This window comes from Thalassococcus sp. BH17M4-6 (assembly GCF_049323015.1).
Lineage (GTDB): Bacteria > Pseudomonadota > Alphaproteobacteria > Rhodobacterales > Rhodobacteraceae > Puniceibacterium.
In genome coordinates this window covers 230,687-286,544 of the sequence record NZ_JBMPGU010000001.1, presented here as the reverse complement: position 1 = coordinate 286,544, position 55,858 = coordinate 230,687, and the positions used below count along the sequence as shown (strand labels likewise).

52 protein-coding genes and 1 tRNA gene (2 of these 53 cut by a window edge) are annotated in these 55,858 nt (G+C 65.7%); 23 read left to right on the top strand and 30 right to left on the bottom strand.

All coding sequences use genetic code 11. From position 1 onward, the window contains the following. The 10 genes from ACOXXX_RS01250 to ACOXXX_RS01205 form a co-directional block, all read right to left on the bottom strand. Window positions 1-93 carry the 5' portion of a BCCT family transporter gene (locus ACOXXX_RS01250; RefSeq protein ID WP_422824719.1) on the bottom strand. It extends 1,494 nt beyond the left edge of the window, so 93 of the gene's 1,587 nt are visible here — the first part of the coding sequence; its start codon is at window positions 91-93; its stop codon lies off the left edge, out of view. Window positions 94-314: 221 nt separating this feature from the next. Next, window positions 315-4,952, bottom strand: coding sequence for an autotransporter domain-containing protein (locus ACOXXX_RS01245; RefSeq protein ID WP_422824718.1), 4,638 nt, complete (start codon window positions 4,950-4,952; stop codon window positions 315-317). Between the two features lie 237 nt (window positions 4,953-5,189). Further along, entirely contained in the window at window positions 5,190-5,819 is a 630-nt protein-coding gene (locus ACOXXX_RS01240; protein WP_422824717.1) for a TetR/AcrR family transcriptional regulator, read from the bottom strand. Between the two features lie 69 nt (window positions 5,820-5,888). Then, window positions 5,889-6,677 carry a carnitinyl-CoA dehydratase gene (locus ACOXXX_RS01235; protein ID WP_422824716.1) on the bottom strand — a complete coding sequence of 263 codons (789 nt, stop codon included), beginning with the start codon at window positions 6,675-6,677 and terminating at the stop codon, window positions 5,889-5,891. Next, on the bottom strand, window positions 6,674-8,698 hold the full coding sequence (locus ACOXXX_RS01230) for an acetate--CoA ligase family protein (protein WP_422824715.1): 2,025 nt from the start codon (window positions 8,696-8,698) through the stop codon (window positions 6,674-6,676). The genes ACOXXX_RS01235 and ACOXXX_RS01230 overlap by 4 nt, the downstream gene beginning before the upstream one ends. 118 nt (window positions 8,699-8,816) lie before the next feature. Beyond that, the gene (locus tag ACOXXX_RS01225; RefSeq protein WP_422824714.1) at window positions 8,817-9,977 is read right to left on the bottom strand and encodes an acyl-CoA dehydrogenase family protein; all 1,161 of its coding nucleotides are present in this window, start codon (window positions 9,975-9,977) and stop codon (window positions 8,817-8,819) included. A gap of 1 nt (window position 9,978) precedes the next feature. Then, window positions 9,979-11,388: a carnitine 3-dehydrogenase gene (locus tag ACOXXX_RS01220; protein ID WP_422824713.1), complete on the bottom strand. Its 1,410-nt coding sequence runs from the start codon at window positions 11,386-11,388 to the stop codon at window positions 9,979-9,981. 9 nt (window positions 11,389-11,397) lie between these two features. Continuing rightward, window positions 11,398-11,847, bottom strand: coding sequence for a lipocalin (locus ACOXXX_RS01215; RefSeq protein WP_422824712.1), 450 nt, complete (start codon window positions 11,845-11,847; stop codon window positions 11,398-11,400). Further along, window positions 11,844-12,479: an SGNH/GDSL hydrolase family protein gene (locus ACOXXX_RS01210; protein ID WP_422824711.1), complete on the bottom strand. Its 636-nt coding sequence runs from the start codon at window positions 12,477-12,479 to the stop codon at window positions 11,844-11,846. Before ACOXXX_RS01210 ends, ACOXXX_RS01215 begins: the two co-directional genes overlap by 4 nt. Then, window positions 12,476-13,393, bottom strand: coding sequence for a 3-keto-5-aminohexanoate cleavage protein (locus ACOXXX_RS01205; protein WP_422824710.1), 918 nt, complete (start codon window positions 13,391-13,393; stop codon window positions 12,476-12,478). Before ACOXXX_RS01205 ends, ACOXXX_RS01210 begins: the two co-directional genes overlap by 4 nt. Before the next feature lie 75 nt (window positions 13,394-13,468). On the opposite strand from ACOXXX_RS01205, the gene ACOXXX_RS01200 reads away from it, so the two are divergent. From ACOXXX_RS01200 to ACOXXX_RS01190, 3 genes are all read left to right on the top strand, one after another. Then, window positions 13,469-14,416: a GlxA family transcriptional regulator gene (locus ACOXXX_RS01200; protein WP_422824709.1), complete on the top strand. Its 948-nt coding sequence runs from the start codon at window positions 13,469-13,471 to the stop codon at window positions 14,414-14,416. Between the two features lie 40 nt (window positions 14,417-14,456). Beyond that, complete coding sequence (locus ACOXXX_RS01195; protein WP_422824708.1) at window positions 14,457-14,720, top strand: hypothetical protein; 264 nt, start codon at window positions 14,457-14,459, stop codon at window positions 14,718-14,720. Window positions 14,721-14,852: 132 nt separating this feature from the next. Next, on the top strand, window positions 14,853-15,695 hold the full coding sequence (locus tag ACOXXX_RS01190; protein ID WP_422824707.1) for a DUF1206 domain-containing protein: 843 nt from the start codon (window positions 14,853-14,855) through the stop codon (window positions 15,693-15,695). Between the two features lie 27 nt (window positions 15,696-15,722). On the opposite strand, the gene ACOXXX_RS01185 is transcribed toward ACOXXX_RS01190, so the two are convergent. Beyond that, complete coding sequence (locus ACOXXX_RS01185) at window positions 15,723-16,337, bottom strand: lytic transglycosylase domain-containing protein (RefSeq protein ID WP_422824706.1); 615 nt, start codon at window positions 16,335-16,337, stop codon at window positions 15,723-15,725. 147 nt (window positions 16,338-16,484) lie between these two features. Here ACOXXX_RS01185 and ssb point away from each other — a divergent pair, with 147 nt between their 5' ends. After that, window positions 16,485-16,994 (top strand): single-stranded DNA-binding protein, encoded by a 510-nt coding sequence (ssb, locus tag ACOXXX_RS01180; protein ID WP_422824705.1) that lies wholly within the window; start codon window positions 16,485-16,487, stop codon window positions 16,992-16,994. A 56-nt stretch (window positions 16,995-17,050) separates the two neighbouring features. Here the strand turns inward: ssb and aroB are convergent, their stop codons facing one another. Both aroB and ACOXXX_RS01170 read right to left on the bottom strand, forming a co-directional pair. Beyond that, a complete protein-coding gene (gene aroB / locus ACOXXX_RS01175) occupies window positions 17,051-18,163 on the bottom strand; it encodes a 3-dehydroquinate synthase (RefSeq protein ID WP_422824704.1) in 1,113 nt (370 codons plus the stop codon). After that, window positions 18,160-18,738 carry a shikimate kinase gene (locus ACOXXX_RS01170; protein WP_422824703.1) on the bottom strand — a complete coding sequence of 193 codons (579 nt, stop codon included), beginning with the start codon at window positions 18,736-18,738 and terminating at the stop codon, window positions 18,160-18,162. The genes aroB and ACOXXX_RS01170 overlap by 4 nt, the downstream gene beginning before the upstream one ends. A gap of 101 nt (window positions 18,739-18,839) precedes the next feature. On the opposite strand from ACOXXX_RS01170, the gene ACOXXX_RS01165 reads away from it, so the two are divergent. The 3 genes from ACOXXX_RS01165 to ACOXXX_RS01155 are packed head-to-tail and all read left to right on the top strand — an operon-like array spanning window position 18,840 to window position 21,443. Continuing rightward, window positions 18,840-18,989: a hypothetical protein gene (locus ACOXXX_RS01165; RefSeq protein WP_422824702.1), complete on the top strand. Its 150-nt coding sequence runs from the start codon at window positions 18,840-18,842 to the stop codon at window positions 18,987-18,989. Then, window positions 18,979-20,520, top strand: coding sequence for a hypothetical protein (locus ACOXXX_RS01160; RefSeq protein ID WP_422824701.1), 1,542 nt, complete (start codon window positions 18,979-18,981; stop codon window positions 20,518-20,520). Before ACOXXX_RS01165 ends, ACOXXX_RS01160 begins: the two co-directional genes overlap by 11 nt. Then, window positions 20,517-21,443, top strand: a complete 927-nt coding sequence (locus ACOXXX_RS01155; protein ID WP_422824700.1) for a site-specific tyrosine recombinase XerD — start codon at window positions 20,517-20,519, stop codon at window positions 21,441-21,443. Before ACOXXX_RS01160 ends, ACOXXX_RS01155 begins: the two co-directional genes overlap by 4 nt. Here the strand turns inward: ACOXXX_RS01155 and ACOXXX_RS01150 are convergent. Continuing rightward, window positions 21,422-22,252: a metallophosphoesterase family protein gene (locus tag ACOXXX_RS01150; protein WP_422824699.1), complete on the bottom strand. Its 831-nt coding sequence runs from the start codon at window positions 22,250-22,252 to the stop codon at window positions 21,422-21,424. The genes ACOXXX_RS01155 and ACOXXX_RS01150 overlap by 22 nt on opposite strands. Before the next feature lie 68 nt (window positions 22,253-22,320). Here ACOXXX_RS01150 and ACOXXX_RS01145 point away from each other — a divergent pair, with 68 nt between their 5' ends. Continuing rightward, a complete protein-coding gene (locus ACOXXX_RS01145) occupies window positions 22,321-23,661 on the top strand; it encodes an HlyC/CorC family transporter (protein WP_422824698.1) in 1,341 nt (446 codons plus the stop codon). Here the strand turns inward: ACOXXX_RS01145 and ACOXXX_RS01140 are convergent. The 3 genes from ACOXXX_RS01140 to ACOXXX_RS01130 all read right to left on the bottom strand — a co-directional run bounded on the left by ACOXXX_RS01140 (window position 23,609) and on the right by ACOXXX_RS01130 (window position 27,620). Then, complete coding sequence (locus ACOXXX_RS01140) at window positions 23,609-24,745, bottom strand: histidine kinase dimerization/phosphoacceptor domain -containing protein (RefSeq protein WP_422824697.1); 1,137 nt, start codon at window positions 24,743-24,745, stop codon at window positions 23,609-23,611. The two genes, ACOXXX_RS01145 and ACOXXX_RS01140, sit on opposite strands and share 53 nt — an antisense overlap. A 99-nt stretch (window positions 24,746-24,844) precedes the next feature. Further along, a complete protein-coding gene (locus ACOXXX_RS01135; protein WP_422824696.1) occupies window positions 24,845-27,265 on the bottom strand; it encodes a GcvT family protein in 2,421 nt (806 codons plus the stop codon). A 109-nt stretch (window positions 27,266-27,374) separates the two neighbouring features. Beyond that, the gene (locus ACOXXX_RS01130; protein WP_422824695.1) at window positions 27,375-27,620 is read right to left on the bottom strand and encodes a hypothetical protein; all 246 of its coding nucleotides are present in this window, start codon (window positions 27,618-27,620) and stop codon (window positions 27,375-27,377) included. A 205-nt stretch (window positions 27,621-27,825) separates the two neighbouring features. Between ACOXXX_RS01130 and ACOXXX_RS01125 the strand changes: the two genes are divergently transcribed. Together ACOXXX_RS01125 and ACOXXX_RS01120 are read left to right on the top strand one after the other, a co-directional pair. Then, window positions 27,826-30,234, top strand: coding sequence for a GcvT family protein (locus tag ACOXXX_RS01125; RefSeq protein WP_422824694.1), 2,409 nt, complete (start codon window positions 27,826-27,828; stop codon window positions 30,232-30,234). Between the two features lie 17 nt (window positions 30,235-30,251). Beyond that, the gene (locus ACOXXX_RS01120) at window positions 30,252-30,857 is read left to right on the top strand and encodes a nucleotidyltransferase family protein (protein ID WP_422824693.1); all 606 of its coding nucleotides are present in this window, start codon (window positions 30,252-30,254) and stop codon (window positions 30,855-30,857) included. A gap of 109 nt (window positions 30,858-30,966) precedes the next feature. Here ACOXXX_RS01120 and ACOXXX_RS01115 read toward each other — a convergent pair whose 3' ends face one another. Together ACOXXX_RS01115 and ACOXXX_RS01110 are read right to left on the bottom strand one after the other, a co-directional pair. After that, window positions 30,967-34,230 carry an Ig-like domain-containing protein gene (locus ACOXXX_RS01115; RefSeq protein ID WP_422824692.1) on the bottom strand — a complete coding sequence of 1,088 codons (3,264 nt, stop codon included), beginning with the start codon at window positions 34,228-34,230 and terminating at the stop codon, window positions 30,967-30,969. 753 nt (window positions 34,231-34,983) lie between these two features. Continuing rightward, window positions 34,984-35,069, bottom strand: a tRNA-Leu gene (locus ACOXXX_RS01110). Between the two features lie 114 nt (window positions 35,070-35,183). Between ACOXXX_RS01110 and ACOXXX_RS01105 the strand changes: the two genes are divergently transcribed. Continuing rightward, the gene (locus ACOXXX_RS01105) at window positions 35,184-35,762 is read left to right on the top strand and encodes a YqaA family protein (RefSeq protein WP_422824691.1); all 579 of its coding nucleotides are present in this window, start codon (window positions 35,184-35,186) and stop codon (window positions 35,760-35,762) included. Next, on the top strand, window positions 35,759-36,214 hold the full coding sequence (locus tag ACOXXX_RS01100; protein WP_422824690.1) for a disulfide bond formation protein B: 456 nt from the start codon (window positions 35,759-35,761) through the stop codon (window positions 36,212-36,214). The genes ACOXXX_RS01105 and ACOXXX_RS01100 overlap by 4 nt, the downstream gene beginning before the upstream one ends. Here ACOXXX_RS01100 and ACOXXX_RS01095 read toward each other — a convergent pair. Then, complete coding sequence (locus tag ACOXXX_RS01095) at window positions 36,211-36,642, bottom strand: Lrp/AsnC family transcriptional regulator (protein ID WP_422824689.1); 432 nt, start codon at window positions 36,640-36,642, stop codon at window positions 36,211-36,213. The two genes, ACOXXX_RS01100 and ACOXXX_RS01095, sit on opposite strands and share 4 nt — an antisense overlap. Before the next feature lie 128 nt (window positions 36,643-36,770). Between ACOXXX_RS01095 and rocF the strand changes: the two genes are divergently transcribed. Both rocF and ACOXXX_RS01085 read left to right on the top strand, forming a co-directional pair. Further along, window positions 36,771-37,694, top strand: a complete 924-nt coding sequence (gene rocF / locus ACOXXX_RS01090; protein WP_422824688.1) for an arginase — start codon at window positions 36,771-36,773, stop codon at window positions 37,692-37,694. 16 nt (window positions 37,695-37,710) lie between these two features. Next, the gene (locus ACOXXX_RS01085; protein WP_422824687.1) at window positions 37,711-38,769 is read left to right on the top strand and encodes an ornithine cyclodeaminase; all 1,059 of its coding nucleotides are present in this window, start codon (window positions 37,711-37,713) and stop codon (window positions 38,767-38,769) included. Between the two features lie 134 nt (window positions 38,770-38,903). Here the strand turns inward: ACOXXX_RS01085 and ACOXXX_RS01080 are convergent, their stop codons facing one another. The 7 genes from ACOXXX_RS01080 to ACOXXX_RS01050 all read right to left on the bottom strand — a co-directional run bounded on the left by ACOXXX_RS01080 (window position 38,904) and on the right by ACOXXX_RS01050 (window position 45,462). After that, entirely contained in the window at window positions 38,904-40,238 is a 1,335-nt protein-coding gene (locus ACOXXX_RS01080; protein WP_422824686.1) for a sigma-54-dependent transcriptional regulator, read from the bottom strand. Window positions 40,239-40,248: 10 nt separating this feature from the next. Beyond that, window positions 40,249-42,012: a sensor histidine kinase gene (locus ACOXXX_RS01075; RefSeq protein WP_422824685.1), complete on the bottom strand. Its 1,764-nt coding sequence runs from the start codon at window positions 42,010-42,012 to the stop codon at window positions 40,249-40,251. A 37-nt stretch (window positions 42,013-42,049) separates the two neighbouring features. Further along, window positions 42,050-42,718 carry a phosphoribosylformylglycinamidine synthase subunit PurQ gene (gene purQ / locus ACOXXX_RS01070; RefSeq protein WP_422824684.1) on the bottom strand — a complete coding sequence of 223 codons (669 nt, stop codon included), beginning with the start codon at window positions 42,716-42,718 and terminating at the stop codon, window positions 42,050-42,052. Between the two features lie 87 nt (window positions 42,719-42,805). Beyond that, the gene (gene purS / locus ACOXXX_RS01065; protein ID WP_422824683.1) at window positions 42,806-43,036 is read right to left on the bottom strand and encodes a phosphoribosylformylglycinamidine synthase subunit PurS; all 231 of its coding nucleotides are present in this window, start codon (window positions 43,034-43,036) and stop codon (window positions 42,806-42,808) included. 92 nt (window positions 43,037-43,128) lie between these two features. Then, entirely contained in the window at window positions 43,129-43,890 is a 762-nt protein-coding gene (gene purC / locus ACOXXX_RS01060) for a phosphoribosylaminoimidazolesuccinocarboxamide synthase (protein ID WP_422824682.1), read from the bottom strand. Between the two features lie 97 nt (window positions 43,891-43,987). Continuing rightward, window positions 43,988-45,007, bottom strand: a complete 1,020-nt coding sequence (locus tag ACOXXX_RS01055; protein ID WP_422824681.1) for a DUF4261 domain-containing protein — start codon at window positions 45,005-45,007, stop codon at window positions 43,988-43,990. Continuing rightward, entirely contained in the window at window positions 45,007-45,462 is a 456-nt protein-coding gene (locus ACOXXX_RS01050; RefSeq protein ID WP_422824680.1) for a tellurite resistance TerB family protein, read from the bottom strand. The genes ACOXXX_RS01055 and ACOXXX_RS01050 overlap by 1 nt, the downstream gene beginning before the upstream one ends. A gap of 217 nt (window positions 45,463-45,679) precedes the next feature. Here ACOXXX_RS01050 and ACOXXX_RS01045 point away from each other — a divergent pair, with 217 nt between their 5' ends. Continuing rightward, window positions 45,680-45,994, top strand: a complete 315-nt coding sequence (locus tag ACOXXX_RS01045) for a DUF1476 domain-containing protein (protein WP_422824679.1) — start codon at window positions 45,680-45,682, stop codon at window positions 45,992-45,994. A 153-nt stretch (window positions 45,995-46,147) separates the two neighbouring features. Continuing rightward, on the top strand, window positions 46,148-47,164 hold the full coding sequence (bmt, locus tag ACOXXX_RS01040; protein WP_422824678.1) for a betaine--homocysteine S-methyltransferase: 1,017 nt from the start codon (window positions 46,148-46,150) through the stop codon (window positions 47,162-47,164). A gap of 17 nt (window positions 47,165-47,181) precedes the next feature. On the opposite strand, the gene ACOXXX_RS01035 is transcribed toward bmt, so the two are convergent. Both ACOXXX_RS01035 and ACOXXX_RS01030 read right to left on the bottom strand, forming a co-directional pair. Continuing rightward, window positions 47,182-47,889: a TIGR02594 family protein gene (locus ACOXXX_RS01035; RefSeq protein WP_422824677.1), complete on the bottom strand. Its 708-nt coding sequence runs from the start codon at window positions 47,887-47,889 to the stop codon at window positions 47,182-47,184. Between the two features lie 105 nt (window positions 47,890-47,994). Beyond that, window positions 47,995-49,080: a PA0069 family radical SAM protein gene (locus ACOXXX_RS01030; RefSeq protein WP_422824676.1), complete on the bottom strand. Its 1,086-nt coding sequence runs from the start codon at window positions 49,078-49,080 to the stop codon at window positions 47,995-47,997. Between the two features lie 196 nt (window positions 49,081-49,276). Between ACOXXX_RS01030 and ACOXXX_RS01025 the strand changes: the two genes are divergently transcribed. The 3 genes from ACOXXX_RS01025 (at window position 49,277) to ACOXXX_RS01015 (ending at window position 50,914) form a co-directional block, all read left to right on the top strand. Beyond that, window positions 49,277-49,981: a corrinoid protein gene (locus tag ACOXXX_RS01025; protein WP_422824675.1), complete on the top strand. Its 705-nt coding sequence runs from the start codon at window positions 49,277-49,279 to the stop codon at window positions 49,979-49,981. Between the two features lie 98 nt (window positions 49,982-50,079). Then, a complete protein-coding gene (locus ACOXXX_RS01020) occupies window positions 50,080-50,253 on the top strand; it encodes a hypothetical protein (RefSeq protein WP_422824674.1) in 174 nt (57 codons plus the stop codon). Continuing rightward, window positions 50,234-50,914 carry a DUF1638 domain-containing protein gene (locus ACOXXX_RS01015; protein ID WP_422824673.1) on the top strand — a complete coding sequence of 227 codons (681 nt, stop codon included), beginning with the start codon at window positions 50,234-50,236 and terminating at the stop codon, window positions 50,912-50,914. Before ACOXXX_RS01020 ends, ACOXXX_RS01015 begins: the two co-directional genes overlap by 20 nt. A 30-nt stretch (window positions 50,915-50,944) precedes the next feature. On the opposite strand, the gene ACOXXX_RS01010 is transcribed toward ACOXXX_RS01015, so the two are convergent. Beyond that, window positions 50,945-52,714 (bottom strand): divergent polysaccharide deacetylase family protein, encoded by a 1,770-nt coding sequence (locus ACOXXX_RS01010; RefSeq protein ID WP_422824672.1) that lies wholly within the window; start codon window positions 52,712-52,714, stop codon window positions 50,945-50,947. Between the two features lie 132 nt (window positions 52,715-52,846). Between ACOXXX_RS01010 and ACOXXX_RS01005 the strand changes: the two genes are divergently transcribed. The 4 genes in view from ACOXXX_RS01005 to trpC are tightly spaced (each overlapping or abutting the next) and all read left to right on the top strand, a layout consistent with a single transcriptional unit that may run on beyond the window. After that, a complete protein-coding gene (locus ACOXXX_RS01005; RefSeq protein WP_422824671.1) occupies window positions 52,847-53,428 on the top strand; it encodes an anthranilate synthase component II in 582 nt (193 codons plus the stop codon). Next, complete coding sequence (gene trpD, locus ACOXXX_RS01000; protein ID WP_422824670.1) at window positions 53,425-54,444, top strand: anthranilate phosphoribosyltransferase; 1,020 nt, start codon at window positions 53,425-53,427, stop codon at window positions 54,442-54,444. The genes ACOXXX_RS01005 and trpD overlap by 4 nt, the downstream gene beginning before the upstream one ends. After that, the gene (locus tag ACOXXX_RS00995; RefSeq protein ID WP_422824947.1) at window positions 54,444-55,103 is read left to right on the top strand and encodes a uracil-DNA glycosylase; all 660 of its coding nucleotides are present in this window, start codon (window positions 54,444-54,446) and stop codon (window positions 55,101-55,103) included. The genes trpD and ACOXXX_RS00995 overlap by 1 nt, the downstream gene beginning before the upstream one ends. Then, on the top strand, window positions 55,100-55,858 hold the 5' portion of the coding sequence (trpC, locus tag ACOXXX_RS00990; RefSeq protein ID WP_422824669.1) for an indole-3-glycerol phosphate synthase TrpC. 45 nt of this gene lie beyond the right edge of the window; only the first 759 of its 804 coding nucleotides appear in the window; its start codon is at window positions 55,100-55,102; its stop codon lies off the right edge, out of view. The genes ACOXXX_RS00995 and trpC overlap by 4 nt, the downstream gene beginning before the upstream one ends.

The window sequence follows — 55,858 nt, the reverse complement described above, 5'->3', positions numbered from 1 at the left end:
AATGCCCCAGATGCCGATGCCCGCGCAGATGGCCATCGAAACGATGAAAACGAGGTTGAAATTCACACCACTCGGGTTGGGGTTATCGGACATCGCACCCTCCGGTTCCGCAAAGGTTGACGCTCAGTAAAGCAGAAACTTTCGCGAATTTCCACACTTGCGGGTACCCAAGGTTGCAATCAACGCTCGCAACACACCTCAAAACGCTTGTTCGCGCCTCGGCGCCCCCCTGACCGCAGACACGCAAAATGCCCGGATGGATCGCCATCCGGGCCTTGAAATCGACCAGCCAGGCGGCGGCCCGTGGCTGCGGCTTAGAACTCCATCCGGAACCCGACGCTGGCGGCGTGATGCGTATAACCGCTGGCAAACGACCCGGAATAGCGCAGATCGAAAGTACTGCTTTCCGACAGCTCCAGGCTGATGCCCGCGCCGATCCCGATGCGGTCGGTCTCCTCGAAGGCGCCCGCGCTGCTGAAGGTCGCCGCCGGTGTGCCCGCAAGGAACGAATTGCTGGTGGCGCGGCGTCCGTCGAACACATGCTCCCAGTGAATGTCGAAATAGGGCCGCGCAATCGTGCCCCCGGCGTTGCGCATCTCGCCCGAAAGTTCGAGCCCCAAGCTCACCGAATTCTGCGAAAAGCTGTCCGACCCGACGGCGAGGTTCAGCACCCCGGCCCCGGATTCGGTATAGCCGTCGCGATCGACACTCACGTGATCCAGCCGGATATAAGGCGCAAACCGCATGTTGTGCTTTTCATCCAGCCCCAACGCCGGGGCAAAGTTGTAGGCCAGCTTGGCCGAGGCGGCAAAAACCGTCCCGTCAGCGTCGCCATCGGCGGTGGCCATGCCCGGCCCCACGGGGATACGACGCTCGATGTCATAGTCCTGCGTGCCGTAGGTCAGCGCACCGGTGAAGCGCCAGTTGTTGGCCTCGTAGCCGCCGTAAAGGCCGATGTGATAGGCGTCGATCTCGGCCGAGGACGGGCCGGAGTTCATGTGGGTCGTGTCATAGGCCAGCGCAAAGCCCAGAACGGTGTTCGAGGTCGCGCCGTTCATCACGTATTCGTAGCCCACGGCCAGCCCGCCGGTTCCGGCGTCATAGCCGGTGACCCCGCCCGATCCGTCGACATCGCGGGTGGCGCCGTAAAGGCTGCCCCAGGTGACGTGACGACCGGCCCCAAGGACCGCGCCCTGGGTCGACACCATGTCGCCGGTGGGGTTGATCGCCGTGGTCAGCCCCATGCCGCTGCGGCCCTGCAGCAGGTTCGCGAAGGTGCGCCCCGATTGCATCGCCGCCTGCAGCGCGTTGGGATGCACCGACTTGTCCGACAGGTCGGTCAGATCGCCCTCAAAGCCCAGCACCACCGCGGTGCCGGTCACGTCCAGCGTCAGTTCGAGATCCGGCAGGTTGTCCATGATGTCGGCGAATTCGCCGGTGATGCCGCCCGCGCTTTCGATGATGGTGAAGGCGTTGCCGGGGCCGAAATCGCTGGTCATGCCAAGGGCATTGACCGCCAGAGTGCCGTCCAGCGTCGTGGCCCCGCCGACGATCACCCGGTCGGAATTGTCGGGCGCGTCGATATCGACCTCGAGCGTGCCATCCGCGGCCAGCACCAGGTCTTCGGCAATCTCGAAATCCGAGATCTGCCCCGCGCCGCCGGGCGCGAAGCTGCCGGAATTGACCAGACTGCGCACGCCGCCGGTGCCCTCGAGCCGCCCATTCACCTCGTTGATCAGGTTCACCGAAACGAAATTGGCGTTCACCACCGACGTGCCTTCGATGATGCGCCCGGTCGATTCCGGGGTCAGCGCGGGCAGATCGTCACCGCCGAAGATCCACGTGCCCTCACCCCGCTTTTCCAGCCGCTCGAAGCCGACGGCAAAGGCCGCCCCGTTGGAAAAGAGCGAGATGTTGGACACCGTGCCCGCCGCGCCGTCAAAGGCCAGAAGGTCGTCGCCCAGCCCGAAATCGACCCCGCCGTTGACCTGCGCCCCATCGAACAGCACCAGCGTGTCGTTGCCTGCGCCAAGGTCGATGTCGCCGTTCACCACGGCGGTCGGGCGCAGCGTCAGATCATCCGCGCCCCGGCCCAGGTCGATGGCCATGCCGTTGCCGCCGGTGACCGTTCCCGCCAGGTCGACGCTGGTGGTGTTGGCATAGGTTTCGACGATGCGCGGCAAGGCGACATCGCTGAAATCGACCGCCTGGCGCCGGTCGTCATCCACGATGCCGGTGCCCTGATTGCTGACCACGGTTGCCCCGTCTTCGATCAGGATCGCCACGTCCGAGGCCAGCGCCTCTGTCGCGAAGGCAAAGCCGGTCGCCTGATAGGGCCGGACATCGATGCCGTTGGCGTTGCTGCCTTGCGCGGTCACGCTGCCGCCGGATTCCACGGTGATGGTCACGTCTTCGCCGACACTGACGATGCCATGCACATAGTCGCCCGAGGTCGTGACCGTCCCGCCGTCGGCGACCGTGATCCCGACCCGGCCCGGTCCGCCGGCCCGCACACCGGCCGAAGCGGTGGCGCCGACGTCAAGGCTGGTTGTCAGCGCGGTGTTCGGCAGACTGCTCAGATCCGCCACGTCCTGGCCCTGGCCCGACGCTGTCACGCTGCCCTCGATCCGAAGCTGCCCCAGGAAGAAAGACGACAGTTCTTCCGTTGTCGGGCCGTAGAAGAACGAATCGTCAAAGGTGACACCCGCGACAGTTCCATCACGTGTGGTCCCCTGGCCGCCCGTGGCGGTCACGTCGCCCTGCAGGACGACGTTCGTGGCAAAACCGATGGAGACTCCGATGGCACTGCCGCCCACGGCAAACACATCGTCCTCGTCCGTTGCCGTGGCATCGCCGCCGACAGCGGTGATATCGCCGGTAAGGATCACGTCCCGATCCAGCAGCGCGACCTCCTCTTCGGGTGTCAGGGCCTGCTGCTCTGACAGGAACAGTGTGGGCCTCTGGACGATCGACAGACCACGTGCCGCACCGGCAACGACCGCGCTCAGCGCATCCTGGGGGGCGATCAGGTTCTCCTCCGACCGGCGTCCGGCGTCGCCTGTCAGGTTCGCGTTTCCGCCGACGGCCAGAACATCGGGGGCAAAGGTAACATCCTCATCGGATTGCAAATCCACATTCGCGCCCTGGGCGAACCCGCCGGTGAGCAGCTGATAGCCGTGGCTGCCGTTCAGTATGACATCCGCATTCCCCCCGCGCGCGGTGAAGGTGATGTCGTTGGGCGTCGTCAACGTGACCCCGGTTGATCCGGTGCTGAAGGCAAGGGCCTGACCGCCCAGTGCCTGCGCAGGCAGATCACCGCCATTGAGGGTCAGTTGTACATCGCCGCCCTGCGCCGTGATGTCGTCGGTCACGGTCACATCAACCTGGCCGACCCGTTCGATGGTCCTGCTTTGGGTGTCGGGATTGGCCGAAATCGTCGTCTCGTCGTAAAAATCGCCGATGATCATGCCCGTGGCCGCTCCGCCCCCGACGTTGATTGCGCCCGCGGGGGCATCGGCGGGCGGAGGAAAGCCGCTGACCGGAGCGCTTGCAATGCCGGTGCCCGACACCTCGGCCGTGGTGGACCCGCCAAGCACGGAAATGGCGCCATCGATGCTGACGACACCGACGCCGTCGTTGTCGGTGTTGTTTTCGGTAAAGACGCTGTCACCGCGGATATCCGCACCCAAAGCGTCAGAGCCGAATCCGGTTGCCGACACCAGCCCGCCCGCGCCCGCGTCACCGGCCAGCGCATCCGCGACCAGGGTCAAGGTGCCGCCATCCACGTTGATGTCGCCGGTGAAGTTCGCAAAAAGGTTCAGCGGGGTCCGGATGTTGACGCCGATGGTCCGGTCATTGCTGAAAAACTGCCCGTCATACTGCACCACGGCCGACGACAGCGGCCCGTCCGTCGCGGTCTGGCTGGTGGCGGTCAGCATCGTGTCGCCGCCATAGGCCGAGATATCGCCGGTGTGATCAACCCGAACGGTGTCGGACCGCGGCGTGCTCACGGCGTTGCCCAGGTTGAACTGTGTGAAAGGCCTGTCGGGCAGTCCGAACGCGGTGGTGAACATGCCGCCGCCCGCGGCTTCGGCGCGGCCGCCGACGCTCGACACGGTACCGGTGCGGTTGCCGGCATTGACGCTGATGTCGCCCGTGTTGTTGACGGTGATGTCGCCTCCTGCAATGCCCAGCAGGCCATAGACGACGCTGCGCTCGGACGAGGAGGCGGTGTTTACGATCACCCGGTTCGACCCGTCGTCATCAGTTGCGGTGGCGGTCATGTTGGGCCCTGTGACGGTCAGATCGCCGGTGCGGTTGATCACCAGATCGCCGGGTTCCTCGGGCTGGGCGCCCGCGATGGCGGAAATGCCGCTGAAATCCTCGGTATCGACCCCGGCCACGACATCCGAGCTGACCGTCAGATCGCCGTGGGTCACGACAACATCGCCGGTCTGGTCCAGCGTCAGGTCGAACCGGGTCAGCAGCCGCACGCCTGCCTCGTAATCGGTGAGAACGGTGGTCGTGCCGTCGACATCCTGTCCGGCCTGGATGGTCATGTCGCCATTCAGCGTAACATCGGCGCTGCCCCCGAAGGCATAGACATTGACCCCCGACTGTTCGGTGCGGCCCTGACCTGACGGATCGTTGACCAGCCCCTGGGGGGCGAAATCGGCCGCGACCTTCAGATTGCCGTCATTGGCGAAGAAAAAGATCGAACGCCCGCCCAGCACCGTGGTGGTGTCCTCGATGATCAGGGTATCGACCGAATTGATCAGGTCTGGCACGCCCGCGCTCACGTCGCCGGTGCAGGTGGCGGTGGTGTCCACGATCTCGCAATCGGCGCGGACCCCGGTGGCCAGACCGCCGCCCAGCAGCAGCGCAAGGGCGGTACCGGACAAAAGCCGGTGGCGCAGCGGACGCGAGGAGAAACGGGAAAATACTGTGTTCATCAAACTTTGCTCCAGGTCGGATCACGGTCGAAATTGACGCTGCGTCGACTTTGGAGCGAACCGTGGCCGCCCGGAAGCAGTAATTTAACCATTTTGCCGATTGAAAAACCTGGATGCGAAAACCGTGATCGACGCACCTTCATCGCGTGCCGGATTGCCTATGCAAATCGGTCAATTACCTTTCCGATTTGCTGCAGTCAGGCTATGTTGGCAGCCATAATTTTTCCACTTGAAAAACTAGCCATCGGTGCTCCAGGCCTTGCACGCATCCGCGGCCGGGCCGCTGGCTGCCGCGTAGGATTGCACGAGTCGGTCGATGGCGCGGCGGGTGATGTGCTTGTGATCTTCGCTGTACCCCAGGCTCGCCACCATTTTCCAATGGCCATACATCAGGCAAACAAAAAGATACGACAGTTCCTGGCAGTCGGGGACCGACAGCTCCGGGCGGTGCACCTGCATCTCGTGTGAAATGACATGGCCCAGCAGGCCGTATTGCGTCCGCAGGTTCTGCCGCACAGCCGGATCGCCCGCGGCCAGGGCAAAGAGCGCGTCATAGGCCTGATCGTCGCGCGGCTTGGGCGCGTCGCCCAGCAGATCGAAATAGAAATCGAGGAAGAAGTTCAGCCGGTCCCGCGCATCGATCTGCGCGGCACCAGACACCAGCGCCTCGCGGTAAAGCCCGGCCAGATGATCGCAAAGCGCGATCGACAGCGCATCGGGATCGGCAAAATAATAGCGCACAAGCTGCCGCGACAGGCCTGCCTCTTTCGCGACGGTCTTGAAATCGAGGGCGCGCACGCCCTGGCGCATGAGCACGGCAAAGGCCGCCCTGACGATATAGTCTTTCCTTTCGACGCTGGCTTGCATCGCGCAAGGATAGCCCGCGCCTTTCCAGTCTGACAAGTGCCGGTGTTTCAGGGGCTTAGGCTGGGGCCGTCACCGCCCTTTCCACACCGGGTCGCGCTTTTCGGCAAAGGCGCGCGCGCCTTCAAGCTGGTCCTCCGAGCTATAGAGCACGTCTACGGTCGGGAACTGGCGCTTGGTGATCCGGTTCATCGCGTCCTGAAAGGTCATGTCCTCGGCCTCGCGGACGATCTCCTTGATCGCGGCATAGACCAGCGGCGGGCCCGAGGCGATAAGGTCGGCCATGGCGCGCGCCTCGTCCAGCAGCCGGTCCGCCGGGTAGACGTGATTGACCAGGCCCCAGCGCGCGGCCTCCTCCGCGTCAATCCAGCGCCCGGTCAGCAGCATTTCCATGGCGATGTGATAGGGAATGCGCTTGGGCAGCTTGACGCTTGCCGCATCGGCGACGGTGCCGGAGCGGATTTCCGGCAAGGCGAACTGCGCATGATCGGCGGCCAGGATCACATCCGCCGACAGCGCCAGTTCCAACCCACCACCGCAGCAGATGCCGTTCACCGCGGCGATCACCGGCTTGTTGAGGCCGCGCAACTCCTGCAACCCGCCAAAGCCTCCGACGCCGTAATCGCCATCCACCGCGTCGCCGTCCGCCGCGGCCTTGAGGTCCCAGCCGGGGCAGAAGAACTTTTCGCCGGCACCCGTCAGGATCGCCACCCGCAGCTCGGGATTGTCGCGAAAATCGGCGAAACAGTCGCCCATCCGGCGGCTCGTGACAAGGTCGATGGCATTGGCCTTGGGCCGGTTCAGCGTCACCTCGAGCACCGCGCCACGGCGGTCGATCTTGAGGGGGGTATCGTCGGTCATGCGTCTTCTCCCAGTCGGATGAGGGCATCGGCGGCGACGGCGCGGTCATGCGTCAGGATCAGCGGATTGACCTCGACCTCGATCACATGGCCTGCCTGCGCGGTCACGTAGTCCTGGATGGCCAGCACGGCATTTACCACCGGTGCCGTCGGCAGCGGCGGTTGGCCGCGAAATCCCGCGAAAAGCGGTGCGATACGCAGGCGTTCGAGGGCCCGCACGATGTCATGGTCGCGCACCGGCAGCAGCAGCGCGGTGCTGTCTGCCAGCAGTTCGGTCTGGGTGCCGCCCGCGCCCAATGTCAGCACATAGCCATGCGCGGGGTCGGCCACGACGCCCACCAGCAGCTCGGCCAGACCGCCCTCGACCATCTCTTCGACCAGGAAGCTGTCGCCGCCCATCTCTTCGGCCGCGCGCCGCACCTCACTTGTGGACAGCCCCGTGCGGATGCCGCCCGCATCGGTCTTGTGCGCCAGCCCGCGGCGTTTCAGCGCCACGCAAGCCAGATCCAGCGCCGCCGCCTCGGCCCCCGCGGGGCCGTCGGCCACCCTTCCCCGTGGTACATCCAGCCCATGCTGCGCCAGCGCGTCCTTGGCGGCGGATTCCTCCAGCAGCCGCGCGGCCGGCAGCACCTTCGGCAGCAAGAGCGGCGCGTTATAGGCGGCGGGTCGGCCCAGGGCGGCGGCCGCGGCGATCGCATCCATCGCCGCCTCAAGCCCCGCCATCGGGATCACGCCGCGGGCAACCAGCCGGGCCACCACATCCTCGGGCATGGTTTCGGGCAGCGTCGACACCAGCGCCAGCGGCATGCCCACATGGGCATGCGCATCGGCGGCGGCGGTGATCACGCTTTCCCAATCGGTGGTGCTGCAGCGGCCGGCGTGGGGGAAATCGACGATCACCAGCGTGAGCACCGCGCCGCCCTGCATCATGTGGGTAAAAACGCCGGTCATCGCCTCGGTATTGCCCCAGATGAAAGTGTGGTAATCCAGCGGATTGCTGAGCGTCACCATCGGGCCGAGTTCAGCGCGCAGCCGCTCCCTCTGCCCGTCGCTGAGCGGCGCGAAGCCGATGCCCCGCACGGCGGCGGCATCGGCCACCAGGCTCGCCTCGCCCCCCGAACAGGACAGCGATGCGATCTGGCTGGCGGGCAGCGGCCCGATGAAATGCAGCAGCTTCAGCGTCTCGAGCAGCGCCTCGAGGCTGTCGACACGCGCCATGCCCAGCCGTTCGAAAAGCGCCGTGGCGCCCCGGTCCTGCCCGGACAGAGCGGCGGTATGCGACACGGCGGCCATCTGCGCCTCGGCCGACCGCCCGGTCTTGAGCACGACCACCGGCTTTCCCAGCATCTGCGACTGCGCAGACAGCGCCTCGAACGCGCGCAGGTCTCCGACGCCTTCGATGTAAAGGCCAAGCGCCGTCACGTGGTCGTCCGCCAGCAGCGCCGCGCCCAGCTCTGCGATCCCGGTCTGCGCCTGGTTGCCGACCGTGCCGAGCATGGCAATCGGCAGGCCGCGGGTCTGCATCGTCAGGTTCAGCGCGATGTTCGAGCTTTGGGCCAGGATCGCGACGCCGCGTTCCACATGGCTCAGCCCGTGGATGTCCGGCCAAAGCGATGCCCGAGCCTGCGCATTGATGAAGCCATAGCAGTTGGGCCCGACGATCGGCATCTCGCCCGCGGCCTGCAACAGCGCCGCGGTCAGGTCCTTGCCATCCTCCACCTCGGCAAAGCCCGAGGCAAAACAGATGGCACCGCCCGCCCCCTGCCGCGCCAGCGCGCCCACCACCTCGACCGTGGCGGCGCGGTTGACACCGACAAAGGCCGCATCGGGCGCGCGCGGCAACGCGTCGACGCTGGGATAGGCGCGCACACCTTCGATCTTCGCCTCGTGCGGATGCACCGGCCAGACATCCCAGACAAATCCGATGTCGCGCAGCCCGCGCACCACCGCGCGGCACCAGGCACCGCCGCCGATCACGGCGACCGACCGGGGCGACAGCAGGCGGCGCAGGTCGCGCGTCATGGGCGGGCCCCGGCGGTTTGCCCGCCTGTCGGCACGCGATGATTTGGCGATAGGTCACAAAAGCTTAGGCGCATTTCTTGATCAAGACGCGAAAACCCGCCGGGTGCAAGCGGCATCGTCACGCCCCCATTGGCCGAAGCAATTCACGGCTGATGATGTGGCGCTGAATCTCGCTGGTGCCGTCCCAGATCCGCTCTACCCGCGCGTCACGCCAGAACCGCTCGATCGGCAGGTCGGCCATCAGCCCCATGCCGCCATGGATCTGCAGCGTGGCATCGGTGACGCGGGCCAGCATCTCGCTGGCATAAAGCTTGGCACTGGCGATTTCGCGGTTCGCGGGCAGGCCCTGATCCAGCCGCCAGGCGGCGGCAAGGGTCAGCCAGTCGGCGGCGTCGATCTCGGTGATCATGTCCGCAATCTGAAAACCGACGCCCTGAAACCTGCCGATGGGCTGGCCGAACTGGCGGCGTTCGGCGGCATAGCTTAGCGCAAGGTCAAAAACCCGCCGCGCGCGGCCCACGGACATGGTGGCGACGGTGATGCGGGTTGCGTAAAGCCATTCGTTCATCACCGCAAAGCCGCCATCCACCGCGCCCAGCACCTGTGCATCGGGCAAACGGCAATCCGCGAATTCAAGGATACAGTTCTTGTAGCCCCTATGGCTGACACTGTCGTAGCCGGCACGCACGGTAAAGCCGGGATGTCCGCGATCCACCAGGAAACAGGTGATGCGCTTTTTCGGGCCATGAGCGGTTTCATCAACACCGGTGGCGACGAAGACGATAAAGAAATCAGCATGGTCCGCGCCAGAGATGAAGTGCTTGGATCCGTTGATCACCCAATCACCGCCATCGCGCCGGGCGGTGCATTTCATGCCCCGCACGTCGGATCCGGCATCGGGTTCGGTCATGGCCAGCGCATCCATCCGCTCGCCCCGCACCGCAGGCAGCAGATAGCGGTCGCGCTGATCGCCGGTGCAGGCCATCAAAATGTTCTGCGGCCGTCCGAAGAAGTGGGTCAGCGCCATGGACCCGCGGCCCAGTTCGCGCTCCAGCAGCGCGAAATCCACATGGCCCAGGCCCGCGCCGCCGACCTCTTCGGGGAAATTGGAGGCATAGAAGCCAAGGTCGAGGCATTTCCGCTTGATGTCCTGCGCGACCTCGGCGGGCACCTCGCCGGTGCGTTCCACCAGGTCTTCGTGCGGATAGATCTCGCGCTCGACAAAGCTGCGCACGGTGGACACGATCATGTCCTGTTCGTCAGTCAGACCAAACTGCATCTCAGGTCTCCTTGTGCCGGGCGGCGAGCGCGGCCAGCTTTTCTGCGACCTCTGGCAAGGGCGGGCAACTCTTGCGGGTCTCAAGGCTCACGTGCAGCAGGAACTGGTCGCAGGTGGCCAGCAATGTCGCATCGCTTTCGCGCCGCATCTCGTGGAAAAGGCGCAACTTTTTTCCCTCACCCAGGGTGATCCGCGTAGCCACGGTGAAGGCCTCGCCCGCATGGGTCTCGTTGAGGTATTTGATTACCGTTTCAGCAGTGAAATAGCTGTTCCCGGCGGCGATATAGGCCGCATCTGCGCCGATATGGGTCATCACGGCCTCGGAGGCGTCGGAAAACACCTGACCATAGCGGCCCTCGTTCATATGGCCGTTCACATCGGTCCAGTCAGTCGGCACGCTGCGCCGCTGGGTGATCAGCGGCACCGTGTCGGCAGGCTCTTCCACAAGCGTTTTCTCATGCGCAACCAAGAGCTTGCCCGCCGCCGTTCCCTGCTGTTTCAGCGCCCGCATCAGCGCGACGAGGTTGTTGTCGCGCTGCCGTTCCAGGTCCCGGATCGACAGCGCGCCCGACTGCGCATCAGACTGCCCGGCGATCAGGCTCACCAACTCGGGCGTGAAGTCGGGCACATCCGTGAGGCGGGTCCACGGCCATTGCAGACAGGGGCCGAACTGCTCCATGAAATGCTGCATCCCGGCCTCGCCCCCTGCAACGCGGTAGGTTTCGAACAGACCCATCTGCGCCCACCTGAGGCCAAGGCCGTAACGTATTGAATTGTCGATCTCTTCCGTCGTGGCGATGCCGTCCTTGACCAGCCACAGCGCCTCTCGCCAGACCGCCTCGAGAAAGCGGTCGGCGATATGGGCGTCGATCTCGGCCCGCACTTGGAGCGGGTACATGCCGATACCGGTGAGAACTTTCTTAGCCCGGTCAATTAGTTCCGGCGCGTTCCTGACACTTGGCACGAGCTCGACCAGCGGCAGCAAGTAGACCGGATTGAACGGATGCGTGACCATGAGGCGCGGCGCGAGTTCCGGGCACGTGTCCTGCAGGTCCGACGGCTTGAACCCCGAGGTCGAGGAGCCGACCAGTGCCGTCGCGGGCGCAGCCGACAGGATTTCGGCAAAGACCTCGGCCTTGACCGGCAACCGTTCGGGCACCGATTCCTGCACCCAGTCGGCGCCCTGCACCGCTTCGGCCACCGAGCCGCAGAACCGCAGCGCGCCGCGCGGAGGCAGCGCCGTGTCGTAGAGCATCGGCAGGTAGCGTTCTGCCCCCGCCATGACCTCGGCCAGCATGCGCTCTGACTCGGGCGCGGGATCGTAGACCTGCACGTCCCAGCCCATGAGCGCAAAGCGCGCGGCCCAGCCGCCGCCGATCACCCCGCCGCCGATGATTGCCGCTGTCGCCATCGCGTCCTCCTAAATCATTGCCTGCAACTGGCGCAGGTCATAGCCGTACCAGTCGAGTATCTCGCGCGCCGCGGTCAGCCGGTCGGGGCTGGAGGCGCGGGTGCGGTCCATGATCCAGACCTGTCCGCCTGCCGGATCGCCCAGGGCCGCGGTGCGGTTCCCGATGTCGAGCCAGTGCACCCAGAGCCTGCCTTCGCCCCTCTCGAACCGGCCCGGCGCAACCAGCGCGTAGGCCACGCCGCCGACGCTCAGCCCGGCGTCGCTGACCTCGACCACCGTTCCCGGCGCGACCCCCGCGCCCTGCACCACCACCCAAGATCCCGCCAGCCGGTCTGCGGTCGCGTTGGCCTGCGACGCCACGGGCGCGGTCGGGTTGCGCAAGGGGATGGCCGTACGGTCTGCGGGCGGGGCCGCGGTACAGGCCACCGCCAGCAGCAATGGCAGGAACCGCCGGATCATGCCTGCCGCGCCAGCTGGCCCGCGACGACCCGCGCCATGGCCTGACCAAAGCTCTGATGCGCCTCGGCGTCCCAATGCACCCCGTCGATGTCGGACACCTGCACATGCTCGCCCGCATCGACGAAACCGCAGCCCAGATCCTGCGCCATCGCCTCGATATGACCGGCAAGGCCCCTTTGCCGCGCCTCGGCCCCGGCGAAAACGTCCGACAGAACACCCCGTTCGCGCACCGGCGCGGGCGCGATGAGGATTTCCGCCGCCGCGACCCCTTCGATCCGGGCGGCGGTGATCAGCCGGTGCACCGACCGGGCGATCTCCCAGGCGCTGACCGAAAACCGGGGTTTGAGGTCATTGGTGCCCAGCATCAGCAGCATCAGATCAATCGGCCGGTGGCTGTGCAGGATCGCGGGCAGCACCATCAGCCCGTTGCGCGCGCCGCCTTCGACCATGTCGTCATGCACCGTGGTGCGCCCCGGCAACCCTTCGCTGATCATCTTATGCGCGGGGCCAAGGACGGCGGCCATGACTTCGGGCCAGCGTTCGGCGGGCGGGTAGCGGTGAAATTCCCCGATCCGGGTCAGCGGGCGGGTGCCATGTGTGTTGCTGTCACCATAGCAAAGGATCGTGCTCATGCGCTGACGGGATCCTGCTTCACAAGGCCCAGCTTGGCGCGCACCTCGGCGGGCGTCATCACTCGCGCGCCCATCCGTTCGACGATGCCGACGGCGCGCTCCACCAGCTGTGCGTTGGTCGCCAGCTCGCCCTTGCCCAGCCACAGGTTATCCTCAAGCCCCACGCGCACATGGCCGCCAGCCAGCACCGTCGCGGCGGCATAGGCCATCTGGTGCCGCCCCAACGCAAAGGCCGAAAAGGTCCAGTCGGGCGGCACGTTGTTCACCATCGCCATGAAGGTATTGAGGTCATCCGGCGCCCCCCAGCGCACGCCCATGCAAAGCTGTACAAGCGCGGGTGCATCAAGCACGCCTTCCTTTACCAGTTCCTTTGCGAACCACAGGTGACCGGTGTCAAAGGCTTCGATCTCGGGTTTCACACCCAGGTCGGTCATCATGCGCCCCATGGCGCGCAACATGCCGGGGGTGTTGGTCATGACGTAATCTGCCTCGGCGAAGTTCATGGTGCCGCAGTCGAGCGTGCAGATCTCGGGCCGGCATTCGGCGATATGCGCCACCCGTTCAGCCGCCCCGATCATGTCGGTTCCCGCGTCATCCAGCGGCAGCGGCGCGTCGGTCGGGCCAAAGGTGATGTCGCCGCCCATGCCAGCAGTCAGGTTCAGCACCACATCGGTGTCGCTGGCGCGGATGCGGTCCGCCACCTCGCGGTAATATTCGAGCTTGCGCGACGGCGCGCCGGTGTCGGGGTCGCGCACGTGGCAATGCACGATGGCGGCCCCGGCCTTGGCCGCGGCAATGGCGCTGTCGGCGATCTGCTGCGGCGAGCGCGGCACATGGGGAGAGCGGTCCTGCGTCCCGCCAGATCCGGTTACGGCGCAGGTGATGAACACCTCTTGGGTCATGGAAAGCGGCATCGGGGCACCTGTTGCTGTGTCACCCGTTACATTGGCGCTGGCACGGGTTCGTACCCGGCAGTATAGGTCAGAACCATGCAAAACCGGACAGAACCGCAAAAGCTGCCGATCCGCATCGCCTTCCTGCTTTTCCAGCGGTTTTCGAACCTGTGCCTGGCCAATTGCCTGGAACCGATGCGCGCCGCCAACGGCTTTGCCGCCACACCCGCCTATGTCTGGCGGTACCTGACGCCCGATGGCGGGCCGGTTGTGTCAAGCTCGGACCTGCCGGTGCTGCCCGACGGAGATGCCAATGGCATGGGCCGGGTCGACCGGCTGTTCGTGCTGGCAAGCTATGATCACCTGGCCCATGACACGCCCGCCACGCGGCGCATGCTGGCGCGGGCGGCGGCACAGGCCGGGCTGGTCGTGGGCATGGATTCGGCGGCATGGCTCATGGCGTCGGCGGGGCTGCTGCGGGGGTGCCGCGCCACGATCCACCGCGACCTGCTGGATGCCTTCGCCGAACGGTTCCTGGATGTCGAGGTGCAAGAGGCGCCGCATCTGCGCGACGGCGACCGGATCACCTGCGCCGGGGCGATGGCGGCGTTCGACCTGACCCGCAGCATGATCCGCGACGATTTGGGCGCCCGGCTGGCGCTGGATGTGGACGGGCTGTTCCTGACCGACCGGCCCACGCCGCAGCCCGCGCCCGCGCGCGGCGATCCGCTGGTCAGCCGGGCCGCGCAGATCATGCGCGCGAACCTGGAAACGGTTTTGCCCCTGCCCGTGCTCGCCACCCGTCTGGGCACCACCCCGCGCACCCTGACCCGGCGCTGTCAGGCCAGTCTTGGCACCTCGCCCGCCGCGCTTTACCGGCACCTCCGGCTGAGCGCGGCGCACCAGATGATCCAAAGCTCTGCCGCGTCAGTCGCGGAAATCGCGGTGCGCTGTGGCTATGACGATCCGACCGCGCTGACGCGGGCGTTCCGCGCGCGCTTCGGCACGACACCGCAGGCGCTGCGGCGCGGGATGGCCCCCTAGACGGCACAGTCGCGGGATAATTTGGCCGCATTCGCGGGCTATGACCGCCGCACCCGCAGGTGGCGGGGCAAAGGGTCGGAGCGGTCAGGTGCGCCAGTACACGGATATCTCAGCAGGTCAAAGCCGCAGCGCGCGGCTGCAACGGTTGTTCGAACTGCACCGGCAAGCGGCGACGCAGCGCGACGCGGGGGCATCGAACCCGCTGCTGCTCGAGGATGTGGAGCGCCTTTTCAAGGCCCGTGCCACCGCCTCTCTGCGCCCCCGCCACGGGCGCGGTCACCGTCAGCGGATCATGGCCGGGTAGAGAGATTTCACGGCCCCTCGCGGACTGATGCATCGCCCACCCACCGGCCCGCGACCCCACGCCAAAACAGATCCGAGGGAACAGATCCCCCCTTCACCGCATTGTTACCCCAAGCACTGAAAGGGCGGGCACATGGCGGACAAGGCACTCGATTGGGCGGTGCCCGTAATGCGGGCAGGATATTCTGGCAGGGGGTTGACCTACGTCGTCATCGCGGGCCTGTCGCTTTGGGCGATCTGGCTGGGCGGCGAAGCCAAGGGCACCAGTTCGGCGCTGGAATCGCTTCGCGGCGAACCCGGCGGCTATTTCGTGCTGGGACTGATCGCCATCGGGCTGATGGCCTACTGCATCTGGCGCGTCATCGACGCGATTTTCGATCTTGAAGATTACGGCACCGATGGCGAAGGCATCATCGCGCGCCTGGGCATGGTGGTGACCGGCCTTATTCATGGCGCGCTTGCTATCGTGGCGCTGCTTCTTTTCATGGGCGACAGCGGTGGCGGCGGTGGCGGCATTCCCGGGGCGATTTCAACCGTGCTGTCATGGCCCATGGGCCAGTATATCGTCGGCGCGGCCGGAATCGTCACGGTCGGCGCGGGGCTGTACTACCTGCGCAAGGCGCACAAGGAATCCTACCGCTCCTCGCTGCGGGCCAACCACTTCACCGTGAACTGGAATTGGGTGCTCAAGGCTGGCGTCGCGGCGCAGGGCGTGATCGTGACCATCGTCGGAGGATTTCTTGTCTGGTCGGCGGTCACCTATTCCCCGGACAAGGCGGGCGGACTGGGCGACGTGTTCCGGTTCCTGAAGCAACAGCCATTCGGTCAGACGCTGGTCGTTCTGATCTGCCTGGGGCTCTTGGGCTTTGCGCTCTTCTGCTTTGTGAACGCGGCCTACCGTATCATCCCCAAGGTGGCCGACCCGGATGTGGAAACACTGGCCCGCCGCCTCAAGGCGAAGGCCAAGAGCGGTTGATCGGGGCGACCCGAGCGGATTGCCGCTTTAGCTGCCCCAGATCTTCTTCACGTAATTCTTGGTCTCGCGGTACGGCGGCACGCCGCCGTGTTTCTTCACCGCACCCGGCCCGGCGTTGTAGGCAGCGAGCGCCAGGCGCCAGGATTTGAACGTGTCATACTGCATCTTGAGATAGCGCGCGCCGCCTTCGAGGTTCTGTTGCGGATCGCGGGCATTCACCCCCAGAACCCGCGCCGTGCCGGGCATCAGCTGGGCAAGCCCCATCGCGCCCTTGTGCGACTTCGCCGTCGGGTTCCAGTTCGATTCCTGCTGCACCAACCGCAGGAACAGATCTTCGGGCACCCCATGCTTGCGCGCGGCCGAGCGGGCCATATCGGCATAGATCCCCTTGTAGCGCCCGCGATACTGCGGCGCGACACCGCCGTCATCGGTGCCCCATTTGGTTGGCGTGATGACCTTCGGCGGCTGCAAGCGAATCGAATTCTTGTATTGCTGTGCCGCGCGGGTATCCAGAACCTTGGTCTGCGACGAAAAAAGCCGCACCCGGTTCTTGGTCGACAACACATCCGCGGCGGCCATTCCGGCCCAGCCCACTCCGATCGCGGCCACGGTGGCCGCCAGTCCAAGGCGTGCTTTACGCATCACAATCCAACCCACTTCCCTCAATTCGCGGGAACTATACCGATTTGGATGGATTCGCCTACCCCGGAGGACCGTCAGCCATTTATTAACCATGACGCTGTGGTGTAGGGTCCGACAAACGCGACAGCAGATTCGAAAGAGGTCCACATGGCAGGTTCCGTCAACAAGGTCATTCTCATCGGCAATCTCGGGGCCGATCCCGAGGTGCGCACATTCCAGAATGGCGGAAAGGTCTGCAACCTGCGGATCGCAACATCGGAAAACTGGAAGGACCGCAACACCGGCGAGCGGCGTGAAAAGACCGAATGGCATTCGGTGGCGATCTTCTCGGAACCGCTGGCGCGGGTCGCGGAACAGTATCTGCGCAAAGGCTCCAAGGTGTATATCGAAGGCCAGCTTGAAACCCGCAAATGGCAAGATCAATCCGGTCAGGACCGGTATTCGACCGAGGTCGTGCTGCGCCCCTACCGGTCGGAACTGACCATGCTCGATGGCCGCGGCGAAGGCGGCGGCGGCGGTGGTGGTGGCGGCAGCTACGGCGGCGGCAGCAGCGGCGGTGGCTATGACCAGGGCCGCGACCAGGGCTACTCGGGTGGCGGTGGCGGCGGTCAGTCGCGCGCGCCAGCCCGCGACATCGACGACGAAATTCCGTTCTAGGCCAGTCCCTTATTCAAGGATCCTGCGGCACGCGTCACCCGGCGTTTGCCGCAGGATCAACGCTGCGCCAGCGCGTCCTGCAACAGGCTGCGCACCGCGTCGCGGGGCACATCCGAGGTGACGAAGGCCTGCCCGATCCCTTTCGCAAGGATAAATCGCAGCTGCCCGTCGATGACCTTCTTGTCCTGGCCCATGTGATCCAGCAGCACATCAGCGTCCGGCAAATCGCCTTCGATATCAGCAAGGTCCGTCTTCATCTTCATGTCGCGCAGATGCGCGCGCACGCGGCTTGGGTCCTCTTGCGAACACAGGCCCAGGCGCGACGACAGTTCGAACGCCAGGGCGCAGCCGATGGCGACGCCCTCCCCGTGCAAGAGCCGCGCGGAATAGCCGGTCACCTTTTCCAGCGCATGACAGAATGTGTGGCCAAGGTTCAGCAGGGCGCGGTCCCCCTGCTCGGTCTCGTCGCGCACCACGATCTCGGCCTTCATCTCGACCGACCGTTTCACGGCATAGGCACGCGCATCGGCATCACCGTCGGCCAGCGCGGGGCCGTTCCGTTCCAGCCAGTCAAAAAACGCGGCATCGCCCAGCAGACCGTATTTCACCACCTCACCATACCCCGCCAGCAGGTCGCGCGGCGGCAGTGTGTTCAGAAGCCCGATGTCGGCCAGCACCAGCGCGGGTTGATGAAACGCGCCGATCAGGTTCTTGCCCTGCGGCGCGTTGATGCCGGTCTTGCCCCCGACTGAACTGTCGACCTGCGCCAGCAAGCTGCTGGGAATCTGCACAAATCTGACGCCGCGGCGCAGGACGGCAGCGGCGAATCCCACCAGATCGCCGATCACTCCGCCGCCAAGGGCGATCACCACGTCACGCCGTTCGATGCGCTGTTCGAGCAGCCATTCCACGGTGCGTTCGAACTGCGGCCAGCCCTTTGTCGATTCGCCCGGCGGCAGCGCCAGCGACACCATGTCGATGCCCTCGGCGGCGAGACCCTGACGCAACGTGTCGAGATGCGCAGCACCCACGGTTTCATCCGTGACCACCGCCACACGCGACCGATGCAGCAGCGGCGCAATCTCGGCCCCCGCGCGTTTCAGCAGGCCAAAGCCGATGCGCACGTCATACGCCCGGTCGCCAAGCGGCACGTGAACGGTTTGGGTCATGGCTCCATCTCCAGCACATCGGGGCGGCTCAGCAGCGCGTCGCGGACCTTGCGGGCCATTTCCTCGACCGTGATATGCGGCTGCGCGGTCACCGCAATTTCGGCCTGCGCATAAACCGGCACGCGGGTATCATAGATCTCGCGCAGGGTGGCCAGCGGATCTGGAGTGCGCAGCAAGGGCCGCGTGTCCTTGTGGCGTACGCGTGACCAGAGCAATGGCAGATCGGCATCAAGCCAGACCGCTACCCCCTTGTCGGTAATCATTTTTCTGTTCTCGGCGCTCATGTAGGCACCGCCGCCGGTGGACAGGATGCCGGGATTTCCCTCCAGCAGCCGTTCGATCACCTGGCTTTCCTTGCGACGAAAGAACGCCTCTCCGTCGCGGCTGAAGATCTCGGCGATCTTCATGTTCGCGGCCTCTTCGATGGCCACATCCGAATCGCGGAACGGCACGGACAGGAGCGATGCCAGCGCCCGGCCGACAGCCGTCTTGCCCGCGCCCATCATGCCCACCAGCACTACTGTTTTGCTCAGCCGCGCCCGCATTTCCCTTATTCTTCGGCTATCTGCCGCCATTTTTCGACACTTGTGCGTGAATGACGTGATCTTGTCGAAAAGGCTAGGTATAAGTTGCAAAAAACACGTCGCAGGACATCGGGCAGAAGGCAGCGTATCACATGGGCCGCATCCTCAAATGGCTATTCTATCTGCTGGTTCTCGGGGCCATCAGCCTTGTGGGCTATGCCTATATCGGGCCCTTCTTCGGCGCCGATTTTTCCCCCCCGCAGACCGAAATCCGGCAACCGGTGGAGCTTGATGCGAACTAGCACCGCGGCCCTTCTGCTGGCGCTTTGCCCGTTGCCGCTGGGCGCCCAGGCGCCGCTTTCGGCCATCGACTGGCTGGAGGCGCAGGCGGCGACGCCGCAACTGGCGCGCCCCGCCACACCCCGCAGCGAACCGCCGGTGGCGCAAACCGCACTGGTACCCGAGGTCGAGACGATGCCACTGGGCGCGCCGACGTCCGAGGCCGCAGGGCTGTTGCCGATGCAGGTGACGGGGTTGCCGCTCTCGCTGTGGCAGGCCAGCGAAAGCGCCACGCTGATCGACCTGATCGGCGCGGTGGACCCGGCGGTGCCCGCGCTCAATGCGCTCTTGCACACGCTGCTGCTGGCCGAGGCGAATCCGCCCAAGGGGCCGCGCAAAGGCGCGCCGCTGCTGGCCGCGCGGCTGGACCGGCTGCTGGCGCAGGGCGTTGTCGACCCGGCCGAGGCGCTGGTGGAACGCGCCAATGCCCGCACGGCCGAGCTTTTCCCGATCTGGTTCGACATCGCCCTGCTGACGGGGCGCGAGGATGAGCCCTGCGCCGCGCTGATGGAGCGCCCGTCGCTCAGCCGCGACCTGTCGGCCCGGGTCTTTTGCAGCGCCCGGACGGGACGCTACGACGTGGCCGTCACGACGCTGGAAACCGGGCGCGCGCTTGGCACGCTCGTCGGGCGCGACGTGACCCTGCTCACCCAGTTCCTGGATCCCGTCCTGTCCGAAAACAGCGCGCCGCCGCGCGCGCCCGTGCGCCCGACCCCGCTTCAGTTCCGCCTGTTCGAGGCGATCGGAGAGCCGCTGTCCACCGCTGCCCTGCCGCGCGCGTTCGCCAATGTCGATCTGGGCGGCGACAGCGGCTGGAAGGCGCAACTTGAGGCCGCCGAAAGGCTGGCCCGCGTCGGCGCGATTTCGGAAAACCGGCTTTTGGGGATCTATTCGCTGCAACGGCGGGCCGCTTCGGGCGGCGTCTGGGACAGGGTCGAAGCGGTGCAAGCCTTCGAGGCGGCGCTGGATCGCCCGCAGACCGGCGCGGTGGGCCCGGCGCTGCAAAAGGTCTGGCCGCAGATGACCAATGCCGGGTTGCTGTTGCCCTTTGCCCGCCTCTTTGGCCCACGCCTTGAGGGACTGGAGCTTGATGGCCGCGCCGCGGTGATGGCCGCCCGCGCACAGCTTTTGTCCGAGGATTACGAGGCCGCGGCGGCGGCGCTCAGTTCGGACGCGCCCGAGGTCACGTTCCTGCGCGCCATCGCGGCGGGCAACGCCCCCGACCCGGTGCCTGCCGCCCTGCCCCATGCCCGCGCCGTGGCTGCGGCCTTTGACGATGCCGCGCCGCCGGCCGAGCTGTCCGCCCAGCTGGACGAGGGCCGCCTTGGCGAGGTGATCCTGCGCGCCATCGCGCTTTTTTCCAGCGGTGCCGCCGGCAACCCGACAGACCTGACCGATGCGCTGGCCACCCTGCGCGCCGTGGGTCTTGAGGATACAGCGCGCCGCGCCGCGCTGCAGCTGGTGATCCTTGATCAGGAGGGCGCGCGGCGATGAGCGAGCGTTACTGGATCTCGGCCTTTCTGGATGCGCAGGCCGCCGAACGCGGCGCCGCGCAGAACACCCAGCTGGCCTATGCCCGCGACCTGAGCGATTTCGAAAGCTGGCTGGCCGATCAGGGATCGGGCTTTGGCACCGCGTCGCGCGATACGGTCGAGGCGTATCTGGTGCATTGCGACGCGCAGGGGTTGGCCAAATCCACCCGCGCGCGGCGGCTGTCGGCGATCAAGCAGCTCTATCGCTTTGCCTTCGAGGAAGGCCTGCGCCGCGATAACCCGGCGGTGCAGATCGCGGGCCCCGGGCGCGACAAGCGCCTGCCCAAGACGCTGAGCCCGGAAGAGGTCGACCGGCTGCTCGACGCGGCCACGCGCTATGGCCGCAAGCCTGCCGACCGGGCGCGCAACACCTGCCTGATGCAGCTGCTTTACGCCACCGGCATGCGCGTCACCGAACTGGTGTCGCTGCCCCTGTCGGCGGCCAAGGGTGATCCGCGCATGCTGCTGATCCGGGGCAAGGGCGGCAAGGAACGGATGGTGCCGCTGTCACCGCCCGCGCGGGAGGCGCTGCGCGACTGGGTGGCCCTGCGCGACGATGCAGAGGCAAAGGCGCGCGCCGCGGGCAAACCCGCGTCGCCCTATCTTTTTGCGTCCCGCGGGAAGGCCGGGCACCTGACGCGACACGCGTTCTACATGCTGATCAAGGAACTGGCCGTCGAAGGCGGCGTGTCACCGGCCAAGGTGACCCCGCACACGCTGCGCCATGCCTTTGCCACGCATCTGCTGGCCAACGGCGCCGATCTGCGCGCGATCCAGACGTTTCTGGGCCATGCCGACGTGGCCACGACCGAGATATATACCCATGTGCTCGAAGAGCGGCTGCGCGAGCTGGTGCTGGACCATCACCCGATGGCGCGGGACTGATCGGTCCCCCGCCGCAACGCGGGCGGCAACACATCCTCTGACGGCCACCACCCCGAGAGAAGCGCCCGGTCGTATCCTTGCGTCAGCCCGGCCCTGGCCATGGCCGCGACCGTCGGTGTGGGGTCGTAGTCGAGCGTCAGGATGTCGGGCGCGCCTTCCCCGGGCAATAGCGCAAAGCGGGTGGCGGGCGTGCCGTCATGCGGCGGCATGCCGATGACACCGGCATTTAGCCATGTGACGGGGCCCACCCGGCGCTCGAACGGCAGGCCGCTGTGCCCGGCAATAACAAGATCAACATCGCCCGTATGTGCCTTGATATGACTTATCTCTTCCGCGAAAACCTCATCCGGGCTGACAGGCCAGATGAACCGCGCGACATCGTGGACACCGCCGTGGATCACCGCCACCCTCCGGCCCGCATGCTCGAACGTCAGCATGTCCGGACAGGTGCCCATCCATTCACGCGCCCCGGCGTCGCAAGCGGCGTTGGCATGGGCGTACCAGCCCGCGGACAGAAGATCGCAAACGGTCCCGTCCTCGAACCCGCAGCCGCAATCGAGCGCGCCCGCCGCAAGCTGCAGTTCGCAGTTCCCCGCCACCACCGGCACGCCCCAGTCGCGCATCAGCGCCACACACTCCGCCGCCTCGGCGCAATAGGCCACGACATCGCCGGTGCAGATCACGTTTTCCGGCGGCACCGCCAGCGCATCGGCCCGGTCCCGCATGGCGCGCAGCGCCGCGAGGTTGGAATAGGGCCCGCCAAAGGCCAGCACCGGGCCGCTTAGCCGCCCCAGATCGGTTATGCGCATGGCCTCTCCTCTTGAACGCGGGGGCCTGCGGCCCCATAACCCCCTTACAATAAAGGAACCTGACCGCGATGGAAGCTGCCGCATCCCCTTATGACGCCGCATTCTGGATCACCTGCGCCGCCATTCTGGCGCTGCTGGTCCTGTCGGGCTTTTTCTCGGGCTCGGAAACGGCGCTGACGGCGGCATCGCGCGGCAAGCTGCGCGCGGCGATGGACCGTGGATCAAAGGGCGCGGCGCGCGCGCTCAAGATCACCGAGGACAACGAACGGCTGATCGGGTCGGTCCTGCTTGGCAACAACCTGGTGAACATCCTGGCCACGTCGCTGGCGACGGCGTTATTCACCCGCGCGTTCGGCGAATCCGGCGTGGCGCTGGCGACGCTGGTGATGACGCTGCTGGTGCTGATCTTTGCCGAGGTGCTGCCAAAGACCTATGCCATCACCAACCCCGAGGTCGCCGCGTCGCGGGTGTCGCCGATCATCGCGTTCGTGATCCTGATCTTTTCCCCCGTTGTCGGTGCCGTGCGGGTGCTGGTGCGCGGGGTGCTGAGCCTTTTTGGCGTGAAGACCGACCCCGACAGTCAGATCCTCGCCGTACGCGAAGAGATCGCGGGCGCCCTGCAGTTGGGCCATTCCGAAGGTGTGGTCGAAAAAGAGGATCGCGACCGCATTCTGGGCGCGCTCGACCTGGCGGAACGCACGGTCGAAGAGATCATGCTGCACCGCTCGGGGATCGAGATGATCGACGCCGACAACGACCCCGTCGCGATCCTGACGCAATGTCTGGAAAGCAGCCACACCCGCCTGCCGGTCTACCGTGACGATCCGGAAAACATCATCGGCATGGTCCACGCCAAGGACCTGCTGCGCGCGATGTACAAGCTGATCCAGGACAAGGACGCGTCGATGGACGCGCTTCAGGGGTTCAAGATCACCGATGTCGCGATGAAGCCCTACTTCATCCCCGACACCACGTCGCTGGACGACCAGATGCGGCAGTTCCTGAAACGCCGCACGCATTTCGCGCTGGTGGTGGATGAATACGGCGCATTGCAGGGTCTGATCACGCTCGAGGACATCCTCGAAGAGATCGTGGGCGAGATCACCGATGAATTCGACCCAGCGTCGGATCACAGCATCAAGGCCGGCGAGGACGGGCATTACTGGATCGACGGCATGATGACGATCCGCGACTTCAACCGCGCCACCGATTACCAGCTGCCCGATGACGAGGCCAACACCGTCGCCGGTCTGGTCATCCACGAGGCGCAGATGATCCCGACCGTCGGCCAGGTCTTCAGCTTTCACAATTTCCGGTTCGAGGTGATCGGCAAGGAAGGCAACCGGGTCACCAAGCTCAGGGTGCGTCCGCTTGAAGTTCCGGCTGCGGCTGCGGACTCGGACGCCTGACCACCTTGAGGCAGTAGCCGTCGGCCGTGGCCTCAAGGCTCATTTCCGCGCCGATCTGTTCGGCGGCGGATTCCATCAGCCGCTTGCCGATGCTCACCACTTCAGGCGCGCTTTCGGTGCCGGGATCGGCGCTGCCGATGCCGTTGTCGCGGCAGGTCAGGCACAGACCGTCGGGCGTGATCCCTTCCAGCCCGACGAACACCTCGCCCGTGCGGCCATCGGGAAAGGCGTGTTTCATCGCGTTGGCGCTGAATTCGCTGACGATCATCGCCAGCGTCGCCGCAACCCGGGAATCGGTGTGAATCGGGGCGATGTCGGTGCGCACCGTGACGTTGGCCCCGGCATTGCCCTGCAAAAGCGTCGCCACGCGACCCAGGTAGCGGTCCAGCGGGATTCGGTCGAATTCATTGGTCTGGTAGAGTTCGCTGTGCAACTGCGCGATGGCCGACACCCGCCGCCCGATCGCATCCAGCGCATCGCGTGTCTCATCCAGCTTTGCGCGGCTGCGATAAAGCCGGATGAACGACATCACCGTCTGCAGCGAGTTCTTCACCCGATGGTCGATCTCGTCGCGCAGCACGGATTCGTTGCGCAGGGTGCGCTGCAGTTCCAGCTGCCGCATGACCTGATCGGCCAGGACCATCAGCGTCTGACGCTGCAGATCGGTCAGCTGGCGCGGCACGTGGTCCAGCACACACAAGGTGCCCATGGCATGGCCCCGCGCGCTGACCAGCGGCGCGCCCGCGTAAAACCGCACCGGATTGTCCACCTCGATGCAGAGCGGGTTGTCGGCCGTGCGCGGATCCTCGAGCAGGTCGGGGATTTCCAGCATCCCCGCGCCGAGGATCGCATGGCTGCAGACCGACTGGTTCAGCGGCGTCTGCGGCGCATCAAAGCCGAAGCGTGCCTTGAACCACTGCCGGTCCTTGTCCACCAGGCTGATCAGAGCGATCGGGCAGTCGCAGATCCTTGCCGCCAGTTCCACGACGCTGTCAAAGCTGGGTTCCGCCGCGGTGTCCAGAACCTCGAGGCTGCCCAGCTCGGCCAGGCGGTCTTTCTGATCCGGTGGGGGTGGCGCAAGCATCGTGGGCAAAGTCCGTGCAGGGGAAAGGCGGCAGGTACTGCCCGTTTCAGGCTGGATAGAAAGCGCCTCCCGCGTTGTCAATATCGCGGCGGGACAGGATCAGCCGCGCAATCGCGCGCCTTCGGGGTCGAACGGCGGCGCGGCCAGGATGCGCGCGCCATGCGGTCGGCCCAGCACCATGACCTCGACCCGGTCACCGGGCGCGGCGTCGCGCACGAACCCCAGCGCCAGCGACATCCCCACGCTGTAGCCATAGGCGCCCGAGGTGACGCGCCCCACCCCTTTGCCCTCCTTGAAAATCGGCTCGCCCCCGGTGGCATCGGCGTTCGAGGCGGCGACCGCATCCTCGTCCAGTGCCAGCACCACCAGCCGTTCGCGCGGCGGATCTTGCATCCGCTGCGCCACCGCATCGCGGTTGAGGAACGGTTTGTCGAGCTTGCAAAGCCGCTCCAGCCCCACCTCTTGCGGCCAGTATTCGGGGCTGTATTCGCGCCCCCAGGATCCGTATCCCTTTTCGATCCGCAGCGCCATCAGCGCCCGGCTGCCCACCGGCCCTGCGCCCAGATCGCGGCCCGCGTCCAGCAGCGCCTGGTAAAAGCGCGGCTGATCTTCGGTGGCGCAGTGCAACTCCCACCCCAGATCGCCGGTGAAGGAGACGCGGATCGCCGTGACCGGCACGCCCGCCACCTCGATCCGCTGGCTGCGCAGGAATGGGAAGGCCGCGTTGTCCAGCGAGGCATTGGTCAGCCGTTGCAGCAGCGCCCGCGCCTCTGGCCCCGCCACGTTGAAGCCGCAGACCGCGTCGGTCAGGCTTTCGAACGTCGTGCCCTCGGGCAGCGGCACCTGGGCAAAGAACCGCGCATGATAGCGTTCGGCCATGCCCGACCCTATGACCCAGAATTCCTCATCATTCAGCCGCGTGACGGTGAAATCGCCCGCGATGCCGCCGCGCTTGCCAATGAGCGGTGTCAGGCAGGACCGGCCCACCAGCGCGGGCATCCGGTTGGCGAAGACCGCGTTCAGCCAGTGTTCGGCCCCCGGCCCCGCCACGCGGTACTTGGCAAAATTCGAGATGTCGATGATGCCCGCCCGGTCGCGCAGCATCCGCGCCTCGGCCCCCACGGGCCCCCACCAGTTCTGCCGGGTAAAGCCGTTGGTGTCCTGCACGCCGGGCGCATCGGCGAACCACAAAGGATGCTCCCAGCCGAAGTTGAGGCCGAAGACCGCGCCCATGTCTTTTTGCATCTCGTAGACCGGCCGGGTGCGCACGGGCCGCCCGGCGCTGCGTTCTTCGTTCGGAAAATGGATGCTGAAGCGGTGCGCATACTGATCGCCGACCCGCGCCTTGGTAAAGGCCTTGCCCGCCCAATGCCCGAACCGCGCCATGTCCCAGGGGAACATGTCGTACTGCATCTCGCCTTCGGTCAGCCACTGCGCCACCATCAGCCCCATGCCGCCCGATTGCGAAAATCCCGGGATGACGCCGTTGCAGCAGAAATAGCCCCTGAGTTCCGGCACCGGGCCCAACAGCACGTTGGCATCAGGCGACCAGATCATCGGGCCGTTAATCACCCGCTTGATCCCGGCCTCACCCACCGCGGGCACTCGCGCGATGGCGCGCATCATGTTGTCCTCGATCCGCTCCAGATCATCGGAAAAAAGCTCGTGGCCAAAGCCTTTCGGCGTGCCGTCCTCGGCCCAGAACCGCACGTCGCGCTCATAGGCGCCGACCAGCAGGCCCTGGCCTTCCTGGCGCAGGTAGTATTCGCCGTCGCGATCCGCGACCGACGGCAGCCGCCGATCCATCGCCGCAATCTCGGCGATGCTTTCAGTGACGAAATACTGATGCTCTGTCGGCAAAAGCGGCAGGTCGATCCCGGCCAGCGCCGCCACCTCGCGCCCCCACAGACCCGCGGCATTGATCACCCAGTCGGTGCGGATCTCGCCCTTGGGCGTGCGCACGATCCAGGTTCCATCAGGTTGCGCTTCGGTTCCTGTGACCGGGGTAAAGCGATGCACCTCGGCCCCCATGGCGCGCGCGCCCGCCGCATAGGCCTGGGTCACGCCCGAGGGATCGACGTTGCCGCCATCGGGTTCGAACATGATGCAGCGGATGCCGTCGAAATTCACCAGCGGATGCAGGCGTTCGGCCTCGTCCCGGCTGACCTCGTGGAAATTCATCTTGTAAAGCCGGGCCTTGGCCTCCTGCAGGCGCAGCTGGTGTTCGCGGTTCTCGGTCTGGGCAAGGTAAAGCGAGCCGGCCTGGTAGACCCCGCAGCCCTGCCCGGTTTCCTGCTCAAGCTCCTTGTACAGTCCCATGGTGTAGTGCTGCAGGCGGCTGATGTTGGTGCTGTCGTGCAGACCGTGAATGTTGGCGGCGGCGTGCCAGGTGCTGCCGCTGGTCAGCTCGTCACGTTCCAGCAGCATCACGTCGCGCCAGCCCAGCTTGGCCAGATGATAGAGGATGGAACAGCCGATAAGGCCACCACCGATCACAACGGCCTGGGCATGGGTGCGCATGGGATCCTCCTGCAGTCTGTCGGTGTCAGACTGCGGGCGCATGCGCATCGGCGATAGCGCGAATGCGACAGGATTGGTCGCGTTAGGGGGATGATTGGCGGATCACCCGCTATCCATCGCAGGCACACCCGACGCCCTTGTGGCAGGATTTGTTTCGGCTGATGCAGGAGTCGCCGCAGGCCTTGCCCTTGCGGCAGGTCTTGCAGCAGGCCGCATTCAAAACGATCCCCTTTGAGAGCGCCTCGATCCGGGCTCTCAGATCATGTGGCGCGTTAGGAACCAAAGAAATGGGGGCAGCAAAGGCCTGTCCCGACAGGAAAAGCGCCAGGAAACCAACACGAAGAAAAAGCTGCATAAAACACTCGCTTCCAGAAAATTCTGTCGCGAGTATACGGCGGTTTCGGTGAAAAGGTTAAGGAATAGTTAACTTTTCTCGGTGATCGGCGACAGGCCCGCCAGATCACGTCACAGCCCATCCACGACACAACCTGTCGGAAACCGGCTCGCACCCTGCGCACACTCGCGCAAGCATGAAGCTCAGTCGCAAGGAGGGCCGCGCCATGAAAACCACCACCCGTGTCTGCGTCATCGGCGGCGGTGTCGTCGGCTGTTCGGTGCTGTATCACCTGACCAAGCTCGGCTGGTCGGATGTCATGCTGATCGAACGGTCGGACCTCACCTCGGGCAGCACCTGGCACGCAGCAGGTGGGTTTCACACGCTCAATGGCGATACCAACATGGCGGCGCTGCAGGGCTATACCATTCGCCTTTACAAGGAGTTGGAAGAGATCACCGGCATGTCCTGCGGTCTGCACCACGTCGGCGGCGTGACGCTTGCCGACAACCCCGACCGGTTCGACATGCTCCTGGCTGAGCGCGCCAAGCATCGCTATATGGGCCTTGAGACGGCAATCGTCACCCCTGATGAGATCGCGAAAATCGCCCCCATCGTGAACCTCGAGGGCATCCTTGGCGGGCTTTACGATCCGCTGGACGGGCACCTTGACCCGTCGGGCACCACCCATGCCTATGCCAAGGCGGCGCGGATGGGCGGGGCCGTGATCGAAACCCACTGCAAGGTTCTGGAAACCAATTCCCGCCCCGATGGTAGTTGGGTCGTCGTGACCGAAAAAGGCACCATCCACGCCGAACACGTGGTCAACGCCGGCGGCCTTTGGGCGCGCGAGGTGGCGGCGATGGCCGGCACCTACCTGCCGCTGCACCCGATGGAGCATCAGTATATCGTCACAGATGACATCGCCGCGATTTATGAGCGGGACAGCGAACACCCGCACGTGATGGACCCCGCGGGCGAATCCTATCTGCGGCAGGAAGGGCGCGGCCTGTGCATCGGCTTCTACGAACAGCCCTGCCGCCCCTGGGCCGTCGACGGCACGCCCTGGGATTTCGGCCATGAATTGCTGCCTGATGACTTTGACAAGATCGGCGACAGCATTGAATTCGCTTACAGACGCTTTCCGGTGCTGGAAAGCGCCGGGGTGAAATCGGTGATCCACGGCCCCTTCACCTTTGCCCCCGATGGCAACCCGCTGGTGGGGCCAGTGCCGGGCTTGCGCAACTACTGGTCGGCCTGCGGCGTCATGGCCGGGTTCAGCCAGGGCGGCGGCGTTGGCCTCACGCTGGCGCAGTGGATGATCGAGGGGGAGCCGGAACGCGATGTGCGCGCCATGGATGTGGCCCGGTTCGGCGGCTGGATCACGCCGGGATACACCCGCCCCAAGGTGGTCGAGAACTATCAGAAGCGGTTTTCGGTCAGCTACCCGAACGAAGAATTGCCCGCCGCGCGGCCCAACCGCACAACGCCGATGTACGACATCTTTGACCGCATGGGCGCGGTCTGGGGTCAGCAATACGGTCTGGAGGTCGCGAACTACTTCGCGGTCGAGGGCGAGCCGCGATACGAAACCCCGTCTTTCCGCCGCTCCGACGCGTTCGACGCGACGGCGCGTGAGGTGAAGGCCGTGCGTGAAGCCGTTGGAATCAATGAGGTTCAAAACTTCGGCAAATACCTCGTCACCGGTCCGCGGGCGCGCGACTGGCTCGATCGCATCATGGCCGGGCGCATCCCCGCGCCGGGCCGTCTGTCGCTGACGCCGATGCTGTCAGAGCGGGGCAAGGTCATCGGCGATTTCACCGTGTCCTGCCTGACGCCCGAGCGGTATCAGCTTACCGCCTCTTACGGCGCGCAGGCCTATCACCTGCGCTGGTTCCTGCGACATCAGGAAGATGGCGCAAGCATCGAGAATATCAGCGACAAACGCACCGGCTTTCAGATCGCCGGGCCGCGCGCCCGCGAGGTGCTGCAGGCGGTGACGCGCAGCGACGTGTCCGACATCGCCTTCATGGACGTGCGCGCGCTGGTGGTCGGCATGACCGATTGCCTGGTGCAGCGGGTCAGCTACACCGGCGATCTGGGGTACGAGATCTACTGCGATCCGATGGCGCAGCGGCAGCTTTGGCAGACCTTGTGGGACGCGGGACAATCCTTTGGCATGCAGCCGTTCGGCATGCGCGCGATGATGAGTTTGCGGCTCGACCGGTTCTTCGGCTCTTGGGGGGCGGAATTCTCGCCCGATTACTCGGCGGCGGAATGCGGTTTGGATCGCTTTATCTCTTTCCGCAAGAACACTGATTTCATTGGCAGATCGGTCGCCGAGGCCGAGCGTGCGACGCCCCCCGACCGCTGCCTTGCGGTGTTCGAGGTCGATGCCGAAGGGGCGGATGCGCACGGATACGAACCGGTCTGGATCGACGGCACGGTTCAGGGTTTCTGTACCTCGGGCGGCTATGCGCACCACACCGGCATGTCGGTCGCCATGGCCTTGATCCCAAGGGACAAAGCGCAGGCGGGATTGCGCGCAGAGATCGAGATTCTGGGCAAGATGCGGCCTGCGACACTGCTGAGCGAACCGGTCTTCGATCCAAAGGGCGCGCGCATGCGCGGCTGAGGCGTTATGATGCGCGCATGCAACCCGTCGCCATCCTGATTCCCGCCGCCGGTTTCGGCACCCGCATGCGCGGGCCGGACAAGCTCTTGCAACCCATCGACGGTGTACCGCTGATCCGCCGTCAGGTGCAACGCGCGCTTGGAGCGGCTCATCACGTGGTCGTCACCCTGCCGTCGACCGACGGGCCCCGCGCGCAGGCGCTTGCGGGCATGCCCATCCGCATGGTCCCGGTGCCCGATGCCGCCGATGGCATGGCGGCCTCGATCCGGCGCGGTGTCGCCACGCTGCCAACCGGCACCTCTGCCGTAGTCATCGCGCCCGCCGACATGCCCGACCTCACGCAAGACGATTTCGCCGCGGTTATCGCCGGGTTCCGGGCGATGCCGCAGGCCACGCTGCAACAGGGCACCGCGGCGGATGGCACGCCGGGGCATCCGGTGCTGTTCCCCGCCGACTGCTTTGTCGCGCTGCGCCAGCTGTGCGGAGACAGCGGCGCGCGTGACATCCTGCGCGCCAATGCGCATCGCCTGCGGCACGTGGCGCTGCCCGGTCGGCACGCGCTGACCGACCTAGACACGCCCGAGGCCTGGGCCGCCTGGCGGGCCGAGAACGCGCTGAGCTGACCCTTGCGAAAGACGAAAAAAATGGAGCGGCCGAAGCCGCTCCATTCCTGTCGTCCCGGCCAAGGATCGAAGCCGGGACAGCTGCATATACCGTCCCGAGAATCCCCGGTTATTTGGTCAGAAGCCGGGCTTCGTGCTTTTTCAGCGAGCGACGTGCTGCCTGGTAGGACCGGATGCCTTCCGCATGTTCAAGCTCGGGGAAGAGCTCGAGGATTTCGTTGCGCTGCGCGTTGCCGATGCCGTTCAGGCTGTAGTCGCCGGGCTGGAAGCTTTCGGTCCAGGCGCCGTTCGACAACACCACTTCGTGCTGGTCGAACATGAAGTGGATGTAGCTCACCCCCAGCGTGCCGACCTCGTCCACACCGTCGAGACCGGTGAGGTGCTTGGCCGCGGCCAGAACCTCGCTTTCCTCGAAATAAAGCGCGGTCTTGTCGTTGTTGACCAGCACGCGGTGGTTCGGCGACACCAGCAGATCGTGCTCCGGCAGACCGTTGCCGAGGCTGCCCTTCTGGATCAGAATCGGGCGCATGTGCGGCTTGCGCGACAGCTCGTGCCCGGTCAGGTCCTTGCGGCCCATCCAGCGGATTTCCTGAATGCCGTTGTCGCGGGTGATGATCCGGTCGCCTTCGCGCAGATCCTCGACCAGCCGTTCGCCCTGCGGCGTGGCAATCAGCGTTCCGGGCGTGAAGCACGGCACCACCTGTTCGATGTTGGTGAAGTCCATCGTGCCGGTGACTTCGCCGTCGCTCAGGAATTCGACCGTGCCGTCGATGCCGTTGGGTTCACGATCCGGACCGTCGTCGTCCAGCGTCACATCGACCAGCCGCCAGTCGACGCCTTCGACGCCCGCACCGCTCAGGTCCAGAATGTCGAAGTCGTCGCCTTCGGACCCGCCGCCGACGATGTCGCCTGCGCCGTCGCTGGCACTGTCGACCACGATCACGTCACGGTCCGCACCGCCATCGATGCTGTCCACACCGGCGCCGCCGTTCAGGGTGTCGCCACCCTGACCACCGATCAGCGTGTCGTCGTCGGCACCGCCGAACAGCAGATCCTCGTCGATGCCGCCGTCCAGAGAGTCATTGCCAGACCCGCCACGCAAAGTGTCGTCATCATCGCCCCCGATCAGCGTATCGTCACCCAGACCGCCAAAGATGCTGTCCCGGTCGTTTTCGGTATTCACGTCGATATCATCGGTCTGCTCGAGCGCAGGGATGTTCGAACCGTCGATGAAGTCGTTGCCCTGGCCACCATCGAGAGAGTCCGAGCCGTGGCCACCGATGATGCTGTCATCGTCGTTGTTGCCGCGGATCGTGTCGTCGTCGATGCCTCCGTCGAGCGTATCGTTGCCCGCCCCGCCTTCGATGGAGTCGGCATCGTCACCGGTGCTGATCACATCATCGCCCAGGTTGCCCAGCACGGTGTCCAGACCGTCGGTCGGGTTCGGATCGCTCAGGAACGTGGTGCCGCCGAAGGTCAGCGGGAAGGCCGGATCGTCGCCTTCGTAATCCGAGAAGGTGTCGACGCCCGCCACGATCGTGTCGTCGCCCGCCCCGCCGGTGATGCTGTCCGAACCCTGTTCGTCGGTGATCAGGTCGGCGCCATCGCCGCCAGAGATGATGTCGTCATCGATCCCGCCTTCAAGCGTGTCGCTGCCGGCGCCACCGGAAATCGTGTCAGCGTCGTCGCCGCCGTCGAAGGTGTCCGGACCAGCGGTGCCGGTGAAGGTATCCAGATCGTCCAGCGGATCGGGGTCTTCGTCCAGGCCGTCGAGCGGATCGAAGGCCTGATCCTCGGGCGGCAGCGGGAAGACGTCCACGTCGATGCGCGGACCGTCTGCGGGCGGCGGCGGTGAGACCGGATCGACCGTCACGGTGATCGTGCCCGTGTCGGTACCGCCGTTGCCATCGTCCACGGTGTAGGTGATCGTATCTTCACCGGTGAACCCGTCGTCCGGCGTGTAGGTCACGGTGCCGTCGTCGTTGATCGTAGCGGTGCCGTTGTCCGGGTCGGACACATCGGTGACCGTCAGCGGATCGTCCTCGGCGTCGGTGTCGTTGTCCAGCACGGGGATGACCACCGGATCACCGTCGGAGTCGGCCGTGTCGTCGTTGGCAACGGGCGGCGTGTTGCCACCATCGTCTTCGACGGTGACGGTCACGGTGGCGGTATCGGTGCCGCCGTTGCCGTCATCGATGGTGTAGGTGAAGGTGTCGGTCCCGGTGAAGCCGTCATCCGGCGTGTAGGTCACGGTGCCATCGCCGTTCAGCACCGCATCGCCGCCGGCGGAATCGCCAAGCTCGGTCACGGTCAGCGGATCGCCATCGGCATCCGTGTCGTTGTCCAGCACGGGAATGACCACGGCCTCACCCGGCGCCACCGTCAGGCTGTCGTCAACCGCATCGGGCGGAGTGTTGTCGCCCCCCGGAGGCGGCGGCGGCGGGGTGTCGCCGACCGTGACGTTCACGGTCGCGGTATCGCTGCCGCCGTTGCCGTCCTCGATCGTGTAGGTAAAGCTGTCGGGACCGGTGTAGCCATCGTTGGGCGTGTAGGTCACGGTGCCGTCGCCGTTGTCGGTCGCGCTGCCGTTTGCGGGCGTGCCCACAGCCACGACGGTCAGCGGATCGCCATCGGGATCGCTGTCATTGTCCAGCACCTCGGCGATCACCGGCTCTCCCGAGGTAGACACGCTGTCGTCCACCGCGTCGGGATCCTGGTTCTCGTCAACCACGTCCACGGTCGAGAAATGCACGTCCGACACCAGAACCGCCTGTTCGGAGTTGCCGCCGTTGCCATAGCCGATTTCGATGCGCGACACCGGGCCTGCAATCTCGACCAGGACCGACCCGTCGGCATCCTCGAAATCCGTGCGGGTTTCGCCGTCGACCACCTGACCCGCGACATTGGCGGTGCCCGAAGCGGTCAGCGACACCGGCACTTCGTTGCCGTCGGCATCATAGGCGCGGATGATCAGGTCGTCTTCCCAATCCAGTCCGGCCATGGTGTCGTCGTAGCGGCTCAGGTCTTCGCCGTTGCCCGCGTCGACGTCGTTCAGGCGGAAGGACACGTTCTGCACGTTGTCGGTGTAAAGATCGTCAGAGGACGAGAAATCCAGAACCGTCATCGAGGTCGGCGTCACACCGGCATCGTCACCGCCATCGCCGTAAAGCTTGAGATGGGAAAACGGATCGAACGGCTCTTCGTCGCCAACATAGCCTTCGGTGGAAAAGGTGAACGCCTCGGCACCGGGATCGGCCTGGCTGAAGGTCACGCTGACCGCCACGCCGCCGGTTTCGACCACCGCAGTTTCGCCCGCGACCAGTGCGGAATTATACGGCCCCAGAAGACCCCAGTCCAAAATCAAATCAGCCATGTTTCGACCCTCTACACTCTCTAACGGGGCATCGCCCCCAACCGCGTCGGCGCGGGGACAATGCACATCGCACTGCCCGTTTCTCGTTGCTCGTCACGCCTGCAAGTTGCGAAGGGATCGCATTATTTCATCCCGCTTTTTCAGCGGATGAAGATCGCCTTTGGCGGCTGACCGGTTGCCCGATCATGCGTCCCTTCACATCCATGCGGATGCACGACAGTTCAGCGGCCGCCCCCGTGGCCAGCAGTCTTCACCCCCCAGTCGGGCTTGGGACGTTAATACTTGGGGCGTTGCTGCGAACAAAGGAGAAAGTGTTCGAAAAAAGATCATAAACGGGCACGTTTCGGACCTCGCCGTCAGATTTGGGCCATAATCCGTCCTGTTGCAGACCGCCATTGTTTCCGATTGACACGCCCAAAACAGTCGATTTCAAGGCTGGACCTACGGTTTCAGAGGAATTACCCCAGTTTGCCCGGATTTCCGTCCAGACGACGTTTCGGGATCGGCAACAAAGCTGACGTGGCGGAAATGTGGCGCTTCGACACCGCAAGCTGCCTCAATCCGGTTGGTGGTTGTTCCACGGCCCGCACCAATACCGCGTATCCATGTGCATTGGCCATTCGAGGCCGCTGCGGATCTTAAGACATTCGCGAATCATTTGCCCTTAATGCGGCGAAAATCCGTCGGATGCGGCGCTTGCAGATCTCATCGCCGGGATTTTCAGTGCGAGGCGCCGCCCCCGCAGGGTCGGGCTGGTACCCAAGGTCGGACTCGAACCGACAAGGCCGTTAAGCCGGGGGATTTTGAATCCCCTGCGTCTACCATTCCGCCACTTGGGCACGGGATTCCTCCTAGCCAAAAGCCGCGGCTGCGTCCAGACCCAATCCGGCGCCCCGCCGGCGCTTGACCTTGCCCGGGCGCCATGGTCTTTCGGCGGCGAAAGGACCCTGCCGATGCTGCGCCGCCTCTACGACTGGACCATTGCCAAGGCAGAGCATCCGCGCGCCCTACGGGTCTTGGCTGCCGTGGCCTTTGTCGAAAGCTCGGTCTTTCCGATCCCGCCCGATGTGCTGATGATCCCGATGATCCTGGCCGCCCCGCGCCGGGCCTGGCTGATCGCGCTGGTGGCGACGGTGGCATCGGTTCTGGGCGGGCTTCTGGGCTATGGCATCGGCTATTTCTTCTATGAACAGATCGGCCAGCCGATCCTGGAAAGCCTGGGCAAGGCCGATGCGATGGCCGAGTTCAACACCCGCTTCAACGACCTTGGCTTCTGGGCCGTGCTCGGCGCGGGTGTCACGCCCTTCCCGTTCAAGGTCATCACCATCATGTCCGGCTGGACCGCGATGCCACTGGCGACCTTCGTGGTCACCGCTATCCTCGCGCGGGCGCTGCGCTTCTTCCTCGTGGCGGCGCTGTTGCGGGCGTTCGGCGCGCCGGTCCGCAAATTCATCGAAGAGCGGCTGGGGCTTGTCTTCACGGTCTTTGTCGTTCTGCTTTTCGCAGGCTTCTACCTGGTGCGCTACCTGTGACCCGCAAGACTCTGATCCTAGTCGCGACGCTCGGGTCGCTCGCGCTGATGCTGGGCGCGCTTGGCTTCCAGTATCTGGGCGGCCTGCCCCCCTGCAAGCTCTGCTACTGGCAGCGCTACCCGCATATCGCCGCCATCGCGATCGGCGGGCTGGCGCTGGCGACCGGGCTGCGCGCCCTGCCCTGGCTCGGTGCGCTGGCAACGCTCGCGACCGCCGGTGTCGGGCTTTATCACACCGGCGTCGAACGCGGCTGGTGGGACGGTCCCAGCACCTGTACCTCCGGCTCCATCGACGGTCTGTCGACCGACGCGCTGCTGGATCAGATCATGGGCGCGCCGCTCATTCGCTGTGACGAGGTCGCCTGGCAGTTGCTGAGCCTGTCGATGGCCAGTTGGAACATGCTGGTGTCGCTGGCGCTCTGCGCGGTCTGGATCGCGGCGGCCCGGCGCTAAAGCCGCGCCGATTTGCGCGTGCTGAGCAGCAGCGAGGTTTCGCTGTTGGCCACACCGTCCAGCCGCCGGATCCGCGCCAGCACCGAGTCCAGCGCCTCGAGGCTGTCAGCCCCGATTTCCGCGATCACATCCCAGCGGCCATTGGTCGAATAAAGCTCGCGCACCTCGGGAAAACCGCCCAGCTGCCGCAGGATCCGGTCGGTGCCGCGCCCCTCGATCCCGATCATAGTCAGCCCGCGCACCGAATCGCGCGCCGCATCCTCGCGCAGCACCACCGTGAAGCCCAGGATATCGCCCGAGGCGCGCAGCTTGTCGATCCGCGCCCGCACGGTCGCCCGCGACAGACCCAAGAGCCCCGCCAGATCCGAAAGCGACGCCCGCGCGTCGTTCCGCAGGGCCGAGATCAGGCGATGATCAGTCGTATCCATTTTGTGCATCCAAACTGCTCACTCTGATCAAAGCATGCACAGATCGGCCAAAATGTCAGGTGGATTCTTTTTCGAACCGGACATTATGTTTGGGGAAACCACTGAAACGCTTGAACAGGACGCATGCCATGACCTCCAAAAACATTCTGCTGATCGGCGCGCCGGTCGACAGCGGCAAGGCCCGGCAGGGCTGCCTCATGGGCCCCGACGCCTACCGCACCGCCCGGATCGCGGGCGCGCTTGGCGATCTGGGCCACACCGTCACCGATCTCGGGAACGTGGCCGCCGATGCCAACGACATCGCGCCCCGCGACGGGTTGCAGAACCTGAGCCAGACCATCGGTTGGACCACCGCGCTCAGCCGTGCGGCCACGGATGCCATGGCGCAGGGCCTGCCGATCTTTCTGGGCGGTGATCACAGCCTGTCGCTGGGGTCGGTCCACGGCGTCGCGGCCCATGCCGCCGCCAAGGGCCAGCCGCAATTCGTGCTCTGGCTCGATGCGCATTCGGATTTCCACACCTGCGAGACGACGACCTCGGGCAACCTGCACGGGACGCCGCTGGCCTACCTCACCGGACGCAACGGCTTTGACGGGTTTCCGCCCGTTCCGCACCCGATCCCGGAACAAAACGTCTGCATCATCGGCCTGCGCTCGGTCGACGGGCCGGAACGTGCCATGCTCGAAGCGTCGGAGATCCGCCGCCACGACATGCGAGACATCGACGAGAACGGCATCGCCAAACCGCTGGGTGCCTTCCTCGACGTGGTGGCGCAGGCGGGCGGCGCGCTGCATGTCTCGCTCGACGTCGATTTCCTCGACCCGTCGGTGGCACCCGCGGTCGGCACCACCGTTCCGGGCGGCGCCACCGTGCGCGAGGCGCATCTGGTGATGGAAATGCTCAACGACTCGGGCCTGATGACCTCGCTCGACCTGGTGGAGCTGAACCCGATGCTGGATGAGCGTGGCCGCACCGCACAACTGATGGTCGACCTCGCCGCCTCGGCCCTGGGCCGCACGGTCTTCGACCGCCCCACCCCCCGCATTCTCTGATTTTCAGGAGCCTCCCATGCCCCCTTCCGACAAAGCCTATGTTCCCTTCGTCTCGGTCGATCACATGATGCAGATCGTGCACCGTGTCGGCCTGCCGCAGATGCTGCGCGGCATCGCCGGCGCCATCGAGGCCGATTTCCAAAGGTGGGAACAGTTCGACAAGACGCCGCGCGTCGCCAGCCATTCCGCCGAGGGCGTGATCGAACTCATGCCCACCTCGGATGGCGCGGTCTACGGCTTCAAATACGTGAACGGCCACCCCGGCAACACGCGCGACGGGCTGCAGACCGTGACGGCCTTCGGTCTGCTTGCCGATGTCGGCACCGGCTATCCGGTGCTGCTGTCGGAAATGACCCTGCTGACCGCGCTGCGCACCGCCGCCATGTCCGCTGTCGCGGCGAAATACCTGGCCCCCCAGGGCGCTACCACCATGGCGATGATCGGAAACGGCGCGCAGGCCGAATTCCAGAGCCTGGCGATGCAGGCCATCCTGGGCATCACCGAGGTGCGGCTTTACGACATCGACGCCGCCGCCACCGCGAAATGCGCCGCGAACCTCGCGGGGACCGGGCTGACCGTCACCGCCTGCACCTCGGCGGAAGAGGCGATCGAGGGCGCGCAGATCCTCACCACCTGCACCGCGGACAAGCAATACGCGACGATCCTGACCGACAACATGGTCGGCGCGGGCGTGCACATCAACGCCATCGGCGGCGACTGCCCGGGCAAGACGGAACTGGCCGCAGAAATCCTCCACCGCGCCGACATTTTCGTCGAATATCCTGAACAGACCCGCATCGAGGGCGAGATACAGCAACTGCCCGCCGACCATCCGGTGACCGAGCTTTGGCAGGTCATCGCGGGCCGCACCCCGGGCCGCCGCAACGACCGGCAGATCACGCTGTTCGATTCGGTGGGCTTCGCGATCGAGGATTTCAGCGCCCTGCGTTTCCTGCGCGATAAAGCCCGGGACACCGGCCTTTTTCTGCCGCTCGACCTGCTGGCCGATCCCGATGATCCGCGCGACCTTTACGGCATGCTCATGCGCGCCGCACCGGCTGCCAGCGCGGCCTGACGGTGGGTTGTAAACCCACCCTACGCGGTCCGGCCCTCACAGCGTACCGCGCTCCCCATTTCTCCGGTTTTCAATAACCTCGGGGAGCGCGAGGGGCTGGCCCCTCGCTCCTGCCGCCACCACTCTTGTGGCAGTCAAAGATAATCGGACCGCTGCAACGCGTATTTCGCCATCTTCTCGTTCAGCGTCCGGCGCGGCAGGCACAGCTCGTCCATCACCGCCGCGATGGACCCCTTGTGCCGCCGCATGGTGTTGTCGATCAGCATCCGCTCGAACGCCTCGACATATTCCTTGAGCGGCTTGCCTTCGGTGGTCATCACCGGCTGCATCTCGTCATGATCCGACATCAGCAGCGACGCGATGGTGCCCGACCCGCGCCGCGATTGCAGCACCGCGCGTTCGGCAAGGTTGATGAGCTGGCGCACGTTGCCGGGCCAGGGCGCCTGCAGCAGTTGGGCGGCTTCCTGTGCGCTCACCTGCGGCGCGTCGCAGCCGTATTCCTCGGCATATTGCTCGGACAGGCGGGTGAACAGGGTCAGGATATCCTCGCCCCTCTGGCGCAGCGGCGGCACGGTGATCTTGAGCGCGGCCAGCCGGTAGTAAAGGTCCGGGCGCAGCGCGTTTTCGCAGGTCCGGCCTTCGTCCTGCAGATTGCAGATGGCGACGATGCGAGTTTCGGGCGGGCTGCCCTGGTCGTTGATCACCGACAGCAGTTTGGCCTGCGCGGCATCCGTCAGCGCCTCCACATCCTCGAGCACGAGCGTCCCGCCGCGCGCCTCTTCCATCGCGGGCAGACGGCTGTCATCGGCCGCCATCGGCCCGAAAAGCCGCCGGGTCAGCGTGTCCTCGTCCATCGCGGCACAGGACAGCAGCACGAATTTCTTGCCCGCGCGGCTGCCCACCGCATGCAGCGCATGGGCGATCAGCGTCTTGCCGGTGCCGGTTTCGCCGTCGATCAGCACATGGCCATCGGCCTGACCGAGGTCGAGCACATCCTCGCGCAGCCGTTCCATCGCCGGGGAGGCGCCGATCAGCTTGCGCATGATCTGGCCGCCGTCCGACAGTTCCTTGCGCAGGGCGCGGTTGTCCAGCGTCAGGCGGCGCGCATTGGTGGCCTTCTTGGCCAGTTCCGACATGCGGTCGGGGTTGAACGGCTTTTCCAGGAAATCGAAGGCGCCGATGCGCATCGCCTCGACCGCCATCGGCACGTCGCCGTGTCCGGTGATCATGATCACCGGCAGCGCGGAATCCCCGCCCATGAGCTTGCGCAGAAGCTGGATGCCGTCCATCCCCGGCATCCGGATGTCCGAGATCACGATGCCGGGATAGTCGGCCCCGACCGCCCCCAGCGCCTCTTCACCGCTGGAAAAGACCTCCGTGTCGTAGCCCGACAGCGCCAGCCACTGGCTGATCGACTGACGCATGTCCTTTTCGTCATCGACAATCGCTATTTTCATCGCCTTCGACATGTCCTGGTCCCTATTCCGCCGCCTGGCTCTCTTCGTTCCATATGGGAAGCTGCATTTCGAACACCGCCCCGCCGGCCTCTGCATTGCGCGCGATCAACCGACCGCCAAGGTCGTTGACGATGCCCGAGGAAATGGCAAGCCCCAGTCCGACACCGTCTCCCGGCTGCTTTGTGGTGTAAAAGGGCTCGAACAGCGCGTCGAGGTCCTCGATCCCGTAACCGTTGTCTCGCACGGTCAGCGTCGCCGTTTCGCCGCTGGCCAGGATGATGTCAACCTGCGGGTCGTCCACCGCCTTGGTGGCGTCCAGCGCATTGCGCAGCAGGTTGATCATCACCTGCTCGATCCGCATCCGGTCGCCCAAGACCCGCACCGGGGTGTCGGGCACGATGCGGGTGATCTGCACCTTGCGGGATTTCAGCTGCGGCTCCATCATCGACAGGCTTGCCGCCAGCGCATCGCCCATATCCACGGGCGAAAACTCGGCCTGGCCCTTGCGGGCATAGGATTTCAGCTGCCGGGTGATGCCGCCCATGCGTTCGATCAGATCGTCGATCCGGTGAAACGCCGTCAACGCCTCGTCCGGGCGGTTGCGCCGCAACAGCAGCCGCGCGCCCGCGAGATACGTCTTCATCGCCGCCAGCGGCTGGTTCAGTTCGTGACTGACCGCCGCCGACATCTCCCCCAATGCGGCAAGCTTGGAGCTTTGGGCAAGCGTCTGTTCGGCCACGGCAAGCGTCTCCTGCACCCGTTCGCGCTCGGCGATTTCCCGCTGTAAACGCAGGTTGAGCTGGCGCAGTTCCGCCGACTCGCGCTGGAAGAGCGCCATCCGCAGGGCCGTCTTGCGCGACAGGGCATAGAAGGCCAGCGCCGCGAGAATCGCGAACCCCATGATTTCCAGGGCAAGCACCCCGTTCACCCGTTCGCGGACGCTCGAATACGTGGTGAAGCTGGTCATCGACCAGCCGCGGAACGGGATGCGGCCCGCGATGCTCATCACCGCCTCGCCCTGGACATAGGCATCGGCGGGTAGCGCGGTCCAGTCGGCGGTGGCCTGGATCGCCCGTTCGATGGCGCTGTCGGGCGGTTCGCGCTGCAAGGCGACGCTGGGGGTCAGCCCGCGCCAGCGCGGTTCGGTGGCAAGGATGATCGTGCCTTCGGAATTGGTGACCAGCACCGCGTCGGAAATTCCCGCCCAGGAGCGTTCGAACTTGGCCAGATCAACCTCGACCACGATGACGCCGATGGCGCTGCCCTGGCTGTCCATCCGGCGCGAATAGGTAAAGGAGTAGCCGCCCGTTTCGCGCTGCAGCGTCGTGAAAACGGTCGCGTTCGAGCGCAGCGCGTCGACGTAATAGGGCATGTTGCGATGCGATTCGCCCAACCGGTTGCGGTCGGTCGCGGCCACCGTGCGGCCGTCGCTGTCCAGCATCATCAACGAGGCTGCGCCGATTTCATCGACGTAAGAGATCAGCCGCTGCGAGCTTTGGCTGTAGTCCGATGAATTGAGCGCCCCGATCAGGGACGGGTCGCGCGACAGAAGCTGCGGCACGATGGCGTTGCGGCGCAGTTCCGACAGCAGGTTGCCGGAGTAAAGCGCCAGCCGCAGTTCGGCGCGGTTGCGGGTGGTTTCGGTAAACCGGTCGGTCAGCAGCGCGTTGGTGATCCAGACCGTGGCCACGGCAAGCAGAAAGAGCACGGCCAGCGCCACCCGCAAGCGCCAGCTTAGCGGGGCGGTGCGACGGTCGGCCAGCGGCAGCTTGCGGGGTGTCTTCATGCGCGCCAGAATACGCCGCGCGCCGCGACGGCTCAAGTCACGCGTTTTCCAGCGCCTTGGCCAGATGGGCGAAAAGGCGCGCACCATCGGTGTTGCCCTGGGCCGGATCGGCGGCGCGTTCGGGATGCGGCATCATCCCCAGCACCCGGCGGTTGTCCGACAGGATGCCGGCGATGTCGCGGTCCGACCCGTTGGGGTTGGCACCATAGCGAAAGGCGATGCGATCCTCACCAGCCAGCCGGTCCAGCGTTGCGGCATCGGCGGTGTAGTTGCCGTCGTGATGGGCGATGGGAATGCGGATTTCGTCGCCCGCGCCGTAGCCTTGGGTATAGACGCTGTCCGTGGTGCCCACGACCAGCGGCACGGTACGGCAGATGTACTTGAGCCCCGCGTTGCGCAAAAGCGCGCCGGGCAGCAGGCCGGTTTCCGCGAGCACCTGAAAGCCGTTGCAGATCCCCAAGGCATAGCCGCCCCTGTCGGCATGGGCCTTCACCGCGCGGCAGATCGGCGAATTGGCGGCAATCGCCCCGCAGCGCAGATAGTCGCCAAAGGAAAAGCCGCCCGGGATGCCGACGATGTCGATGCCCGCGGGCAGGTCGGTGTCCTTGTGCCAGACCATGCTGACATCGCAGCCCGCCGCGGCAAAGGCTGTGGCCAGATCACGGTCGCAGTTCGACCCGGGAAAGACGATGACAGCTGCTTTCATGGGGCACGTTCCTCCTGGTCAGATGCGAAGACGCCCGCAAGGGCGGATAAGCTGCTCCTCCGCCCTTGCGGGCGTCCTCGCGAACGCTCAGCTCATTTCGATCCGGTAGCTTTCGATCACGGTATTGGCGAGCAGCTTTTCGCACATGTCCCTGACCGTCGCCTCGGGCGTCCCATCGGCCAGGTCAAGCTCGATCACCTTGCCCTGCCGCACGCCCTGCACGCCGTCAAAGCCCAGCCCCCCCAGCGCATGCTGCACGGCGGCCCCCTGCGGATCCAGAACGCCGTCCTTCAGCATCACAAACACACGTGCCTTCATCTTTCTCTCCGCCCGCAGCGGGACAGCGGCCCCCTGCGTGTTCTTCCCAGTCAATCCCAGAATGTCCCCAGCGCAGACCGCCGGGGGTCGCGTCAGTTGATCAGCGTCGGCTTGGTCATCTGCGTGGCGTTCTTGGGCATCACCCCCAGCCGCCGCGCCACTTCGGTATAGGCATCCGTCAGCGACCCCAGATCGCGGCGGAACACGTCCTTGTCGAGCTTCTGGCCGGTCTCCAGATCCCACAGGCGGCAGCTGTCGGGCGAAATCTCGTCGGCCACGATCAGACGCTGGAAATCGCCGTCGTAAACGCGGCCGATCTCGATCTTGAAGTCCACGAGGCGGATGCCCACGGCCATCATCACGCCCGACAGGAAATCGTTGACCCGCAGCGCGAGGCTCAGGATGTCGTCCATGTCCTGCTGGCTGGCCCAGCCGAAGGCGGCGATGTGTTCCTCTGTCACCAGCGGATCACCCAAGGCATCGTCCTTGTAGCAGTATTCGACGATGGGCCTCGGCAGCGCGGTGCCTTCCTCGATCCCCAGACGCTTGGACAGCGATCCGGCAGCGTAGTTGCGCACGATGATTTCCAGCGGAATGATCTCGGCCGCGCGCACCAGCTGTTCACGCATGTTCAGCCGCTTGATGAAATGCGTGGGCACGCCGATGCCGTTCAGCCCGGTCATGAAGAATTCCGACAGCCGGTTGTTCAGCACGCCCTTGCCGTCGATCACGTCCTTTTTCTGCGCATTGAACGCGGTGGCATCGTCCTTGAAATACTGCACGATGGTGCCCGGTTCGGGGCCTTCGTACAGGATCTTCGCCTTGCCTTCGTAGATCTTCTTGCGCCGTGCCATTTCGGACCTTTCCAAACGGGACAACCGCGCTTGAAGCGCGGTGTCGCGCTTCCATAAGCCAAGCAGCGGGCCGCCGCAAGGGCGGCCCGCCCCGACCTCAGGCGCGAGAGCGGCGTGGCCCCGCAAAGAGGGCGTAAAGCCGGTTCTTGAGGCTGTTCGGATCGCCGCGCGAGGTGTTGTCCACGCCCTTGGGCGGCGGCGCCTTGGCCCGCGGGCCGAAGAGCTCCAGCTCCTGCTCGTGGAAATGCGAGCTGGGGTGCAGGATGCAGATCGTGTCGGTCTGCGCGTCCAGCTGTCCCTCTTTCAGCAGCCGCAGGCGCATCTTCATCTTGTCACCCTCGGCGCCCAGCGTGTCCGAATCCTCGAACACGTGGCCGTGCTCAAGAACCATGGACACGGCCTCGAAGACCCTGCGCACCGCCTCCGCCGGTTCCACCGGCGCCCAGAGCATGGCGATCTCCTGACCGGTGAAGGCGGCAAGGCCAACGGACGAGGCCGTCACGCCCTGCGGAGTCTCGGGGTTGGGCATCAGTTCCATCCCGAAGTGAATCCATTGCAGCAAGGGCACCTCGCCACGCGCGGCCTTCTGTGCCGCAGCGACCCAACTGTCCGGCATTGTCAGCGTATCGCCGTTCGGCCAGTAGACCAGTTCCGCCACCGGCAGCGCGGCAAAGACCGCCGCCACCGCCGTCACCCGCCGCGCCGCGTCGAACCGCGCCTCAAGCGAGTTGTCGACGCTGTTGGCCTGGATGCACAGGCAGCAGGTGTGCCGTGCCACCGCCGCGCCTGCTTCGGGCGAATTGAAGCGGTTCTTGTGCAAAAGGTCCGGCCAGTTGGCGAGGTCGCAGCGCCCCGGCATCGAGTGCATGCCGATCATGCCCGGAATGTTGTCGGCGCCCTTGGGAAAGAGCGACGCCACCAGCACGTCGCCTACGGTGAAGGGGCCGTCGTGTTCGGCACCCTCCTCCTCGTAGAAACTGTCGCCCCAGCCGAGCGTCGGGTAGTCCTCCTTCAACGCCGCGACGATCTCGTGCATCCGGAAGGTCACCGGCTCCGAGAGCAGCACATAGGCGTAGAAGGAGTCGTTCAGCCGTTTGTCACTGTAGCGCCCAGTCATCAGGCGGCCCGCGGCGCGCGGTGCAGCATCATCAGCACCTCGAAGATCTGGATAAAGCGCTCGGGCGGGATCATCATGGTCTGGCCCATGACCTTCAGCGCCTCGAACTCGCTCTTGTCGACGTGCCCGTCAGCCGCCGACACGCGCACCGCAAAGCACAGCGCAGTCTCGCGCATCTCTTGCGGCATAACCGCGACCGCCTCCTTGAAGATCGCCTGCGCGCCGCGCTTTTTCATGTCGATCACGATTTCCTTGATCAGCGCCTCTGTCCGGTCATAGCCCAGGCGCAGGAAAACCGCGTTCTGCGCGCAAAGCGTCACGATCTCGCGCGTCTCGCTTTCCTCGAACTTGCCGTCGGCGGCGCCCGCCAGCACCGGCATGGTCAGCATCGCGCGCGCCAGCGTTGTGTCCACCGGTTCGACCTTGCCTTTGCGCAGATTTGAAAACAGTCCCATTCGTCCTTCTCCTTCGATAGGTTGCCGTTCTGACGCCAACAGGCATCACCGGGAATCGCGGCCAGATTGTGGACGGGATCGGACATTTGCGGGAAAAGACGCGTCCCGCGGCGCGGGTCCGTGCCCGCATTGCCGCAATCGGGCCGCCAAGCCTTGCGAAACGGCCCTCGGGGCGGCATATCGGAATGTGACCACCACCCCGAAGGGAGCGACAGAGATGAGCACATTCGACGACCGCGAGAACGCGTTTGAGAACAAGTACGCCCACGACGAGCAGATGAAATTCCGCGCCGAGGCACGGCGCAACAAACTGCTGGGCCTCTGGGCCGCAGAGCTTCTGGGCAAGTCCGGCAGCCAGGCCGAGGACTATGCCAAAGAGGTGGTGAAAGCCGATTTCGAAGAGGCCGGGTACGAAGACGTGATCCGCAAGGTGTCGGGCGACCTGGGCGACAAGGCCACGGACGCCGAAATCCGCGCCAAGCTGGTGGAATGCGAAGCCCAGGCCAAGGCGCAGTTGCTGGCCGAAGGCTGACATCGCCACATGACGAAAGCAGGGCCCTGGTCGGCCCTGCCCCGCTTTCCTTCGTCGCATCCACCGCATTTCATAATCAAGATGAAGATTATGGCGGTCGCGCCCCCTGACCTTCCGTGAGATACGTGCGCGGCCCGAAAACAGGATCCTGACATGACCAACGCCCTTTCAAAGCTGCTGGAAACCCGCGACTGGCTGATGGCCGATGGCGCGACCGGCACCAATCTTTTCAACATGGGGCTGAGTTCTGGCGACGCGCCCGAGTTCTGGAACGAGACCGAGACCGACAAGATCCGCACGCTTTATCGGGGCGCTGTCGATGCGGGCAGCGACATCTTCCTGACCAACTCCTTTGGCGCCAACGCCTCAAGGCTCAAGCTGCACGACGCGCAGGACCGGGCCCGCGAATTGTCGCGGCTGAGCGCCGAGATCGCGCGCGAGATCGCCGACAGCGCCGACCGCCCCATCGTGGTGGCCGGGTCGGTGGGCCCCACCGGTGACATCATGCAGCCCGTCGGCACGCTGAGCCATGCCGACGCGGTCGAGATGTTTCATGAAACCGCCGAAGGCCTCAAGGAAGGCGGGGCCGATGTTCTGTGGGTCGAAACAATCTCTGCCCCCGAGGAATTCCGCGCGGCCGCCGAGGCCTTCAAGCTCGCCGACATGCCCTGGTGCGGCACCATGAGTTTCGACACCGCCGGGCGCACGATGATGGGCGTGACCTCCGCCGATATGGTGGGGATTGTCGAGGCGCTGGAGAATGCGCCGCTCGCCTTTGGCGCAAACTGCGGCACCGGCGCGTCCGACATCCTGCGCACCACGCTGGGCTTCAGGGCGCAGGGGGCGTCCCTGCCGATCATCGCCAAGGGCAATGCGGGCATCCCGAAATATGTCGATGGACACATCCATTACGACGGCACGCCCGAACTGATGGCCGATTACGCGGTTATGGCGCGCGATTCCGGCGCGACGATCATCGGCGGCTGCTGCGGCACCATGCCCGAACATTTGCGCGCCATGCGCGAGGCGCTGGAAACCCGCCCGCGCGGCAACGCGCCGACGCTGGATCAGATCGTGGCCGCCCTTGGTGCCTTCACCTCCGAAGGCGACGGCACCGGCGACGATACGGCAGCGCCCAAGCGCGAACGCCGGGGCCGCCGCCGCAGCTGACGGACCGGATGCGACCGTCAGGCCTCGTTGCCGTCGGTCGCATCGGTGTTCTGATCGCCCGCGACGATGATGTTGCCTTGGGAACCGCCGGTCAGCGGCCAGCGAGCACCCAGGAACCGGCGCTTGGGAAATTTCTTGATGTTGACCGCATCGCTCTGGTTGCCGCCAAGGATGTGGTAATGGCCGGAATCCTCGCCGGTATAGAATCCGACGTGCCCCTTGCCACTGGCCCTTGTATCCCGCCAAAACACGATGACCGCGCCAAGCTGCGGCTCGCAATCCTCGCCGAAGTTCAGCCAGTTTCGCGCGCGCAGGAACAGATTGGGCAGCGGTTCATTGCCCAGGGTCGATCCGATGCAATGCGCGACGAACAGCCCGCACCACGGGATATCATCGCCGGCATAGTCGAGGTCCAGCTCTTCGGCCATGCGGATGATCGCCGGGTTCGATCCCGGACCGGTGTCTTCTTCCAGGCCGATCAGGCGGTTCGCCTCGTCATACCACGGCATGTTGTCAAAGCTCGGCGGCTCGGCCCCTGTGGAGGCCCCGAAAAGCGCGGCACTGGTCAGCGGCCCTACGATGCCGTCGGCCACCAGCCCGCGACTGCGTTGAAAGGCCTTGACCGCGCCTATGGTCAAGCGGCCCCGGATCCCGTCGATGGGGCCGGGGTTAAAGCCAAGATGCATGAGGCGTTTCTGGATTCGTCTCCAATCACTCGGGGTCATAATCGTCCCTTTCAAATGTTCGATGTCAAAAAAGTTCGCGTGCAAATGCGCGACCACACTACACCAAAAAGGGTGATTTGTCATCCGCCCGCGGACAGCGTCGGCTCAAAACAGCGAAAGCTGGTCCCCGGCCCGGGCAGGCGGCGCGAACAGATCGGTGCGCAGCGGCGCGGTCCTGTCCGCCAACCCCAACCGCTTGCAGGCCAGCTCGAAGCGGTGCGCGATCACGGCGGCATAGGGGCCGGAGCCGCGCATGCGGTGGTGCCAGCGGGCGTCGTAATCCTTGCCACCGTGCATATCGCGCAGATGCCCCATGATGCGCGTCGCGCGGTCAGGGTAATGCTCGGCCAGCCACTCCTGCCAGAGCGGCGAAACCTCGAGCGGCAGGCGCAACATGATCCAGCTTGCCGCGTCCGCGCCCGCCTCGGCCCCCGCCGCCAGGATCGCCTCAAGCTCCGGATCGGTCAGCGCGGGGATCATCGGCGAGGCCATGACCCGCACCGGGATGCCCGCCTGCGCCAGCCGCGCGATGGTGGCCAGACGGCGTTTCGGCGCGGGCGCGCGCGGCTCCATCCGCCGCGACAGCTGCGGATCGAGCGTGGTCACGGAAATGCCGACCCGCGCCAGACCCTGTGCCGCCATCGGGGCCAGAATGTCGATATCGCGTTCGATCAGCGTGCCTTTGGTCACGATGGCGACGGGATGGCTGAAGTCCCGCAGCACCGTCAGACAGGCGCGCATGATGCCGCGATCCCGCTCCAGCGGCTGATAGGGGTCGGTGTTGGTGCCGATGGCCAGTGGCGCGGGCTGATATCGCCGCGCCCGCAGCTCTTTCGCCAGCACCTCGGGTATGTCGGGCCGCGCGATCAGCCGGGTTTCGAAATCCAGCCCCGGCGACATCCCCAGCCAGGCATGACTGGGCCGGGCAAAGCAGTAGATGCAGCCATGCTCGCACCCCCGGTAGGGATTGAGCGTCCGGTCAAAGGGCAGATCGGGCGAGGCGACGTAGCTGATGGCGCTGCGGGGGCGCTCCTCGGACACCTCTGTGCGCAGGGGCGGCAGATCCTCGGCCATGTCCCAGCCGTCATGTTCGGCCACCCGCGCGTGTCGTTCATAGCGGCCGGTGTCGCAACTGGCCGCACCCCGGCCCTTGCGACGCTCGGGCGGCAGTATGTTGTCGGGCGATGACATAATCCATCTTGTAGAACAAAATATGAACACCCGCAATCCGACCTGTCGTCGAAAAGGCACAAACCGGCGCATAAGCCCCCGCCACGTCGGTCAATAAACGGCCAGTGTCGCAAAATGCCATGTTGCAGGTGGCAAAAACCTTGATTAGTCCGAAAAGTGCTTTGCGCGTGATCCGCGCCGACAGCGAGGAATTGCAATGTCCGACGAAGAAGACGATATCATCCTGTCCGAACTGGACGACGATGAACTGGTTCAGCAGATGTTCGACGACCTCTACGACGGTCTCAAGGAAGAGATCGAGGAAGGCGTGAACATCCTTCTGGAACGCGGGTGGGAACCCTACGACATCCTGACCAAGGCGCTTGTGGGCGGCATGACCATCGTTGGCAAGGACTTCCGCGACGGCATCCTGTTCGTGCCCGAGGTGCTGCTGGCCGCCAACGCGATGAAGGGCGGCATGTTCATCCTCAAGCCCCTGCTGGCCGAAACCGGCGCGCCGACGATCGGCAAGATGGTGATCGGCACGGTCAAGGGCGACATCCACGACATCGGCAAGAACCTTGTCGGCATGATGATGGAAGGCGCCGGGTTCGAGGTGGTAGACCTCGGGATCAACAACCCGGTCGAGAACTACATCGATGCCGCCGAAGCCGAAAAGGCCGACATCGTCGGCATGTCGGCGCTTCTGACCACGACGATGCCCTATATGAAAGTCGTGATCGACACGATGGTCGAAAAGGGCATTCGCGACGATTATATCGTGCTGGTCGGCGGCGCGCCGCTGAACGAGGAATTCGGCAAGGCCATCGGCGCCGACGCCTATTGCCGCGACGCCGCCGTAGCGGTGGAAACGGCGAAAGAGTTCGTTCTGCGCAAGCACAACCGCCGCGCCGCGGTCTGATTTGCCACTCGGAAACGGCCCCGGACCCCGTGTCACAAGCACGGGGTCTTTTTCTTTTGCGGCGAACGCCCCATATTCAAGGGTGAAGGGAGATTCGCATGCCGGTCACATCACTCGCACTGATGATCTTTTCCGTTCTGGCGGCAGGAGGGCTGACGATCTGGGCGCTATACGCCTGGGGCGCGCTCACGGTGCTGCCCCTGCTGATGGTGCTGGGTCTGGCCGCACGTTGGGCGATGAGCCACGTGCCCTATGACGACAGCCACCCCTGATCCAGCCCCGCCGTCCGACGCGACGCTGAGGGACACAGGGCTTGCGGCAGGCGGCACCGGGAAGGTTCTGCTGATCGCCTGCGGCGCCCTGGCGCGCGAAATTCTGCATCTCAAGGCGGTAAACAGCTGGGCCCATCTGGATCTGACCTGCCTGCCTGCGATCCTGCACAACCATCCCGACCGCATCACCGATGCCGTGCGCACCGCCGTGCAGAAGCACCGCGACCGCTATGACAGCGTTCACGTGGTCTATGCCGATTGCGGCACCGGGGGACAACTGCAGGCCGCCTGCGCAGAGATGGGGGTCGAGATGGTGGCGGGGCCGCACTGCTATGCGTTCTTCGAAGGCGTGGCGACCTTTGCCGCGCGGGACGAGATCACCGCGTTTTACCTGACCGACTTTCTGGTGCGGCAATTCGATGCGTTCGTCTGGCGGCCTCTGGGTCTGGACCGGCATCCAGAGCTGCGCGAGATGTATTTCGCCCATTACGACCGGCTGGTCTATCAGGCCCAGACCGACGATCCGGCGCTGACGGCGCTGGCGCGCGACCACGCGGCGCGGCTTGGGTTGGCGTTCGAACGGCGGATGACGGGCTATGGCGATCTGGCCGAGCGGCTTGGCGACTGGGCCGCGCGCGCAGACGCCCGCACGGGCGGATAAGCCGCTCCTTGGCCCTTGCGGGCCGCCTCGCTACTGCCCCGCGGCCTCGCGCAGCACCAGCGACACAGGCACCAGCGCCACCTGCGCCGCGCGGTCCTGCAAACCCCAGAGCAGCAGCGCCGACAGGGTATCGGCCTTGAGCCGCCCCAGCACCACGACCGCCCCGTCCTGACGCGCCCGGAAGGCCGCGCCATCCAGGAACCGCCGGATCGTGCGCGGGTCCTGCCCTTCGCCGTCGAAATCCTTGAACAGCGTCGCCGCGGGCACACCTTCGCGCAACGCGAGCGCCGTGGCGGTGTTGAGCCCCTTGGGCTGCATCACCAGCCCGTGCCCGCTGTCGCGCAGCACCTGCGTGACCTGATCCGACACCGCCCGCGATCCCTGCAGGCCCTGCCGGGGGCTTTCCAGCACAGCAACCGCCTGGGGCAGCCCCGAGAGCGACGCGCCCAGCGTCACCTCCACATCCGTCGGCTGCGCGCCTGCGGGCACGCCGACCAGCGCCATGACCTCGAACCCCTTGTCCCGGTAGCCGCGCATCCGCGCCGCGGCCCCCGGGGCCGAGGGATCAAGTGCGAAGGTCACCGGGAACGGGAAGGCATCGAGCGTGTCGGGCCCAAGCGGCCCGCTGCCGTCGTCAATCAGCACGATGGACATGCGCGGCAGATCCGCGGCCACATCGACCTCGGCCGCATGGGCTGCCAGCGGCGAGGTGCCGCTCTCTGCCCCGGGTGCCTCGTCGGCCACCGTCCCGACGCTGGGCAACCGGCCTTCGGGCACCGCAGATCCGCGGTCGATCAGCGACACCGCTGGGGTCCCGATGGCGGGACGCCCTGCCCCGTCCTCTTCAGACGTGGTCGAGGGCGCGTTCAGGATGCGCACGGTCGGCGCCGGATCCTCCTCGGCTGCCAAAGGGGTCTGCTCTGCCGGCTCGGGGGCGACGGCGGCCATTTCCGGCGCGTCGTCCTGCGCCTCCGGCGCTTGCTCGGCCATCTCGACGGGGGCATCCGCCTCCGGCGCCGCCGGTTCAGCCTCTGCCACCGCATCCAGCGTCAGCTCCGCGGGCGCGTCCTCTGTCTCCTCCGGCGCGGGCGCTTCCGTCACCTCTTCGGCCTCGGGCGTATCCGCGCTCTCGGCAGCTGCCGCGTCTTCGGCGACAAGACCGCTGTCCTCGCTCGGCACCAGCGGCACCGGCGGCTGCGCCGGTTCTGTGGCGATGGAGGGTTCCGCCTCGGCCCCGGGGGCAGAGGGCAGCAGCGTCTGCACGCTGGGCAGGACCGGCGCTTCGGTCGACACATCCACGCCCGCAGGCTGCGCGGTGGCGTCCGGCGATGGCAGGTCGGCGCTGTCGAGTGCCGGATCGGGCACCGCCGCGGGTTCCCTGGCCTCGTCGCTCAGCGTCGCGTCGGTTGACGTGTCGGGCGCATCCAGTGCGGCGACCTCCGGTGCGTCGATATCGGTTTCCGCCGCGGGGCGGCGCGCGGGTTCGGGCGGTGCCGCGGCTTCGGGCACGGTGTCGGTACTGGCTTCGAACCGGACCGGCGGCGTATCGGGCAGTTGCGCCTCGGCCTCGGGCGCGGGCGGTGTGCCTGCGCCGGGATCCGGCGCGATCTCTGCGGCGGGCGCGGCTTCGGGCATCGCCTCGGGGCCGGGATCCTCTGGCAGGGCTGCGACATCCGCGCCCGCGTCACCGGGCACATCCTCGACGATCGGTGCCACGCCCACGGCCAGCGACACCGCGCCCGCCCCCGCAGCCGACACCACCAGCCCCCAGATTGCTCCTGCCACAAACCCTCTTGCCATGGGTTCCGTCCTTTTTTCTGCCGCCTCGACCGGTCAGACGCCTGTGGTGCGCCCTTGACGCTGCTCTGCGCCCATGTCCATCTATACCGCGACCGGGGCGTGCCCCACCAGCCCCGCAAACAAAGAAACGCCATGCTGCTGCTGATAGATAACTACGACAGTTTCACCTATAACCTCGTCCACTACATCGGTGAGCTTGGGACCGAGGTCAAAGTCGTGCGCAACGACGCGCTCAACGTGCAGGAGGCGATGGCCTTGCGCCCGGCGGGTATCCTGCTGTCGCCCGGCCCCTGCGACCCCGATCAGGCGGGCATCTGCCTTGCGCTGACCCAAGCCGCCGCAGAAACCGGCATGCCGCTGATGGGTGTCTGCCTGGGGCACCAGACCATCGGTCAGGCCTTCGGCGGCCGCGTGGTGCAGCACAGCGACATCGTGCATGGCAAGATGGGGACCGTCCGGCACACCGGCACGGGCCTTTTCACGGGCTTGCCCTCGCCGTTCCTCGCGACGCGCTATCATTCGCTCGTGGTCGACCGCGACACCCTGCCCGACTGCCTTGAGATCACAGCCGATCTCGAGGATGGCACGATCATGGGCCTGCAGCATCGCGAACTGCCCATACACGGCGTGCAGTTCCATCCCGAATCCATCGCCTCGGAGCACGGGCATGCGCTCTTGAAGACCTTCCTCGAACATTTGAAGGTGGCGGCATGAGCGATGTCCTCAAACCCCTGATCGGTGCCGCCGCCGACCGCGCCCTGACCCGGGCCGAGGCGGAAACCGCCTTTGGCATCCTGTTCGAGGGCGAGGCGACACCCGCCCAGATCGGCGGTCTGTTGATGGCCCTGCGGACCCGGGGCGAAACAGTGGACGAATATTCCGCCGCCGCCGCGGTGATGCGCGCCAAGTGCAACAAGGTCACCGCCCCGCCGGGTGCCATGGACATCGTCGGCACCGGGGGCGACGGCAAGGGCACGCTCAACATCTCGACCGCGACGGCCTTTGTGGTCGCAGGCGCGGGCGTCCCGGTGGCCAAGCACGGCAACCGCAACCTGTCGTCGAAATCGGGGGCGGCGGATGCGCTGACCCAGCTTGGCATCAACGTGATGATCGACGCGCAGGCGGTTGAAAAGGCTCTGAAAGAGGTCGGTATCTGTTTCATGATGGCGCCCATGCACCACCCCGCAATGGCGCATGTCGGCCCTGTCCGGATGGAGCTGGGGACCCGCACGATCTTCAACATCCTTGGTCCGCTCACCAACCCCGCGGGGGTCAAGCGGCAGCTGACCGGCGCCTTCACCCGCGACCTGATCCGCCCGATGGCGGAAACACTGGCCGCGCTGGGGTCTGAGCGGGCCTGGCTGGTGCACGGGTCGGACGGCACGGATGAGCTGACAATCACCGGGATCAGCTGGGTCGCCGCCGTGGAAAACGACGGCACGATTCGCGACGCCGAGGTGCACCCCGAAGACGCGGGCCTGCCCGTGCATCCTTTCGAGGATATCCTGGGCGGCACGCCGCAGGAAAACGGCGACGCCTTCCGCGCGCTTCTCGATGGTCAACCCTCCGCCTATCGCGACGCGGTTCTGCTGAACGCGGCGGCGGCGCTGAAGGTCGCCGATCAGGTGCAGACCCTGGCGGAAGGCGTTGAAATGGCACGCGAAAGCATCGATTCCGGGGCTGCCAAGGCCAAGATCGACGCGCTCGCCCGGGCGACGCAGGCGGCGTGATCGCGCCGCCGACGGGCTGGGCCGACCTGCCGTTCTTCGGCGCGCCCTATCACGCCATCGACGCAGCGCTGTCCCAACAATCCGCCCCCATCCTGCCGCCCGCCGACCGGCGCTTTCGCGCGCTGGAAATCTGCCCGCCGGGCCGGACCCGCGTCGTGATCCTGGGGCAGGATCCCTATCACACGCCGGGCAAGGCCGATGGCCTGGCCTTTTCGATCCCGCAGGAATTTGGCGGGCGACTGGACAGTCTTGGTAATATCTTCAAGGAGTTGCAGGACGATCTTGGCGTCTTGCGCCAGCGCACCGACCTGACCGACTGGGCGCAGCAAGGCGTGCTGCTGCTCAACACTGCGCTGACGGTGCCGCAGGGCAAACCCAAGGCCCACGCCCGGCTTGGCTGGGACCGGCTGACCGCCGAGGTGCTGGACCGCCTCTCGCTCGCACCCCGCGCCTTCGTCCTCTGGGGCGGCCCGGCACAGCGTTTCGCGCGGCACATCCACGGCAGCGGCCACCTTGTCCTGACCTCCGCGCATCCCTCGCCGCTCTCGGCCTATCGCGGCTTTTTCGGCTCCAAACCCTTTTCCCGGATCAACGCTTGGCTTAGGGAAAGTGGCGATGCGCCCATCCGCTGGGCAGAGCCTGAGGACAGCACCCGATGACCGAAACCATCCTCGACCGGATCAAGGCCTACAAGCTGGAGGAAATCGCCGCCGATAAGGCCGCCCTGTCGCTGGCCGATATCGAGGCCGCGGCCCGTAATGCCCCGCCCGTGCGCGGCTTTGCCGAGGCGTTGGGCAAGGCGCAGACCACAGGCTACGGCCTCATCGCCGAGGTCAAGAAAGCCTCGCCTTCGAAGGGGTTGATCCGCGCCGATTTCGACCCCGAGACACTCGCCAAGGCTTACGAGGCCGGGGGCGCGACCTGCCTTTCGGTCCTGACCGACACGCCCAGTTTTCAGGGCGCGAAACCCTTTCTGACCCAGGCGCGCGAGGCGACATCGCTGCCCGCGCTGCGCAAGGATTTCATGTACGATCCCTACCAGGTGGCCGAAGCGCGCGCCCTGCATGCCGACTGCATCCTGATCATCATGGCGAGCGTTTCCGATGCCCAGGCGGCCGAGCTTGAAGATGCCGCCTTTGGCTGGGGCATGGACGCGCTGATCGAGGTGCACGACCGGGCCGAGCTGGACCGCGCGCTGGCGCTGAAATCCCCGCTCATCGGCGTAAACAACCGCAATCTCAAGACCTTCGAGACCACGCTTGATACCACGCGCGCGCTTTCGAAGGCGGTGCCGTCGGGGCGTCTGCTGATTTCGGAGTCGGGGCTCAACACCCCCGCCGATCTGGCCGACATGGCCAGCTACGGCGCGCGCAGCTTCCTTATCGGGGAAAGCCTGATGCGTCAGGCGGATGTG

Coding starts and splice junctions, on each gene's coding strand:
- ACOXXX_RS01095 (WP_422824689.1), bottom strand. CDS start 36,642: ATGGATACGACTGATCATCGCCTGATCTCGGCCCTGCGGAACGACGCG.
- ACOXXX_RS01120 (WP_422824693.1), top strand. CDS start 30,252: ATGCAACCCGTCGCCATCCTGATTCCCGCCGCCGGTTTCGGCACCCGC.
- ACOXXX_RS01235 (WP_422824716.1), bottom strand. CDS start 6,677: ATGACCGACGATACCCCCCTCAAGATCGACCGCCGTGGCGCGGTGCTC.
- ACOXXX_RS01220 (WP_422824713.1), bottom strand. CDS start 11,388: ATGGCGACAGCGGCAATCATCGGCGGCGGGGTGATCGGCGGCGGCTGG.
- purC (WP_422824682.1), bottom strand. CDS start 43,890: ATGGCACGGCGCAAGAAGATCTACGAAGGCAAGGCGAAGATCCTGTAC.
- aroB (WP_422824704.1), bottom strand. CDS start 18,163: ATGACCCAAACCGTTCACGTGCCGCTTGGCGACCGGGCGTATGACGTG.
- ACOXXX_RS01245 (WP_422824718.1), bottom strand. CDS start 4,952: ATGAACACAGTATTTTCCCGTTTCTCCTCGCGTCCGCTGCGCCACCGG.
- ACOXXX_RS01035 (WP_422824677.1), bottom strand. CDS start 47,889: ATGACCCCGAGTGATTGGAGACGAATCCAGAAACGCCTCATGCATCTT.
- ACOXXX_RS01165 (WP_422824702.1), top strand. CDS start 18,840: ATGGGCCGCATCCTCAAATGGCTATTCTATCTGCTGGTTCTCGGGGCC.
- ACOXXX_RS01005 (WP_422824671.1), top strand. CDS start 52,847: ATGCTGCTGCTGATAGATAACTACGACAGTTTCACCTATAACCTCGTC.
- ACOXXX_RS01020 (WP_422824674.1), top strand. CDS start 50,080: ATGCCGGTCACATCACTCGCACTGATGATCTTTTCCGTTCTGGCGGCA.
- ACOXXX_RS01205 (WP_422824710.1), bottom strand. CDS start 13,393: ATGCCGCTTTCCATGACCCAAGAGGTGTTCATCACCTGCGCCGTAACC.
- ACOXXX_RS01215 (WP_422824712.1), bottom strand. CDS start 11,847: ATGATCCGGCGGTTCCTGCCATTGCTGCTGGCGGTGGCCTGTACCGCG.
- ACOXXX_RS01010 (WP_422824672.1), bottom strand. CDS start 52,714: ATGGCAAGAGGGTTTGTGGCAGGAGCAATCTGGGGGCTGGTGGTGTCG.
- ACOXXX_RS01230 (WP_422824715.1), bottom strand. CDS start 8,698: ATGACGCGCGACCTGCGCCGCCTGCTGTCGCCCCGGTCGGTCGCCGTG.
- ACOXXX_RS01085 (WP_422824687.1), top strand. CDS start 37,711: ATGCCCCCTTCCGACAAAGCCTATGTTCCCTTCGTCTCGGTCGATCAC.
- ACOXXX_RS01155 (WP_422824700.1), top strand. CDS start 20,517: ATGAGCGAGCGTTACTGGATCTCGGCCTTTCTGGATGCGCAGGCCGCC.
- ACOXXX_RS01030 (WP_422824676.1), bottom strand. CDS start 49,080: ATGTCATCGCCCGACAACATACTGCCGCCCGAGCGTCGCAAGGGCCGG.
- ACOXXX_RS01045 (WP_422824679.1), top strand. CDS start 45,680: ATGAGCACATTCGACGACCGCGAGAACGCGTTTGAGAACAAGTACGCC.
- ssb (WP_422824705.1), top strand. CDS start 16,485: ATGGCAGGTTCCGTCAACAAGGTCATTCTCATCGGCAATCTCGGGGCC.
- ACOXXX_RS01160 (WP_422824701.1), top strand. CDS start 18,979: ATGCGAACTAGCACCGCGGCCCTTCTGCTGGCGCTTTGCCCGTTGCCG.
- ACOXXX_RS01225 (WP_422824714.1), bottom strand. CDS start 9,977: ATGCAGTTTGGTCTGACTGACGAACAGGACATGATCGTGTCCACCGTG.
- ACOXXX_RS01135 (WP_422824696.1), bottom strand. CDS start 27,265: ATGCGCACCCATGCCCAGGCCGTTGTGATCGGTGGTGGCCTTATCGGC.
- ACOXXX_RS01075 (WP_422824685.1), bottom strand. CDS start 42,012: ATGAAGACACCCCGCAAGCTGCCGCTGGCCGACCGTCGCACCGCCCCG.
- ACOXXX_RS01055 (WP_422824681.1), bottom strand. CDS start 45,007: ATGACTGGGCGCTACAGTGACAAACGGCTGAACGACTCCTTCTACGCC.
- ACOXXX_RS01185 (WP_422824706.1), bottom strand. CDS start 16,337: ATGCGTAAAGCACGCCTTGGACTGGCGGCCACCGTGGCCGCGATCGGA.
- ACOXXX_RS01050 (WP_422824680.1), bottom strand. CDS start 45,462: ATGGGACTGTTTTCAAATCTGCGCAAAGGCAAGGTCGAACCGGTGGAC.
- ACOXXX_RS01170 (WP_422824703.1), bottom strand. CDS start 18,738: ATGGCGGCAGATAGCCGAAGAATAAGGGAAATGCGGGCGCGGCTGAGC.
- purQ (WP_422824684.1), bottom strand. CDS start 42,718: ATGAAAGCAGCTGTCATCGTCTTTCCCGGGTCGAACTGCGACCGTGAT.
- ACOXXX_RS01130 (WP_422824695.1), bottom strand. CDS start 27,620: ATGCAGCTTTTTCTTCGTGTTGGTTTCCTGGCGCTTTTCCTGTCGGGA.
- bmt (WP_422824678.1), top strand. CDS start 46,148: ATGACCAACGCCCTTTCAAAGCTGCTGGAAACCCGCGACTGGCTGATG.
- ACOXXX_RS01200 (WP_422824709.1), top strand. CDS start 13,469: ATGCAAAACCGGACAGAACCGCAAAAGCTGCCGATCCGCATCGCCTTC.
- ACOXXX_RS01080 (WP_422824686.1), bottom strand. CDS start 40,238: ATGTCGAAGGCGATGAAAATAGCGATTGTCGATGACGAAAAGGACATG.
- ACOXXX_RS01115 (WP_422824692.1), bottom strand. CDS start 34,230: ATGGCTGATTTGATTTTGGACTGGGGTCTTCTGGGGCCGTATAATTCC.
- ACOXXX_RS01025 (WP_422824675.1), top strand. CDS start 49,277: ATGTCCGACGAAGAAGACGATATCATCCTGTCCGAACTGGACGACGAT.
- ACOXXX_RS01210 (WP_422824711.1), bottom strand. CDS start 12,479: ATGAGCACGATCCTTTGCTATGGTGACAGCAACACACATGGCACCCGC.
- ACOXXX_RS01125 (WP_422824694.1), top strand. CDS start 27,826: ATGAAAACCACCACCCGTGTCTGCGTCATCGGCGGCGGTGTCGTCGGC.
- ACOXXX_RS01015 (WP_422824673.1), top strand. CDS start 50,234: ATGACGACAGCCACCCCTGATCCAGCCCCGCCGTCCGACGCGACGCTG.
- ACOXXX_RS01240 (WP_422824717.1), bottom strand. CDS start 5,819: ATGCAAGCCAGCGTCGAAAGGAAAGACTATATCGTCAGGGCGGCCTTT.
- ACOXXX_RS01195 (WP_422824708.1), top strand. CDS start 14,457: ATGACCGCCGCACCCGCAGGTGGCGGGGCAAAGGGTCGGAGCGGTCAG.
- ACOXXX_RS01150 (WP_422824699.1), bottom strand. CDS start 22,252: ATGCGCATAACCGATCTGGGGCGGCTAAGCGGCCCGGTGCTGGCCTTT.
- ACOXXX_RS01190 (WP_422824707.1), top strand. CDS start 14,853: ATGGCGGACAAGGCACTCGATTGGGCGGTGCCCGTAATGCGGGCAGGA.
- rocF (WP_422824688.1), top strand. CDS start 36,771: ATGACCTCCAAAAACATTCTGCTGATCGGCGCGCCGGTCGACAGCGGC.
- purS (WP_422824683.1), bottom strand. CDS start 43,036: ATGAAGGCACGTGTGTTTGTGATGCTGAAGGACGGCGTTCTGGATCCG.
- ACOXXX_RS01105 (WP_422824691.1), top strand. CDS start 35,184: ATGCTGCGCCGCCTCTACGACTGGACCATTGCCAAGGCAGAGCATCCG.
- trpD (WP_422824670.1), top strand. CDS start 53,425: ATGAGCGATGTCCTCAAACCCCTGATCGGTGCCGCCGCCGACCGCGCC.
- ACOXXX_RS01140 (WP_422824697.1), bottom strand. CDS start 24,745: ATGCTTGCGCCACCCCCACCGGATCAGAAAGACCGCCTGGCCGAGCTG.
- ACOXXX_RS01145 (WP_422824698.1), top strand. CDS start 22,321: ATGGAAGCTGCCGCATCCCCTTATGACGCCGCATTCTGGATCACCTGC.